The organism is Aestuariirhabdus haliotis (assembly GCF_023509475.1).
Lineage (GTDB): Bacteria > Pseudomonadota > Gammaproteobacteria > Pseudomonadales > Aestuariirhabdaceae > Aestuariirhabdus > Aestuariirhabdus haliotis.
In genome coordinates this window covers 230,686-288,356 of record NZ_JAKSDZ010000002.1, presented here as the reverse complement: position 1 = coordinate 288,356, position 57,671 = coordinate 230,686, and the positions used below count along the sequence as shown (strand labels likewise).

Below are 57,671 nucleotides of genomic sequence, written 5' to 3'. Positions count from 1 at the left end.
CGTTTGCGGCCTTGGAAGAGGGTGCCCCAATAGTCTTTGGACCAGCTGAAGACGGAGGCTATGTGTTGGTGGGAGCGAGTGAGAATGTTCCGGCTATTTTCGAAAATATTGACTGGGGAACAGAGGCAGTGCTGCAACAGAGTCGACAACAATTACAGCAGCAAGGCGTCGCTTGGAAAGAGTTGGAGACACTCTGGGATGTTGATCATCCGGAGGATGTTAAACGCTGGCAGTCCGATTAAGCGATGTTGGAGCGGGAAGTCGGTTATCGGTCGCGACGTGCGTCGCGCTGCAACTGATTTACAAAACGGTCTATGTGTCGCTCATTGATGCCAGAAAGGTCGGTAAATTCGAGTCCAATTTGTACTTCTTCAATCTCTTCGTGGATGAGCACATTACGTACTGTCGCAATGGTATCGATCTCTATACCGCCTGGAATTTGAAAGCGAAGGGAGTTAAAACTGATTCCGCTGGCGACTTGCATCTCCTGTAGCTCGGCCTGCCTTAAAACAACTCGGCAGCCGGTAGCGGACAGGTCAGATAAGAAACCGCTGATCTTATGAGGAAACTCCTCATGAATTAGCACGGTCTTGATTCGAATGGAATGTTGTATCTGTGCGCGAAAGGCATCTCTGCGTTGCATGTAACGCATTTCATTGGGAAAGGGGATGCAATAGCCTGGATTACCATCGGCATCTTCATTCAGCTTGTCCAGAGTGTTGTTGTTAAATCTCAGTTGTACACCGGACACGCTGCCTATAACGTCAAATGTTTCATTGGCTCGAATAAAGCGATCGCCGAGAGTCGGCACCATGGAATCGAGTTCGATTTCCAGATGTTCCGTATCTACACCAACAAAAAAAGAACGAAAGCCCTCTTTTCGTTCAGGAAAGTAAATCGTTACCGGCTCTTTTTGGTCCTTGGAGATTTTTAAATAATGGGCAATCTCGCGAGGTGTAGTAAGCCGGCGAAAGTTGTCTTTGGAATCCATATTGATGTGCAACCCTTATACGACTTCCCCGTCGTTACTTAACAATAGTATTCAGGCTTTAGTGATGCTTCGGTGTTCGTTATCACGGGTCTGGGTCCCGTCTTCTCCATACAGGCTAACAGATTTTGCTGCAGAACCTCTATAGATGGTCAGGAGTCGATCAACTACGCCTCGAGTATGTTGCAATACCCGGGCATTGATAAGGTTGTGCTCTTTGCACTCTTCCAGAGTAGTTTCCAGATTGTCCCATAGGGCAGATAGTTCGGTTCGTTCTTCCTGCGGGAGGGTGGCAATAAAGCTTTGCATTCCATCGCGGTCGTTTGGGAAGCCTAGAGCGGCGAGTAATTCGCTGCGACGACGGGCATTGTCATTGATCTGGTTCAGCTGGGAGGTTTTGTCGCTCAGCAGGGCTTCCAGTGATTCGGCATCACTGTTTTCCAAAGCCAGGCGCTCTTGCTGGAGAGTTTCTTTTAGGTTGGTGACGGTTTCTATATCTTGACGGGATAGCTTCAGGATGGCGTGCGCTGGCATGGCATCTCCGTTAGGGTTTATTTAGCTGTGTCTCCAGACTGTAGAGATTTTCAGCAAGTTTACGAGCATCCACTTGATAGGAGCCATCCGCGATGGCCTGCTTAACTCTGGCAACCTTGTCCTGATCGATATCGGGCTGGCTGGCCAGCTTTTCTTCGATTTGGCGCAAGCTTTTGCCTTCAGCGCTCAGGTTAACCGAATCTGTCCTGGTTGTTGAGGCTTGGGATGTCTGGGCTTGATCTGCTTTTGGGGGTGCTACAGCATCGCCTCGGCGCTCATTGGATTCGCTGCTGCGAGTGCCTGCGGGATTTAACAGATTGTTGTTAACGTTGATGGCCATGATGGCGCCCTCTGAACCTAGTATTTACCGTCAAACTTGTTAGCGGCGGCAGATAAAGGAACTTTAGCATTTTTTTTGCTTTTTTTGTCATTCGCTTACTGTCTCGGTGTGTTTGGCACTGTGGCTTGATAAGTTCATACCGAATTACTGTCCGTATATTAAAATATACCTTTAATAATCAATGGGTTAGTTGGTTGTTGTGTGGCGTTCACATTTGGACTTCAACCTGCTTGGGGCCGGTAACAGTGGCTTTGATGATTCTCTCTGACCGGTTGTTACGTACACGTATCTGCTGATTGATTTTTCCGTCTGAAAGGGCCGTGCCACTCATTTTAACGGATAGTTGCTGGCCCTTGGCAGTAATGGTTACAAAGTCGCCTTTTTGCACGACTTCCCTTGCTTTGACATGTGTCGGAGCCAGTGCTTGTCCGGGGCGAATCATGCGTTTTGCCACAGTGTGGGTTAAGGCATTGAAATTCGTGTAATATCCGCCTCGCAGTTCTGCGATGTTTCGCTCTTCGAGGCGAAGCACATCGTTTGTTATCGGTGCCTTCTTGTTGATCAGTTGATTGGCGATAACCACCGGTCGAAAGATTCGAATGTTGGCGGTTACATAGATCCCCCATGGATGTGAGCCGGCGCATTCAATACGCACTGTTTGTCGCCCAGGGCGATGATGGCGCTCATTTTCGATCAACTTTAGAGGAACTGAGCAGGTGGGTAAATTCAGTCGGGGATCGAGTGGGTTGGCTTCTACTTCTATACGCGTTGAAGGGGATACTTGCTGTTGTTGTGCCTTGCCCTGCAAATAGGTCTCCACCATTGCCTTGATGTCCGCTTGAGAGGACTGGGCCATGGCGACAGCGCTGAATAGCAACAGGCTGGCAGCTAATATGTTTAACAGACGAACAAATGTCATAGGATGACCAATCAATAGAACCATCGGTTGAGGCGTCGAATTTCTGGCGCTTCTTCAGTATTTGATTAAAGTCAGCAATATATATGCCGATGTTATTGTAAGTGTCTTTATCAACTCTTCGGAGTTCGCTGGTGACTTGGCTTGTTAACTGGCTTGGCGAGCAGCTATAGTCTATTAACACTGTATAAGAGTTTTTGGGTTCGGTACGGGGTTTGGTGTGCCGACGTTGCAGTCAATCCAATGGAGATGATCCATGGCGGGTGTGTTAGATAGTGTTAACCAGCGGACTCAGCTGGTTGGGGAAAATCGACTTGAGTTGCTGCTGTTTCGCCTCAAAGGCAAGCAGTTGTATGGCATCAACGTATTCAAAGTGAAGGAAGTATTGCAATGTCCGACGCTTACCATGATGCCGAAAAGCAGCCCTGTAGTAAGAGGGGTCGCCAATATTCGAGGGGGGACAATACCTATCCTTGATATGAATATGGCCACTGGCAGAGGTCCTCTGGATGATGTGACTAATGCCTTTGTCATTATCACTGAGTACAACATGAAGGTGCAGGGCTTTCTGGTGCAGATGGTAGACCGCATCGTCAATATGAATTGGGAAGAGATTCATCCACCGCCAAAGGGGACCGGTAAGGACCATTACCTGACCGCCGTGACCAAGGTTGATGATCAGTTGGTAGAGATCATCGACGTCGAAAAAATCCTGGCCGAAGTTGCACCTCAAAGTGAGGAGGTCAGCGATGGCCTTATTACGGATGAAGTGACAACGCATGCGGTGGCGCAGAAAGTATTGGTAGCCGATGATTCGGCTGTTGCTCGTAAGCAGGTTCAGCGTTGCCTTGAAAATATCGGTGTTGAGGTTGTTCTCAAAAATGATGGCCGTGAAGCACTCGACTATTTGAAGAGTCTGGTGGATTCTGGTGATAGTATTGACGAGCACCTGCTGATGATGATTTCAGATATTGAAATGCCCGAAATGGACGGTTATACACTAACCACGGAAGTTCGGGCTGATCCCCGTTTGTCGAGCCTGTACATAGTGCTTCACACGTCCCTTAGTGGTGTCTTTAACAAAGCGATGGTAGAAAAAGTAGGGGCCAATGACTTTATCGCCAAGTTCAATCCGGACGATCTAGCTGGCAGTGTTATAAAGCGTTTTCAAATCGAAACCCATTAATGCGCATTAATTCGATTTAGAGGAGTAATACGTTGGCCGAGTTTGGATCAACTCAGGGCAGAGCTGCCCCAGCGGGGGATTTTGAGGTTTTCAGTGAATTCCTTGAAAAAGCTTGCGGCATAGTACTGGGTAAAAATAAAGAGTACCTGGTGAAAAGCCGGCTTCGTAAGATACTGGCAAACAATGAAATCGATACACTGAGCGAGTTGGTCAAGCGCATTGGGGCGCAGCCCCGGGGCAAGCTTAAGGGTGAAGTTGTCGATGCGATGACGACCAATGAGACCCTCTGGTTTCGTGATAGCTATCCTTTTGAGGTCTTGAAGAAAACCATTTTGCCCGATCTGGCCAAGCGCTACCCTGGCCAGAGGCTGCGTATCTGGTCGGCGGCCTGCTCTTCCGGTCAGGAGCCCTATTCCCAGAGTATTGCTATCGATGAATTTGAAAAGAGTAATCTTGGCCTTTTGCGGGGGGGCGTGCAGATAATTGCTACGGATCTGTCCAGTAAGGTGTTAGGTGAAGCCAAACTGGGGGAGTATGACACCCTGGCGCTAGGCAGAGGATTGTCAGATGACCGCCTGCAGAAACACTTTATTCCCCTGGAGGGCAAGCGCTGGCAGGTCAAACCCAATATCAAGCAGCGAATCGATTTTCGTGCCATCAATCTTCAGGACAGTTACGTAACACTGGGTAAGTTCGATATTGTGTTTTGCCGTAATGTTTTGATCTACTTCTCCGCTGATTTTAAACGGGATATTTTGACCCGCATCCATGCCAGCCTGAAACCTGGAGGTTACCTGTTTCTTGGTGCTTCTGAGGCGCTCAATGGTTTATCTCACCTTTATGAAATGGTTCAGTGCCGCCCAGGCATAATGTATATCGCTAAATAATTAAAACCTCAAAGGCTATTCAGCCTTTGAGGTTTACAATCTTTCCATGCCCTTCATTTACCTGATTCTTGACGATCCTGGGCCTGTGCGCCTGCCTGTTTATTCCAGTTGATAGAGCTCCTTGGGCAGATAGTGCCGAGCACTGCATGGCAAGCGGCAACAAGCGAAGCCGAGTTGCCTCTTGTGAGGAAAGAGATTGCCGCTTTGGCATCCCTGATTAGTTGCTTTTATTCTAACTTGTTGAATATAAAGGAAAAAAATTTCTGGCATGTGCCTTGCTATTAACTTTCTGACGAAAATGATTTCAGAATAGAGGCATAGCATGGCGATCAGTTTTGACAGGGCATTAGGTATCCACCCTCAAGCGCTTGAGTTTCGGGCTCAAAGAGCCGAGGTGCTGGCCAATAATCTTGCCAATGCAGACACCCCGGGGTTTAAAGCTCGTGATGTTGATTTTGCCTCAGTGATGAAGCAGCAAGAGGGAGTGCAAGATACAGAAGGGCAGCAAAAGTTAAGCCGAACTCATCAACAGCATGTATCCGGCTTTATTGATGAAACGGCTGATACTGAGCTGTTATATCGGGTGCCAAGCCAACCTTCTGTTGATGGTAATACCGTCGATTCCCAGCGAGAAATCACCGAGTTCACTCAGAACAAGATCGCTTTTGAAAGCAGCTTCACTTTTCTAAATTCCAAGTTCAAAGGCTTAAGTACAGCCATAAAAGGACAATAGTCATGTCGCTTAATAATGTTTTTTCAATTGCCGGGTCGGGCATGAGTGCCCAGTCCATTCGTCTTAACGCCACATCCAGCAACATTGCTAATGCAGAGACAGTCAGTAGCAGCATTGATGAAACCTATCGAGCACGCTACCCGGTGTTTGCCCACGCCTTGAACGAAGCTCAGCAGGAAGGTTCGCTGTTCGATGATCAGCCAAAGGAAGTCGGTCAGGGTGTTCGGGTATTGGGCGTGGTCGAGAGCCAGCAAGAACTGGAAGCGCGCTATGACCCCAATCACCCTATGGCTGACGAAGATGGCTATGTATTTTACCCCAACGTGAATGTCGTGGAGCAGATGGCGGACATGATCTCGGCATCGCGATCATTTCAAACCAATGTCGATGTTTTGAATACGGCTAAAACCATGATGCAAAAGGTCCTCACCCTGGGACAGTAAGGAGAGCGCTATGACACTAAGCACGGCAGCCGCAGCCACAGGCACATCCGCTCTGGATAAGTACTCCATTGCCAATTCGCAGGAGAACCAGAAGAAGGATGATGAGCTGGGAAAAAATGAATTTCTGGAATTATTGGTTGCTCAGATGAATAACCAAAATCCGTTGGAACCCCAGGAAAATGGTGAGTTCATTGCCCAGTTGGCGCAATTCAGTACGGTCGAAGGTGTCGAACAACTGAACACCTCGATGCAGGACTTTGTCGCGGGTATGCAATCGAGCCAGGCATTACAAGCATCATCGTTGGTTGGCCGAACCGTTATGCTGGGCATGGAAAATACCCAGGTGGAAACGGGCCGGGGAACCGAAGGGCTAGTGGTGCTGCCTGCCTCCACGCCAGATTTGACCATCAATGTTTACAGCCCTCAGGGGGATCTGGTGAAGCAGATTCCGTTGGGCACAAAAGAGAAGGGTAACATCGAATTTAAATGGGATGGCAAGGATGCCGACGGCAATGTTATGCCGTCCGGTGAGTATCGATTCGAGGCTAAGGCTGCTATCGACGGAAAATCCCAACAAGTGCCTACCGTGTTACCGGCACATGTTAACAGCATTACGCTCGGTGCCGCTGGGACCGGGGACGTTATATTGAATCTGGATGGCATGGGCTCAGTGTTGCTATCTGATGTACAGATGATCAAAGAGTAATTCGCTCGCGAGCGATCAGGAGAATAAATCATGGCGTTTAATATCGGTTTGAGTGGTATCCGTGCCGCCGGCAATGAGCTGGAGGTGACTGGTAACAACATTGCCAATGCCAGCACCATCGGCTTTAAATCATCGCGGGCGGAATTTGCAGATGTGTACGCTGCATCAACCTTGGGGACAGCAGATAATGCGACCGGTAGTGGTGTGTTATTGGCTAATATTGGGCAGCAATTTACTCAGGGCAGCATTACTTTTACCAGCAACAGTCTGGATATGGCGATTAACGGAGATGGTTTTTTTGTGTTGGATAACAACGGCGAAACCACGTATACCCGTGCCGGCTATTTCGGCACTGATAAAGAAGGGTTTATCGTCAATAACTTTGGCAAAAACTTGCAGGGCTATGCGGCTGACAATACCGGCCAAATATTAACCGGTGTGTTAACCGATCTTCAGGTAGATACTACCAACCAATCCCCACAAGCCACAGGTACGGTCCTTCAGACACTGAATCTTAACTCCAGCGATGTGGTACCTGCGATCGCTCCATTTGACCCTACGGATCCTGCAACCTACAACTCGGCGACCTCGGTCAATGTTTACGATTCACTGGGTAATTCCCATATCCAGACTCAGTACTTCGTCAAAACAGGTGCTAATACCTGGGATATGCATATTCTGATTGATGGTCGGGACTTTGATGGTACTTTGCCCGATGGTACCCCACCACCGGATAACCCTGCGGCCAACGTATTTACTCCTTTCACGCAGGCTTTAACCTTTGATGCAGCCGGTCAGTTGACCGCACCTGCACCCGGCACGCCAGTGGTGCTCGCTGGCTGGGAGCCACGTGACAGTACCGGTACACAGAACGGAGCCGTTTCACCCACCGGTTATAATCTGGATTTGACTGGTAGTACCCAGTTTTCCAGTGCCTTTGCTGTGACGAGTGTTAGTCAGGATGGTTTCAGCACCGGGCAACTGGCAGGACTTGAAGTGTCTGACGAAGGCATCCTGTTTGCTCGATACACTAATGGACAAAGTCGTATTCAGGGGCAGGTGGTGTTTGCCAATTTTGCCAATACTGAGGGCTTGAGTCCGTTAGGCAAGACGGAATGGGCCGAATCGTTTGAATCTGGTAATCAGGTAATAGGCACACCACGTTCTGGTACCCTGGGTGCATTGCAGGCAGGGGCTTTGGAGGCCTCTAACGTGGAACTTTCTGACGAGTTGGTGAACCTGATTATTGCCCAGAGAAACTATCAGGCCAATGCCAAAACCATTGAAACCTCCGATGCGGTTACCCAGACCATTTTGAATATTTAAGCCTGCATCTTCGGTCAGTAGTCATTAAGCGCGACATCGTTTTGGCGGTGTCGCGTTTTTTTGTCCTATTGCTGCAGGTGGCCTGGATACTTATCACTATTGGGTGTGGCAATACCCTATAAATGTTGCGGTAAACCCTTGCCGTCCTAGGTATTAATTCAATCTTGAAACTCGATTGGTTTGGGTTTTCTGTTTATTTTAATTTAATAAAAACAATAGGTTACGTTTTATTTTGAGCTTTATGGGTAAATGGGCATAGCCTTTGCTTTTTCTATAGGTAAGACAATTTGAGCAGCAAATGATTGCCGCTCCCTACAGGGTTACAGAGCAATGGACAGAGCATTATTTATTTCCATGAGTGGCGCAAAGCAGAATATGTTGGGGCAGACTATTCATGCCAACAACCTGGCCAATGCCAACACGACGGGATTTAAGAATGATTTCGAGCAGGCGCGGTCGATGCCTGTCTGGGGGGAGACTCATCCGACCCGAGCCTATGCCATGACCGAAAACCCAGGTACCAACTTTAATCAGGGCACCATGATATCGACGGGTCGTGATTTGGATGTGGCCTTGAGGGGAGACGGCTGGATAACGGCGCAAACAGCAGAGGGTGAAACGGTCTATACCCGAACCGGTGATTTGAACATCGATCCCGATGGCATCCTGCGTAATTCGGAAAACCTGACCATTATCGGTGATGGTGGCCCGATTGTATTACCGGAATTCGATAAGATGGATATTGCTCCTGACGGCACCATTACCATTCGAGGTGCTGGAGAAAATCCAGAGGCTCTGGCGGAGGTTGATCGAATTTTATTGGTCAATCCCGATCTGAATCGCCTGGAGAAGGGTAGCGATGGCTTATTCAGAATCAAAGATGAAGACGCTGTGGTGCCCGATGTGAACGTGACTCTTGAGCCCGGATTTCTCGAGGCCAGTAACGTTAATCCGGTCTCCGAGATGATTTCGATGATGAGTTTGGCGAAGCAGTTTCAGGTGCAGGTGAAGATGATGAGCACCGCGGAAGAAAATCAGAAATCAGTGGAACGACTCTTGCAGAGCTAGGGAGTGTCTGCATAGCTGACGGATTTTTGACAATAACTGAGCAACCTAGTTTGCGGACTGAAGTGAGGCAGGGCGGAAGCCCTGTGGGGAGAAAAACATGCAACCGGCATTGTGGGTAAGTAAAACGGGACTGAGCGCACAGGATATGCAGCTCAATACCATTGCGAATAATCTGGCTAACGTCAGCACGGTAGGTTTCAAGAAGGATCGGGCGGAATTTGAAGATCTGCTCTATCAGATCCAACGACAGCCCGGTGGGCAATCGTCCCAGGACACCACCTTGCCATCCGGGTTGCAATTGGGTACGGGTGTTCGTGTAGCCGGTACTCAGAAAATATTTACTTCAGGCAGTTTGCAAACAACCGATCAGCCACTGGATATGGCAATCAACGGTCGAGGCTTTTTCCAGATTTTGACGCCCGACGGCACGATCGCCTACACCCGAAATGGCCAGTTTCACCTTAATGAGGACGGTGATGTGGTCAATGTTAACGGTCATCCGCTAGAACCCGGAATTACCGTTCCCGAAGATGCTCTCACGTACACAGTAGGTGAAGATGGCATTGTCACCGTGACCACACCGGGCGATCCGGCTCCCCAGGAACTGGGGCAAATTCAGGTCGTGGATTTTATTAATCCAGCGGGCTTGCAAGCCATTGGTAATAACCTGTTCCTCGAAACCGGGTCCAGCGGAGCGCCTCGAGAAGGTGTCCCCGGTGAAGATGGGTTAGGGCGAATTCAACAGAGTACGTTGGAAAATTCAAACGTAAACGTGGTGGAAGAGCTGGTGAATATGATCACCACCCAGCGTGCTTACGAAATGAATTCCAAAGTGATTTCGACTGCTGACAGTATGCTGCAGTTCGTGACTCAGAACCTTTAATCGAGGCTAAAGAGGCGATGTTGCTATGAAAATCAGATTGCTTTTATTGCTGAGCTTCTTTTCTTTGGGTGGTTGCATGACGCCTACGGCTTTGCCAAATGATCCGGCATTTGCGCCGACCTATCCTGCCCAGCCCATTGCCTCGGAATTTAATGGCGGTTCTCTCTACCAGGAGGGTTTTGGCTTCTCACTGTACGACGATCGCAAGGCTTACCGGGTCGGCGATATCATCACGGTACAGCTGGATGAATCGACACAGGCGAATAAGAAAGCCGATACCGACTTCAGTAAAGAAACAACGGCGTCTATTAGTGAACCAACTGCGTTTGGTAAAACCTTTAAAGATGTGTTTGGTTTTGATGTGGCTGCCACCCTGGACGCCACTCGAGAGCATGAAGGGGAATCTGAAAGTAGTCAGAGTAACAGTCTTCGCGGCAATATAACGGTCACGGTGTCGGAAGTGTTACCCAATGGCTTGCTGAAAATTCGCGGCGAAAAATGGCTCACCCTTAATCAGGGGGACGAGTACGTTCGAATATCGGGCTTGGTACGCCCCGATGATGTTGATACCGATAACATGGTGTCATCGCAAAAAATTGCAGATGCAAGAATTAGTTACGCTGGAACCGGAAGCCTGGCAGATTCGAATGAGGCGGGTTGGTTAACCAAACTCTTCAATAGTCCGGCATTTCCTTTTTAGGAAGAGTGGAGCAATGACAATGAAAGTAGTTCAGCGATATCTTCTGGTTCTGTTTCTTTTACTGATGGCGGGTTCAGTGCAGGCTGAACGAATTAAGGATCTGGCTTCGATTTCTGGTGTGCGAAGTAATCAGTTGGTGGGTTATGGTCTGGTGACAGGCTTGGATGGTAGTGGTGATAAAACCAGCCAGACACCATTTACCATTCAAACCTTTAAAAATATGTTGCAGCAATTTGGTATAAAAATGCCACCGGGCAGTAACCCAAAATTGAAAAACGTAGCCGCGGTATCTATTCATGGTGAGCTGCCACCTTTTGCCAAGCCTGGCCATAAAATTGATGTCACTGTTTCTGCACTGGGTAATGCCAAAAGCCTTAGGGGTGGGAGCTTATTGATGACCGAGCTCAAAGGAATTGATGGCAAAGTATACGCCATTGCTCAGGGCAGTCTGGTTGTTGGTGGTTTAGGCGTGGAGGGTGCGGATGGATCAAGTTTAACTATTAATGTGCCTACTGCCGGCCGAATTCCAAATGGTGCTTTGGTTGAACGTAGTGTTCATTCGTCGTTTGGGCGAGGAAACAAGCTGGTATTGAATTTAAAACAGTACGATTTTACTACTGCCAAGCGCATGAGTGATGCGATCAATCAGCTGGTCGGTCCGGGCGTGGCGAAAGCCATTGATGGTGCTTCTATCGAGGTGACCGCACCAACGGATCGGTCTCAGCGTGTCACCTATATGTCGGTATTGGAGAATCTTGAGGTAACGCCAGGTGAATCCTCAGCCAAAGTTATTATCAACTCACGTACCGGTACCATTGTGATTGGGAAAAACGTAAGGGTGTCTCCAGCGGCAGTAACCCACGGCAGCATGGTGGTTTCTATCACCGAAGAAGCCGAGGTGAGTCAGCCAAATGCTTTCGGTGCCGGAGAAACGGTAGTTACTCCGCAAAGCAATATCGATGTACAACAAGAAAACAATAAAATGTTCCTGTTTGAACCGGGTGTTACCCTGGCCGAAATTGTTCAGGCGGTGAATCAGGTAGGAGCGGCCCCCGGTGACCTGATGGCCATTTTGGAGGCCCTCAAACAGGCCGGGGCACTACGCGCAGAATTGGTGGTTATCTGATATGAGTGGAGTAGATCTGAACCTGAAACATTCGGCTGCCAGTGCCTCTGGGGTAGCCCAGGTTTATACCGATCTGAACAGCTTGCAGAATCTTAAGTACAGCTCCGATGGTGAATCGAAAGAAGCACTCGAACAAGCCGTAAAACAATTCGAGTCGTTGTTTATCAGCATGATGTTGAAAAGCATGCGCGATGCTAATGCGATCTTTGAAGAAGACAGTCTGTTCAATAGCAGTGAAAGCAATATGTATCGCGATATGCTCGATGGCCAGATGGCAATTGACCTGGCGGAAAATGGCGGGATGGGGCTGGCCGAAGTGTTAATGCGCCAGCTCAATAGCAGTATTCCCGAGGCTTCGTCGACTTATGGACGCGACCGTTTCATGGTTGATAAAGCCTCAGACGTTGCCAGCACAATGGTACAGCAGCTTATGCGTAAACCGATAGTCGGCAAGGTCGATCAATCGGCAAACGTGAATGCTAATGACTCCGATCGAAAGATCACGCTAGAGACAAATGAACCGGATGAAGTGTTGGATTCGCCGTTGGCCTTTATTCGCAAAATGATGCCCTATGCGCAGGAGATTGCCAGCAAGCTTGGCATAGAACCCAAAATACTGGTTGCCCAGTCAGCCCTGGAAACCGGCTGGGGGCAAAAGATGATTCAGCGTGAGGATGGCGGCAACAGCTTCAATCTGTTTGGTATCAAGGCCGACAGTCGCTGGTCTGGAGATACAGCAGAGGTGACCACTACCGAGTTTCGCCAAGGCGTTGCGTTAAAAGAAACGGCCGCCTTTAGGGCCTATGACTCATTTTTGACCAGTTTTGATGACTACGCGACGTTCTTGCAGCAGAACGATCGCTATCAAAATGCATTACAGCATGGTGGTGATTCCGTGAAGTTTTTACAGGGATTACAGCAAGCGGGCTACGCCACCGATCCAGAGTACGCCGAGAAAATATTGCGGATTGCCGATAGCAATATTTTTGACAACTGGCAGTAGTCGCTCAAGAGGTGAATGTGAAGCTTCGAATTACAAACGTATTAAACCATTTGGCTTTGATGCCGATAACGGGTAGATAACGGGAAGGTCGAGAAATGGCTGATCTGCTGGGAATAGGATTAAGTGGCTTACGAGTAAGCCAGACATCGTTGACGGTGACGGGTCATAACGTCGCCAATATCAACACGCCTGGATATTCTCGTCAGGAAGCCACCCAGGTAACCCAAAATCCACTCTATGTGGGGGTCGGTTTTTTGGGTTCCGGTGCAACCACCGACAGTATTCGGCGCATTACCAGTGAAATTCTGGTTAGCCAGTTACGTGAGAACACCTTTGTCAATTCGGAGCAGCAGGCATTTCGGGAGCAGATTGAACAGCTGGATTCCCTGCTGGCCAACACAACCACGGGGCTGACGCCGGCACTGACCAATTTCTTTAAGGCTATGCAGACTGGAGCCGAAGATCCGGCCAATATTCCATCCCGGCAATTGATCCTTACCGAAGCAGAGGGGATAGCGAACCGTTTTAATACCCTGAACGATCGCCTTAACCAACAAACTGATCTGGTTAATCAACAAAGCCGAACGCTTACCGAACAAATCAACCGTATTGCAGTAACGATTGGGGATTATAACGAAGCGATCGCCAAGGCCGAGGTCAACAATACCCCGGTGAATGATCTCCGGGATTCTCGGGAAGAGGCGTTGAAGAATCTTTCGGAGTTGGTGGGAGTGACCGTCATTCCTCAGGACGATAACACGATCAATGTGTTTGTCGGCACGGGCCAACCTTTGATCGTTGGCGCTCAGGTAAATACCCTGGAAGTCGTACCCAGTACTGACGACCCATTGCGCCAGGATATCGCTATTAGCGATGGTACCTCGACCCAGGTGATAACTAACCTGCTCTCTGGGGGAGAGTTGACCGGGATTATCAATTATCGAGATGAGGTGCTGGATCCTGCGTACAACGAGATTGGGCGTCTGGCCTTGGTCTTCTCCGATACGATTAACCAACAGCTGGGTGAAGGTCTTGATCTGTCGGATAATTTTGGCGTCGATCTGTTTCGTGATATTAACGATCCGATTTTAATGCAGCAGCGGGTTTTCCCCAGTACCAATCCCTCAACCAGTACTTTGGAAGTCGAAATCACCGATGCCGGGCAGCTTTCGTTAAGCGATTATCGGCTGGAATTCAGCTCACCCACGAACTATACATTGACACGAATTTCCGATGGCACCCAAACCGCCGGGGTGATACCCGGGGCTCCATCGACACCATCGATCCTGTCACCCGATGGTTTTCAGATCAATCTCAATAACAACGGTTTTGTCGCTGGCGAGCGCTTTTATATAACGCCTACCCGGGAAGGCGCCGAACATATTGAAAAAGTGCTCGAGCAACCGGAAGAGTTGGCTTTCGCAGCGCCGTTGCGTGGCACACAAAGTCTCGATAATCGTGGCACAGGCTCAATTACCCAGCCCGATGTGGTATCGCCTTTTACGCCAGCGGATGTGATTGCCAACCAACCGTTTGATATTGTTTTCACCGATACCCAGAACTATGCCTTCGTAGATAACAGTGGTAATGGTCTGACGATTACTGGTAACCCCAATCCGATTGTGCCGGGGCAAACCAATGCGGTCACCATTGATGTCACCGACGGCGGGGGTAATACCTATCAGGTCACACTGGACATTACCGGGCGGCCATTGGCGGGTGACAGTTTCACTATCGAGTTCAACCAAAATGGTAGCTCTGATAACCGTAACGCCTTGAAGCTGGTCCAGTTAGAAAATGAACCCACAACAACTTTCGGTGCCGGCGTTAACTATGCCGACGCTTACGGAGAACTGGTTGAAAAAGTGGGAACTCGTACGGCTCAATCCCGTATCGATAGCGAAGCCAGCAGTACTATCCTGACTCAATCGCAAAATGCGCGGGACAGTTTATCCGGGGTCAGTCTGGACGAAGAAGCGGCTAATTTGATTCGCTTTGAGAATGCCTACAATGCCTCCGCGCAGGTTATTTCGGTGGCTAGAAGTTTGTTTGATACATTGATTAATACCTTTCGATAAGGTATTTGAGGTCAGTTACGTGACCATTAAGAGAGCAGGTTAACTATGATGCGTATTTCATCCATCCAGGCATACAATAATGGTGTCAGTGGAATACAAAACAACTACAGCAATGTGACTCGTACCCAGGAGCAGATCTCTTCGGGTAAACGCTTGTTGACGCCCGCCGATGATCCTGTAGCTTCAACTCGCCTGTTGCAATTGTCACAAGAACGAGGCCGATTGGATGAATACCTGTCGAACCTTGATGCAGCCGAAGGCAGCTTGCAGAACGAGGAGTCCATTCTTAATAGTGTCGAGAATATCATTTTCCGGTTGCAGGAAATTGCGGTTCAGGCCGGCGATGGTGCTCAAGATGCTACCGACAAGGAAGCTCTGGCTATAGAAGTAGAAGAACGGCTGGATGAAATGCTGGATCTGCTTAATTCTCGTAACTCGCGAGGAGAATATATTTTCGGTGGTAACCAGGGTAAGCAAGAACCCTTTAGCTTTGATCCGGTAAGTAACAGCTTTGTTTATAACGGTGACGAGGGACAGCGTGAAGTGCAGATTGCCAGTTCGTCTTACTTGCCGATTACCGATAATGGCAAGGAGATTTTTGCTGATGTTCCCAATGAAACCCGAGTACTGGTCTCTCAAGGGACTCCTAACAGTGGTGTTTCGGGGGTGAACAAGGTGGAGTTGCTGGATAGCGCTCAATTTGATGCCTACTTCGATACGCTGGTTGGTCAACCGCAACAAGCGTCTTTGAGTTTTACCCCCAATCCGTTGATTCCCTCAGGTTACGATGTCTTTTTGATTGACGCTAATAACCCTGCGCCCGGTGTGGCACTGCCTGCAGGAGATGTGGTATTGAACACCGATGGTGACCTGGAGATTACCATCGCCGCTATGGGTGAAAAACTCACCGTAGCGGGTTCGCCGGCTGCTGGCGATCAGATCGACATCACCCGCCAGGAAAAAATTGGGTTGTTGGATACCACCAAAATGTTGGCCGACACACTCAGAGGTTACGGAACTTCGGTCGAGCGCCAAGCTGCAACCGACTATGGTGTTGGCCTAGCCTTGCAAAATCTGAGTAATGGTTTGGGATCGGTTTTGGAGGTGCGAACAGAAGTGGGTGCCCGTTTGAATGTGGTAGATTCCACCCGAACCTCTCATGAGGATGTAAAGCTGATCAATCAGTCGTTACAGTCCGACCTGGAAGATCTGGATTATGCCGAAGCTCTCTCCAGACTTTCGTTTCAAAGTGTGATTCTTGAAGCGGCCCAGCAGAGCTTCGTTAAGATCAGCGGACTAAACCTCTTTAGCCGATTGTAATGATCCGAGCATCGACGGTAAGGAGCCGAGCTGCATGCGGTGGGTTGCTCTTGTCGTCATTCAAAATGTTTTACCGCTTTCAAGCCCGAAAATCCGCCTGTTTGCTGTCGCTGGTAGCCCATGCTATCCAGCCTGTCAGGTGTTTGATTGTATGGGGTTGTTTTAAGGTATTGATAAATAAAGAAAAATAAAATTGATCAAAAAAGTTACACTTTTCCCTAAAGTGATCTCCCAAGGCGCCGATACAGAGATTGTATGTAGAAAAAACGCTTGCCAATTGGCAAATGGTTAACCGCGCCGTCCAGGCACGGGATTACAGGAGATAACATCATGGCTTTAACAGTACAAACCAATGTGGCGTCGCTGAACACTCAGCGTAACCTCACTAATTCTTCAGATGCCCTGGACGTGTCCTTGCAAAGACTGTCTACCGGCTTTCGTATCAACAGTGCAAAAGATGACGCAGCGGGCTTGCAGATATCTGACCGTTTGACCTCTCAGATCAATGGTCTTAATCAGGCGACTCGTAATGCGAATGACGGTATTTCCCTGTCGCAAACCGCTGAAGGTGCGTTGCAGCAGTCTACCGATATTCTGCAGCGTATGCGTGACCTCTCTATCCAGTCCGCTAACGGTTCTAACGACTCCACTGATCGTGCGGCACTGCAAAAAGAAGTGGCGGCATTGCAGGCTGAATTGACCCGTATCGCTGACACCACCACCTTCGGTGGTCGTAAGTTGCTCGATGGTAGCTTTGGTACTTCCGACTTCCAGGTGGGTGCCCAGGCTTATGAAACCATCGGTATTACCCTCAACAGTGCCTCGGCTACCGACATCGGTTCCTATCAGGTGCAGGGTGAGGGTACCGTCGCTGGTCTGGCAACCGCAGCTGGTACTTTTACTGCGGACAGCTTTGATATCAACGCTGGCGGTAAGGTATTTACCACCCAGGGTATTCTGGCTCAGGATACGGCCCGAGAAATTTCTAACAAGATCAACGCTACCGAATCTGGTGTTAAAGCAACGGCGCGTACCGATGCGAATCTGGCTTTGGCTGTTGGTGGTGCCGCTACCATCGACCTGAGTATTGGTGTTTACAAAGACGATACCACTACTTTGGCGACCGCCGGTACTCCTGGTACCGCTGATACGTTGATCGACTTGGTCGGTGTGGCCGATGCTGAGACGGTTGTTAACGCCGTAAACAACGCCGGTGGCTCTGGCTTGACGGCTACCTTACAAAACGATGGCAGCATTCGTTTAACCGCGGCTGACGGTTCCAGTGTGTCTGTTACCGGTGCTAACGCGGCCGGTGGTGCAACTGCAACGCTGGGTACTTATGACCCGACCGACGGTTCAACGGTGCTGGGTACTACTGTAGCAGTAACGGCTGCATCAGCTGTAGCTACGGGTGCCGTGCAGCTTGATTCACCTAATACCTACTCAATCGCAGCCGCAGGTGGTGGTGATCCTCTGGAATTCCTGTCTGCCGCTACAGGTGCGCTGAGCAATGCTGCTGATATCGATATCAGTACAGCGTACGGTGCTCAACAAGCCATCTTTGTTGTCGATAATGCGATCCAGCAGATCGATGGACAGCGAGCTGATCTTGGTGCGGTGCAAAACCGGTTTGAGAACACCATCTCCAACCTGCAAAGCATCTCCGAGAACGCTTCTGCGGCCCGTAGCCGGATCAAAGATACCGACTACGCCGCTGAAACCTCAGAGCTGGCAAAAAACCAGGTGCTTCAGCAGGCCGGTACCTCTGTGTTAGCTCAGGCTAACCAGTTGCCACAGGCCGTACTGTCACTGTTAGGCTAATAGAGCGCTTTGCGCTAGACTGAACGGGAAGAGGGCAACCTCTTCCCTGTTCGCATAAGACGGTGCAAAGAGGTGAGTTATGGACGTTAATAGCACAATAGGCGCGGCTTCGGTTGGCGTCGACGTAGCGGCAAGTAGCAAGATCAAAGTTGCCGATCAGGTCGTCCAGCAGCCGAAAGCTGCACCGGTTTCACAAGCGTCAGAGGCCGATGCTTTGCAGCAGGCTCGTGCAAAGAGAGAGACACAGGCTGAACGCGAACAGCAGCAAACGGACCGTGTTGACGTGGATAATGCCGTATCGGATCTCAACGATTTTGTGCAGGATATCCGTCGAGATTTGAATTTCAAAGTTGACGATGATGCTGGCAAGGTTGTGGTTCAGGTAACGGATCGAAAAACCGGGGAAATGATTCGACAGATCCCTTCTGAGGAAGCCTTAGCGCTGGCTGAACGATTAACCGAAGCCCGCAGTTTGTTATTTGAAGCCAAGGCTTGATAGAGCAGTTGTTTGAGGCCAAGGCCTTAAAATTCAGGCCATTGACTTTGCCGTGTTGCCCGAAGGTGTAGTCTTTTTCAAGACCCATCCTTGAGTAATTCTAACCAGGAGCAAAGACTTCGAACACAGGGCTGGCACAGGAATTGCCTTTTTATTGTTTGCGGTAATTATTTGACCCATTGGGGGGAAAGAGCCATTTGCTTGGCATCATTCGCATAGTAAGAGGTAGAAGATCGTGTCTATAGGTGGTGTTAACTCAGGTCTGGATATTCCAACCATCGTGAAAGCGCTCGTGGATGCCGAAAAGGCACCCAAGACGGCTCAACTTAATCGAATTGAACGTGATACCACCGAGCAGATCACTGGGTTGGGTCAATTAATGGGCGCTGTATCTGCCTTTAAAACGGCCGTCGATGGTTTGGACGATCTGAGTTCGTTTAATCAGCGTACGCCAGCATCCAGCGATACCGATATTCTGACGCTAACGGCCACGGAAGAAGCAACCGCAGGTAATTACAATATTTCCGTTGAATCGCTTGCCCAGGCGCAAAAAATTGCCACGGGTCCTTTTGCAGACGCAGAAGCCGCGATTGGTACAGGGACAATCACGATTGGGCAGGGCGCTGACAGCTTTGACATTGTGGTCGGTGCTGACAATAACACTCTGTCCGGTATAAAAGATGCCATTAACGAGGCGTCGGACAATACGGGCGTGACGGCGACCATCGTGACCGACGATAGTGGGGCCCGATTAGTACTCAGCAGTGACAAACAGGGTTTAAGCAATCAGCTCAGTTTAACCGTCAATGATGATGATGGTAATTCTGCCGCCGGTGATGCTGGGGGCGGTTTATCTGACCTGGTCTATGATCCACTGAGTGGAAACGGTTCTCTTGAGTTAACTGCAGCGACCGATGCCGTAATAAAAATCGACGGTCTTACCGTAACCCGTTCCTCCAACACCATTAGCGATGCCATCGAAGGGGTGACCCTGAACTTGAAAGCGGCGCAAAGTGCTGATGATATTGCCGCAGGGAAAACGGTCAGTGCCAAAATTGCCCTGGATAAAGCGGGGCCACAGGGCCGAATCAACGAATTTGTAGAGGCCTATAACGCCCTGATTGATGTCACCAAGGAGCTAACCGCAGTAGTGGCTGTGGGTGGTGATGAGACAGCCCCTGTGACGGGCGCTCTACTTGGCGATGCGTCGGTGCGTCAGCTGGTTAGCCAGATTCGTTCAGAGCTGATTGATCCTACAGGTGATTCAGCCATCGGGGCTTTGTCGCAGCTGGGCGTGACCTCGACCAAGGAAGGGCGCCTGGAAGTGGATTCTTCCGTTTTGACCGATCAACTGGATAATAATTATTCGGCCGTTGGTGAATTTTTGGCGGGTGAAAACGGCTTGATGGGGCGCTTAAGTGAGACCGTAGCTAGTTATGAAGGCAGCGGTGGCGTTTTGAGTAAGCGGGTTGATAGCCTGCAAAACCGCATCGAGTCGATCGATGATGATCGTCTGTCATTGAACTTGCGTGTGGCGAAGATGGAAGAGCGTTTGAACAGCCAGTTCTATGCCATGGATCAATTGGTCGGGCAGTACAACAATACTCTGGAGTATATTACCGGTGCGCTGAAAAACTTGCCGGGTGTGGTTAAGCAAAGTTCTGATTAAACTCTTTGATGATTGTAAACCCGTTCTGGTAATCGTCTAAGTGAGCGGGTTTTATCACAGTTCAAGATAGCGAGTGTCGATAATGAAATCACCGGCAGATATGTATAAGAGTGTGGAAGGTGCGCAAGAGATTCCTCCGTATCAAAGAGTGCAGAAGTTATTGCAGGGTGCCATTGTTAAGCTGGAACAGGCGCAATTAGCTCATAAAGAAGGGGATATGGCGCTGCGTGGAGAGTTGATGGGTGATGTAGTAACGATCATCGGCTTTCTTCAGGCGGCTCTGGATATGGAGAAGGGCGGCGAGATAGCCGATAACCTGGATGCTCTTTACGACTATATGACGCGACGGTTGGGGCAGTTTTATCTTGATCAAAGCCTGGATTCGTTGGTTGAGGTAAGCAAGCTGTTGGGTGATATGCGTGATGCCTGGGATGGTGTGGCGGAACAAATGAAATCGGCTTAACTCCTGTATATAGTAAAAGCGAACATTGCTGGAGTTTTTACTTCGAAAATGATTTTTTAAAAAGAGCCTCAAGGCTCTTTTTTACGTCTGGAATCATTAAAGTCGATCTGCTGGCAGCCGATACATTGAGTATTGAGCGATTCATTAAGGTAATTGAGCGAACTATGAACAGTGCAGCGGCCATTAAAAGTTATCAGAATGTACGTACCCAGACCGGTGTGACTGACGCTTCTCCTCACCGATTGATCCAGATGCTGATGGAAGGTGGCTTGGAGCGAATGGCTCAGGCCAAGGGAGCGATTTCTCTCAATGACGATGCCTTGCGCAGTCAGTTCTTGAGTAAAAGCATTGCCATTATTGGTGGCTTACAGATGGCTCTGGATTTTGACAAGGGGGGGGATGTTGCCATTACCCTGAACGACCTCTACGATTATATGGTGCGCCGCTTGTACGAGGCCAACCGCACCGCAGACGTTGAAATTATCAATGAAGTTGCTCAATTGTTAGGCAATGTGAAACAGGGATGGGATGGAATAGCCGATCAGGTTGATTGAGCGTTTTCAGTGAAATCTCATAAGGGTACTCGTAATAGTGAGCCGATCTCACTATACTGCGGTCCGCAACGGACTCTGTAACTGTGAATAATCGGTACCCTTTTGGAGCGTTATTATGTCAGTGACCACATCGCCCCAGTCTTTTCAAAGGCTTTGCAGCCAGATTGACCAGGCTTTAGCCCAGGAGAACTGGGAGGCTTTGACGTCACTTGATGCCCAGTGTCGTCAGGCTTTGAAGGCGGCTGGGGAAGGGCAAGCACTGTCCGAACGCTTGCAGAGCGATCCTGCGCTCGGCCAGGCTTTGATTGAGCTTCAACACAGCTATCAAGCCTTGGTTAATCGATGTCAGCAGCACCGAGATGATCTGCGGGAGGAGTTGGTTCGGACTCGTCAAGCCGGCAAGGCTGCCCGAGCCTATAGCCAAACTTGATGCTTGTGGGGATAGGATTTTTCTCACCTGATATCCTTGGTGGCTCTCCCTCACTCTACCAATAGCCGGAAAAGTACTTATATATCGAACCCTATGATCCTGATATAAAAGTCAGATTTCTGACGGGGCTACGTGATTGGCTTTGGTGTGTGTTGGCTTTTGACTGTCAAAAAATTGTTTTTTTTATTATGTTTCCTGACAATCTCACTCTAACTGACTAATCTTCATAGTAATTGCTGTTGAAACTTTTTCATTCGAGCGCTTGGTTTGCCCTGTTTTGTGCAATCAGAGCTCTATTAGGTAAGCCGTTGAGCAGCTCAATGGATACCTTGTTAACCTGCTTAAGGAGTGCGCCAGGGCTATGTGGCGAGATATAAAACTGCTCTTGATCGATGATAACGATGAGCGACGCCAGAATCTAAAAGTGATTTTCGACTTCCTTGGCGAGGAGGCTCTCGCTTGTAGTGGTCAGGAGTGGTTAGAGAGTTGGAACGAGTTGGAGGAAAAGCCGGATTTGACAGCGGTTGTTCTGGGTGAAGTCAAAGAGGGCTTGAAAGGGATCCTGCCCAAGCTCAAAGACTGGAACGAAGCGGTACCGGTATTGATGCTAGGTGAGCGTTCTCTGCTTGATGGTGTCGATGACGGTCTGAGGCAACAGGTGATTGCCGTCGTTGAAGTGCCTCCAAGCTATAACAAGTTGCAAGATAGTCTACATCGCGCCCAGGTCTACCGTGAGCAATACGATCTAAGCCGAGGGCGGGGTGTACAGCGTGAAGTCCAGTTATTTCGTTCACTGGTAGGTACCAGCCGTCATGTACAAACCGTTCGCGAGATGATGACGCAGGTTGCTGACAAGGACGTCACGGTATTGATTACTGGAGAATCGGGCACAGGTAAAGAGGTGGTTGCTCGAAACTTGCACTTCAGTTCCCATCGACGCAATGGCCCATTTGTACCGGTGAACTGTGGCGCTATTCCCGCCGAATTGCTGGAGTCTGAACTTTTTGGGCACGAAAAAGGCGCGTTTACCGGAGCCATTGCGGCGCGTGCGGGTCGCTTTGAGTTGGCCCAGGGAGGAACGCTGTTTCTGGATGAAATTGGTGATATGCCGCTGAATATGCAGGTAAAAATCCTGCGGGTTCTGCAAGAGAAAAATTTCGAGAGGGTCGGCGGTAGTAAGGCTATTTCCAGTGATGTCCGGATCATTACAGCGACGCATCGTAATCTGGAGCAGATGATCGAAGAGGGCACTTTTCGGGAAGATCTCTATTACCGTCTGAACGTTTTTCCCATCGAGATGCCTGCCTTGCGTGAGCGTGTAGAAGATATTCCCTTGTTACTTAACGAACTGATTTCCCGCATGGAGATCGAAAAGCGAGGTTCAATTCGCTTTAACTCGGCCGCTATTATGTCCCTGTGTCGGCACGATTGGCCGGGAAATGTACGGGAGCTGGCAAATCTTGTGGAGCGTTTGGCGATCACCCATCCCTATGGTGTTATCGGTGCCATGGAATTGCCGAAAAAGTTTCGGCACATTGACGAAGGGGATGAAACCAATTCAGACCTGATCGACATGTTTGCCGGCCAGCAGGGATCTCGGCCCCCCTTGGCGGATGGGCCGGCGCTGTTACCGGTGAATGGCCTGAACTTAAAGCAATATCTGACAGATCTCGAATGCAGCCTGATACGCCAGGCGCTGGATGACAGCAATCATGTGGTAGCCCGAGCGGCAGAACGATTGCATATACGACGCACCACGCTGGTTGAAAAAATGCGCAAATATGGACTCCAGCGCCGTGATGGCAAGGGCGAATAGCGCCCTTGTAAGCCTTTTCTGATATTTACCCTATTGCTTGACGAGAATAGGGTAAATTGTTCTGCGATCGGGTCCCGTCGGATCGCTTGCTTCTATCCTCGCCTAATCTGGCCCTTCTAAGGACATCATTCGCTCTGAATAATGCTCGTCAAACTATTGTCAGTCGATCGGTTCTTCTGCTTTTAGTTAGGTTTATCTGTTTGATATAAAAAAGAAAATTATTCTGGGTATATATATTGCTTTGTGATGTTCAGGCACAGCTGATAGTGGCTGTTACGAATGAACAACACGAGAGCCCCGTTATGTCGACATCGATTAATGCGCTTGGAAAACGCACCACCGGACCCGGCGTGGGGAGAGGCCCATCAATTGCGCAACAATCGGCTGTAGCAACCGGGCAGGCCCCGACATTTACGGAATCAATTGATCGTTTGATGCAGCCTATCCAGTCTAAGGGGGAGCTGGAATCCGCCTTTGAGCAATTCAATGAGATGTCGAAGCAGCTGGCCGGCTCCTATCGGATGTTAGAAAGCCGCGTTGAAACCTTGCAGCAAGAGTTGGCCTGCGAAAGCCAGCAGCGCCTCCAGGAGTTAACGCAAAAGGAACAGCTGGCCGGTCAGTTGCAAAGCCTCCTTGACCTGTTGCCTGCCGGGGTAGTGGTGTTGGATGGCAAGGGTCGAGTTCAGCGTTGTAATCCAGCCTCCATTGAGCTTCTGGGAGAGCCTTTGGAAGGAGAGTTGTGGCGACAGGTTATCGATCGTTGTTTTGCTCCCCAGCATCATGATGGTCATGAGGTTTCATTAAAAGATGGTCGCCTGGTCAGCGTCTCGATACGCTCGCTAGAGCATGAACCGGGTCAGTTGATACTGATCTCCGATCAGACGGAAACCCGACGCTTGCAGCAGCAGCTGAGTCGTCATGAACGGCTTTCTGCGATGGGAAAAATGGTGGCTTCCCTGGCCCATCAAATACGCACGCCGTTATCAGCCGCCATGTTATACGGTGGCCATTTGGCCGAGCAGCAGCTTGATTTCGAACGCCAACAAAAATTTGCCGGCAAACTCATGTCTCGCTTACAAAACCTGGAGCAGCAGGTTCGTGATATGTTGATTTTTGCCCGCGGTGAGTTGCCTTTGTCCGATCTGATAGACGTACGCCAGCTGGTGCAAGAGATTCGTCAGGGTTCGGAAGCGGTTATCATTTCTTCCGGGTCCAGCTTGAAGTGGACACTGGGTTGCAAGCCAGGCTTGCAGATTTATTGCAACCGGGATGCGCTGGTGGGGGCCTTCCAAAACCTCATCAATAATGCGGTTGAAGCGGTGGGTCAGAATGCGGACATTACATTTTCAGTGAAGCAAAACGGGGGGAATCTTGAGATAGAGGTGACCGATTCGGGACCCGGTTTTGACGCCAGCACTGGCCAGAAAATGGGTGAACCTTTCTTTTCGACCAAGTCCAAAGGTACTGGTCTCGGCATTGCTGTGGTTCGTTCTATCGTGCGCGCTCATCAGGGAGAATTTACTATTGATTCCGAACCGGGAGAGGGTGCCTGCGCCCGAGTTAGCTTGCCGGTAAAAGCCGAGAACGAATCGATAAACCTGGAAGCTGAATCAAATAGGGAGACAGCATTATGACTTCTACTCGCATTTTGGTGGTTGAAGATGACCGGGATTTACGTGAGGCCTTACTCGATACCCTTGAGTTGGCGGATTATGATGCCTGTGCTGCGGATTGTGCTGAAGAGGCCATCAAGCAATTGTTGTTATCGAACTTCGATCTGGTGATCAGTGATGTCAACATGCCGGGTATGGATGGGCATGAATTGCTTAGTCGTATCAAAAAGGATCATCCCCAGATTCCCGTTTTGTTGATGACCGCGTATGGCAGTGTCAATCGGGCGGTAGAGGCGATGAAGCAGGGCGCGGTAGATTATCTGCTAAAACCTTTTGAACCCAAAGCGCTACTGGCTTTAATCAAGCGGGTTACGCTGGCAGAACGAAATTCGGATGATGATCAACCGGTCGCGGTTGAAACCAGTAGCCAGCAGGTTTTAGCGTTGGCTCGCCGCGTTGCGGGCTCTGATGCCACGGTGTTGATCTCGGGTGAAAGTGGGACCGGTAAAGAGGTACTGGCTCGCTATATCCACCAAAACTCCCCTCGTGCCGGTAAGCCTTTCGTAGCTATTAACTGTGCGGCGATCCCGGAAAACATGTTGGAAGCAACGCTTTTTGGTCACGAAAAAGGTGCCTTCACGGGCGCCTATAACAGCGCACCGGGCAAATTTGAAATGGCCGATGGTGGCACTATCCTGCTGGATGAAATCTCGGAAATGGATCTGGGATTGCAGGCCAAATTACTGCGCGTGTTGCAAGAGCGTGAAGTCGAGCGTGTCGGTGGGCGGAAAACCCTGTCTCTGGATGTCCGGGTCATTGCAACCAGCAACCGCGATATGGCCAATGAGGTCGCAGGAGGTCGATTTCGGGAAGATCTTTATTATCGACTCTGTGTTTTCCCTGTGCAATGGCTGCCATTGAGAGAAAGAACCGCAGACATCATTCCGTTGGCTCGGCGTTTAATTCAGGTACATAGTACAAAAATGCACCAGCCAGCACCCCGTTTGAGTGATTCGGCCTGCACGGCTTTGTTGGTGCATCAATGGCCGGGAAATGTTCGTGAACTGGACAATGCCGTGCAGCGAGCATTGATACTCCATCAAAGTGGTGAGATCAGCGCTGAAGATCTCTGTTTGCCAGGTGTGCGCTCTCCGCTTGCGATGACTGCACCCACCAATTCTTTTCCCTGCCCGCAGCCCTCTCTGGTCTCTGGTGAAATTGCCTCAGCACCTTCGTTCATGGCTGACGATCACATTTCGACCGAGGCTGCCGGCATGACCGACCTTGGCGAAGATATGAAAAGTCATGAATATCAACTGATAGTTAATGTGCTCAAAGAGCAACGAGGCAGCCGGAAAGAGACGGCACAGATACTCGGAATTAGCGCTCGTACCTTGCGTTATAAGTTGGCCAAAATGCGCGACGAGGGTTTTGACCTCGATGCGGCCCTGGCCAGTTAAAACGGGTTGTTGGGTTGGTTAAATATGGCCCTAGCAAAGCATTTGTCTGTGAGGCTGGTTTCTGGCCTGTTTTATGCACAAGCACTGGGTAATGATCGATGCTGACAACATTTTGTCGTTTATAGGGATTGTTGGTTGAGAGGCTCAACGTTGATTGACAATTTTATGGCAATGTTTGGTTGGTTTTTTCTCGCAGGAGCGAATTAAAACAGCATCGGTGGATTTAATATGGGTCTAGTAATCCGATAAAAGAAGAGTAAGGGGAATCCTATGTCGCAACAGGTTGAAATGAGCCGCATGATGCTGGAAATGCGATCCATGCAAGCCGAAGCGCAAACGCGTATTCAGCCGGCAATGCCCTCTGTTAGCGAGCAGGTTGCTGGTAAAGAGAGTTCCCAGGCACCGGATTTTTCCGAGCTGTTTAAGAATGCGATCGACGCCGTCAATGGACAGCAACAGGTAGCCAATCAAATGCGAACCGCGTTCGAGCGAGGTGATGCCAATATCGATTTGCCCGACGTAATGATCGCTGCTCAAAAGGCCAGCATCTCGTTTCAGGCAATGAGCGAAGTGCGCAACAAGTTGGTCAATGCGTACGAAGACATAATGAAGATGCCGATCTAAGGCGCTAGCAACAGGACTTTGATATGGCGGCCGTAACAAGTGATGCAGGAACCGAAGTAGTGCCAACTGACACGCCAGCTGCGAGTAATGTGTTTTCATCCCTGGGCGACCTGAGTGTGATGCGCCAGGTTGGCTTAATGATTGGTCTGGCAGCCAGTGTGGCGGTCGGCTTTGCTGTCGTGCTCTGGACTCAAAAACCTGATTATCAACCGCTTTACGGTAACTTGCAGGATTTTGACTCTGCTCAGGTTGTGCAATCCTTGCAGGAAGGCAATATTCATTACCGCATCGAGCCCAATACCGGTGCAATACTCGTATCCTCGCAGGAGATTGCCAAGGCACGTATGACGTTGGCGGCGGCGGGTATTACGGGTGATCGTACCATTGGAATGGAATTGCTCGACAAAGAACAAGGGCTGGGCACCAGTCAGTTCATGGAAAATATCCGTTATCGACGTGGGCTTGAAGGGGAACTGGCGCGCACTATCGCTAGCCTGTACAACATACGTAATGCGCGAGTTCATCTGGCGATTCCGAAGCGATCCGTGTTTGTGCGTGACCCTAGAAAACCCTCAGCCTCGGTTTTTGTTGAACTCTATGGCGCTCGTGGGCTTGCTCCGCAACAGGTGACCGCCATCATGAACCTGGTCGCCTCAAGCGTGCCGGAAATGACCAGTGAAGAGGTTACCGTTGTTGATCAAAACGGTACTCTGCTATCGGTGGTTGACACCGAGAAAGAGTCAGAGCTCAAACAGGCCAATCAGCAACTCGAGTACACGAAAAAGTTAGAAGATACACTGGCTCGACGCGTGCACAATATTTTGACGCCGGTATTGGGTAACGATAATTATCAGGCGGAAGTTTCTGCCAGGGTCGATTTTACGGCGGTAGAGCAGACGTCCGAACAATACAATCCGGATGCGCCGGCTTTGCGTAGCGAACAAACTCTGGATGAGTTGCGCAGTGGTGCCCAGAACCAGGGTGGAATTCCTGGCGCACTCTCGAACCAGCCTCCCGGTGAGGTGTCCGTTCCCGAACAGGTGGAAGGTGCTGAAGGGGAAGCGGCCCAAGCTCCCCCTCAGGATTCCCGCTCTCGTGCGGCGCGTAATTTCGAGTTGGATAAGACCATTAGCCATACCCGTTTTCAACAGGGTCGTATCAGTCGCTTGTCCGTCGCGGTGGTCATCAATGATATGACGGAAGTTAATCCTGAGACGGGCGAGGTGACTCAGATTCCCTGGAGTCAAAACGATCTGGATCGTTTCACCCTCTTGGTGAAGGATGCTGTGGGCTTCGATGTCAGCAGAGGTGACAGCGTTAATGTTATTAACTCTGCGTTCCGTGCGGTGCCCGAGGAGGCCTTGCCAGAAATTCCTTTTTATACGGAACCCTGGTTCTGGGAAATTGCCAAACAGGTGGGTGGTGGTCTGTTCTTGTTAATCCTGCTGTTCGGCTTTGTGCGCCCGATGATTAAAAATATCATGAACAGCGGCGGCCCAAGTGATGCCAGCATCGGCGCGGAAGACCTTGATGCGCTGGATGCTGCTAGCGGTGGAGAAGCAGGGCTGGATGATGACCGTGTTACCCTTAGTGGCGCAGGAGGCGTATTATTACCGGGCCCCCACGAGGGCTATGAGCAACAATTAAACGCGGTCAAAGGCTTGGTTGCTGAAGACCCCGGGCGGGTTGCCCAGGTGATCAAGCAATGGGTATCAGACGATGAACGATAAACTTCCTTCGGCCACCGACCCGGTGACCAAAAACCCTGCTGAGTTGGCCAGTAAAATGGGCGGCATACAGCGCTCGGCTATTTTCCTGATGAGCTTGGGTGAGGCAGATGCTGCCGAAGTGCTTAAGCACATGGGGCCCAAGGAAGTGCAGCGTGTCGGTGCGGCCATGGCCCAGATGGAAAACATCAACCGCGAAGAAGTCGATTCGGTTTTGAAATATTTTATCGAAATTGCTCGGGAGGAAACCGGCCTTGGGGTAGGGGTCGATGGCTATATTCGTAATATGTTGACCACGGCGCTTGGTGAAGACAAAGCCAGTGGTTTGATTGATCGTATCTTACTCGGTGGCAACACTACCGGACTGGATACGCTCAAATGGATGGAAGCTCGAGCCGTTGCCGACGTGATTCGTTACGAGCACCCCCAAATACAGGCGATTGTTGTTGCTTATCTGGATTCGGATCAGGCGGCAGAAATTCTCAGCTACTTTGACCCTAAGGTTCGCCTCGATATTGTTTTGCGTGTTGCCGGATTGTCGACCGTTCAGCCAGCCGCCTTGCAGGAACTGAACGATATTCTTGAACGCCAGTTTTCTGGCCGCAGCGGTTCGCAAACCACGACTATGGGCGGCGTTAAAGTGGCCGCCGATATTATGAACTTCGTTGAGAGTTCTATTGAAGGCCAACTGATGGACTCTATTAAAGAGGTCGACGAAGACCTTTGTACCCAGATAGAAGACCTGATGTTTGTCTTCGATAATTTGGGGGATGTTGATGATCGTGGCATTCAGGCGCTGTTGCGCGAAGTCTCTTCCGATGTCTTGATCCTGGCGCTCAAAGGTGCGGATGAGAAGGTTAAGGATAAGATATTCAAGAATATGTCCAAGCGTGCTTCCGAGTTGTTAATGGATGACCTGGAAGCGAAAGGACCGGTGCGCCTGAGTGAAGTGGAAACGGCGCAAAAAGAGATTCTCACCATTGCCAGGCGTATGGCTGAGTCTGGTGAAATCGTACTGGGTGGCAAAGGCGGCGAGGAGATGCTGTAAAGATCCGCTACGGCGAGGAATAATTAATCATGACAGCGAAAACAAACCCTTTCGGTTCACTGATTCCCGCTGAAAAAATGGCAGGCGTGAAAACCGTTGTCTTGCCCGCATTTCAGGCCTCGTCCCATGTGGTGGAGCGCGAGGGAGTAGAAGAAGATCGCGCGGGGTTTCGTCGTAAGCCGAAAGCTCAAAAACATCCTGACATGGCCGTAACCCCGGAACAGCCTGCTCAGACCCAGGCGCAACAGTTGAAAGTTGCTCGTGAAGAGGCTTATGTGGAAGGCTTTGCCGAAGGCAAACAGGCGGGTTATGACGAAGGCTTTTCCCTGGGCAAGCGAGATGGTGAAAAGCAGGGTGAGAGTATTGGCATTGAAAGGGCTGAAAGGGAAGCCAGTCAACGATTTGACGCCCAGCTGAAACGCCAGGGCGATATGATTGCTGAACTGAGCCGGCAACTGGTTCATCCTATTATCGATCAGGATGAAGCCATTACCCGGGCGTTGGCAGAATTGTCATTATCCATTGCGAAAGAGGTCATCGGTCGTGAGTTGATGCTGGATTCTTCACAAATAGAGAATCTGTGCCGCGAGGCGATTAAGCAGTTGCCTCTGGATACCGATACGATTCGCGTACACATCAATCCTCATGATCAAGCGGTTGTGCAAAAACTGTGCGATGAGCTTCAGGGGGATTGGCAAATTCTCCCCGACGCCAGCCTCTCGCCAGGTGGCTGTCGCATCGAGACCAATGACAGTTTGATCGATATTTCGATCGAGAAGAAGGTTGAAATGATAGCCCAGCAGGTTGCCGAGCAGCATCTGCATACCCATGGGCAGATAGCCCAGCAGCAACAACAAAGCCTGGCCGAGGTTGAGCAGCACATTGAACTGTCTCAAGCTGAGCTGGATGAGGAACTTGCCTCCGAGCCTCAAACTCAACCGGTGGAATCTCAAGATAGCATGACAGCATCAACAGAGGATGCACTTTCTGATGAGGTGGTTGCCAGTAAATCCGGGGCATCGAATGTTGAGGTTGATAAAACGGGTTCAGAGGCGCTTGTACCGCCTTCCTCGTCACCGCCTGATGAGAATTCGCAGTGAAACGGGTTCAGTTTTCCGACCGCATGGCGGCTTATCAGAACAGCCTTACGCCCGTCTCTGATCCTGTCGTAGCTGGGCGTCTTACCCGCATGGTCGGGCTTACTCTTGAAGCGGTGGGTTGCAAGGTTTCCACCGGTAAACGCTGTCTGATTGAGACCCACGAGGGCGGCTATATTGAAGCCGTTGTGATGGGGTTCGATGACAAGCGTGTTTTTCTTATGCCACTTGAATCGGCGCCTGGAATTCAACCCGGAGCGCGCGTGATACCCCAGGAAAGTGAGAGTCTGGTGCCGGTAGGTATGGGTATGTTGGGGCGGGTCATTAATGGCTTGGGCAAGCCATTGGATGGCAAGGGTGCTCTGGATGCCGATGATTATGTGCCGCTTACGGGGGAGTCTATCAACCCGCTTAGCCGACAGCCTATCTCCGATACTCTGGATGTGGGAATACGCTCTATCAACTCATTGCTGTCGGTGGGGCGTGGGCAGCGGCTTGGTTTGTTTGCGGGCAGTGGGGTTGGTAAGAGTGTGCTGTTGGGTATGATGACCCGCTTCACCAGTGCCGATGTTACGGTTGTTGGCCTGATTGGAGAAAGGGGTCGAGAAGTTAAAGAGTTTATCGAAGAAACTCTCGGCTCTGAGGGCTTGGCCCGTTCAGTAGTGGTGGCATCACCGGCAGATGATTCACCAATGATGCGATTGCGTGGGGCCATGTTATGTACCCGGATCGCAGAATATTACCGTGACCAGGGCAAGAGCGTGTTGTTGCTTATGGATTCCCTGACCCGATACGCACAGGCTCAGCGTGAAATTGCCCTTGCGGTGGGAGAGCCCCCGGCTACCAAGGGATACCCCCCCTCTGTGTTTGCCAAATTACCGCAATTGGTTGAGCGCGCGGGTAACGGTGCCAGCGGCAGTGGCTCCATAACCGCGTTTTATACGGTATTGGCAGAGGGTGATGATCAACAGGACCCTATAGCTGATGCTTCCAGAGCCATACTGGACGGACATATTGTCTTGTCTCGACGGCTTGCGGAGGCAGGGCATTATCCAGCGATCGATATAGAAGCATCCATCAGCCGGGCTATGCCTCAAATCGTTTCTGATGAGCACCTCTCTCTGGCCCAAACCTTCAAGCATATCTACTCTTTGTATGAGAAGAATCGAGATTTGATTGCCATTGGGGCTTACAACGCCGGCAGTGATCCCATGATCGATGATGCCATAGCTCGTAACCCGGTTATGCGCAGTTTCCTGCAACAAGGCTTACGGGAAAACCTGGGTTTTGAGGATAGCCTGTCGGGATTACGTACGGTTATGGGTGACTAATGGATCTGGCCGCTCAAAGGATAGCCTTGTCTACGAGGAATGCTGAGCTGTGGAGGTGCTGTAGAGTATGAAACGATCGACTCGCATGGACACGGTGTTGCAGGTGACCGCTGCCGATGAAGAAAAAGCCGCCCAGCTTTTTAAGCAAATGAACGCTCGCTTGCACGAGGAACAGCAGAAGCTGGAACAGTTGCAGTCCTACCAGCAGGAATACCATCGACAGGTTCGGGAAAAGCAGGTCTCAAGCGTGCAGCAGCTGCAGCAGATGTCGCAATTTATCGGCAAGCTCAGTGAAGCAATTAATGAACAACAAGCTCAAATAGAAAGGGTGAATGCCCATATGCAGCAGCTTCGTCAGCACTGGATCTCTGCTCGGGGAAGAACCATGAGTATTACCCAGTTGCGCGAGAACTATCTGACTGAAGAGCGGCGCTGGGAGGAACAGCGCGAACAGAAAGAGATTGATGAGTTGGTCACGACCCGCAGTGCCCGAGGCCATAACATCAAGCGCTGAGGCTTTTATTCAGAGCGTCTTTGACGGATAGAAAGCTTGGCAGGAGCCTAACCCGACTTGATCAAAACACGTCCGGGCAGAGCGAACCCAATCGAAGTGCGATTCAAATTGCTTTACCGTCACTTTCATTTGGATCAAGTTATCCCTTTTCCTCCCTACACTATTCAGAAATGTACCGTATACAAGTTTTGGCCCACTTATTGCTATTTTGAACGTGTAACCCGACAGTGAGTACTATGTTATGCAAAACGGAACCGCACTTTTATCGTTCACGGCAACAAGACCAACCACCGATCAGACGACCGCCTCCGGGGTGATGCCCGGTTCTGGAGAAGCGCAGCCGGTTACTTTTACACCCTCGCAACTAGCTGATTTAAAAGAGAATCTTCAGGATATGTTGCCGCCAGAAGTTCTCGCGCAACTGTTCCCCGAAGGTCTTGATAACCTGAGTGATGAGCAATTTTCAGAGCTGTTGGCCCAGTTGCCGCCCTTTGTCCAGCAAGCACTACAGGCATTGCAAAGCGGCAAGGCCTTGCCGGAGGCTGAACAGCCTTTGCCGTCGGTTGGTTCGACGGATGAGAACACTGAAACGGCAGCCGCTCCGTTGGCAGCTCCGGTATCGGGGACCTACCAGGCTATCAATTCAGCCGCTGACGACGCTGAAGATAAATCGTTAGTTAGCTGGGTTCAAACATTGAGGCCCCTGTCTGGGCAGCAAGAGAAAGCGGATATAAAGTCTCGGACCGATCCACTGGCTCCCTTGGCGACGATCACCGAAACGGGTTTGCCTGATAGTCGTTCATCAGGAGAACTGGGCGCTTTACTACAGCGAAACTCATCTGAAGGCAAAGCTTTGCAGAATCCGGTATTAGCACCGATTGAAGGTCTGTCGTCGGGTGCGGATACACAGGTGCAAACCAACGTCGTTCCTATGGCTAACGGCTACGCTATTCAGACTCGTGAAGTTCAACCCGGCGGTCAGCAGCATTTGGTGACCGAAATAACCCAGCCTGTGGGGACCGCACGTTGGGGTGAAGCGGTGGTGGATAAAGTGATGTGGTTGAGCAGCCAAAACGTGCAGTCTGCCCAGATTCGTCTGGACCCTCCCGAATTGGGACCGCTGGAGGTTAAAATTAACATCAATAGTGAGCAGGCTAGCGTCGTATTTACCAGTCAGCATGGGCAAGTAAGGGATGCGCTCGAACAGCAGTTGTTGAGGCTTCGCGAAATGTTTGATCAGCAGGGGTTACAATTGGTTAATGTCGATGTATCCCAGCAAAATCTGGCTCAGCAGCAATCGACTGGGGATAGTGGGGATGCCGATTCGGGGCCTGGAGGTTCTATGACCGGGAGCTCGGAGGATGATAATGCCAATGAGGAGGCTGTTAATATGGCTGCAGGGGCCCAGAGTCTTGGCTTGGTTGATTATTACGCTTAACCCTGTGAGGGGGTAAAGCGATCAGGGCGGGTTTGGGAGCTCCGAACCCGCCCTATCTGTTTTCTGGCGTGCTTTGCTGGCAACTCCGCCACCTTCAAATTAGACTCCTATCAAGCATAAAGTGGTTCCAGGATAGCTCCGAGTTATCCAGAGGTGCCCGGCATGCAACACGAGTTGATTTTTTAATGAATCAGCAGATTTTAGTTTCGCTATGTTGGCTTGGCTTTTGCAGTAATGAGCGATATGGCGGTCTTATGACGGATAATTGACATGGCAGATGATGATCAGGCCGGTGAACAGGAAAATGGTGCAGAACAGGCATCGGGCAGTAAAAAGAAGCTCATTATATTTATTGTGCTGGCGTTATTGCTACTGGGTGGTGTTGGGGGAGGTACGACCTATTTCCTCTTGATGGGTGAGGATAAAGCTGCCGTGACTGAGACTGATGAGACTCAGGAAAGTGAAACAAGTAGTACGAAAGAAGCCTTTTATTTTGAATTAGAGGAACCCTTTATTGTCGATTTTAATGTGGGTGGTCGGCAGCGATACTTGCAGTTATATATCACTATCATGGCGCGCGAGCAGGAACCATTGAAAGTGCTGGAAACTCACTTGCCTCTAATCAGAAACAATTTGAATCTGGTTATTGGTCAGCAGGATTTTGACGCCCTGGCTTCCAATGAGGGTAAGCAAAAGCTTAAAGACGAGGCTTTGGCCTCTGTGAAGCAGATTATGGCAATGGAAACCGGCAGTGAATCTGTCGAAGCCATACTATTTACTAATTTTGTTATGCAGTAACTGATTTTTAATCAGAGATTGGTAGGGATAAATTGGACAAGTAGCTTTGATATATGAGTTTTTTCTGTTCAATTAAGAATAATGGCTCGTTGGGAAACATATCGTGCAAGATTTATTATCACAAGACGAGATAGATGCGCTACTTCACGGGGTAGATGGTGGCGATGTTGAGACTGAGACAGACGCATCACCCGATGGTATTTCATCTTATGACTTAACGAGTCAGGACCGTATTGTTCGTGGGCGAATGCCGACCCTTGAAATGATCAATGAGCGGTTTGCCCGATATACCCGTATTAGCATGTTTAATATGCTAAGAAGAAGTGCCGATGTGGCTGTTGGCGGTGTCCAGGTAATGAAGTTTGGTGAGTACGGTCATACCCTCTATGTCCCCACAAGCTTAAATTTGGTCAAGGTAAAACCTTTACGGGGTACTTCGCTTTTTATTCTGGATGCCAAGCTGGTTTTTAAGTTGGTTGACAACTTTTTTGGCGGTGAAGGTTTGCACGCCAAGATTGAGGGGCGTGAGTTTACACCGACCGAAAACAGGGTCGTGCAACTGGTGCTGGAGCAGGTCTTTATCGATTTGAAAGAGGCTTGGGCGCCAGTAATGAAGCTTGATTTCGAATACGTGAATTCTGAAGTCAATCCGGCTCTGGCAAATATCGTTAGCCCCAGTGAAGTGGTTGTGGTGAGCACCTTTCATATTGAGCTTGATGGTGGAGGCGGTGATATGCATGTCACCTTGCCCTATTCCATGATTGAGCCCATTCGGGAAGTGCTCGATGCCGGGGTGCAAAGCGATGTCGATGATCGTGATGAACGTTGGATTCGATCTTTGCGCGAAGAAATAATGTCCGCCCGGGTTGATCTGACCGCAACCGTGGTTGACCGAAAAATTGCATTGCGGGACGTGCTTGAAATGAAGGCCGGTGATGTGATTCCGGTAGAGCTGCCTGAGCATATTGTTTTACAAGCTAATGGGATACCGACCTTTAAAACCAAGCTCGGTATTTCTAGAGAAAATTTAGCATTGCAGGTTCTTGATACGATAGAGCGTCCCGGCTAGGGGAGGATTCTGTTATGGCGGATGATAATGATGAGCTTGAAACTAACGAAGAAACCGGTGGAAATGAGTCCATGAGCGAAGAAAATAATGTTGAAGAAGCCGGCGATGATCAGGCTTTGGCCGATGAATGGGCTGCAGCTCTGGAAGAGTCTGGTGATGGTGGTGATCAGGCAGATATTGATGCCTTACTCAATGAGGCCGAGAAACCTGCTCCCGCAGTTATGGATCAATTGGAAGAACCTGTTGGAGCCCAGCCTGTTTTTACCGGTAGCGAAGATGGTCCAAATCTGGATGTCATTCTTGATATTCCGGTAACCATTGCTATGGAAGTCGGTGGAACAGATATTACGATTCGAAACCTGTTGCAGCTTAATCAGGGCTCGGTCATCGAGCTGGACCGTCTGGCAGGAGAGCCTCTTGATGTTACGGTCAACGGAACCCTGATTGCACACGGAGAGGTGGTGGTTGTTAACGAGAAATTTGGCATTCGTTTAACCGATGTGGTTAGCCCTAGCGAACGCATTAAAAAGTTAAAATGATCAGTCGACTCCTTGTTATCCTGTTACTGTTTTGCTCCGGATTTTCGGTTGCCGCGGAGGAGATCAAGACCAAAACTTCACCTGAGGTTATGAGTGCAGGCTCAATGGTTCAGGTCTTGGGCGGTTTGTTGTTGGTCGTTGCGCTGATTTTTGTGATCTCCTGGTTAATGCGCAGGGTCAGCGGTATCACGGTCGGCCATGGCGGCAAGCTGAAGGTGTTAGCCGGCATACCTTTGGGTCCGAGAGATCGGCTTGTGCTGGTTAAGGTGGGGGATAAACAAATTTTGTTGGGAGCCTCTCCTGGCAGGATTAACACGCTACATGTGTTTGATGAGCCGGTGATCGAAGACAGTGATGAGCCTGCCAGTGATTTCGCTCAAAAACTGCAGGAGATCGTGAAGCGAGGCGGTGCTTCATGAGACTGTTTGGGTTCTGTTTTCTTCTAGTTGGATTATTGTTGCCCGTTCATGCACAGGCTGAAACGTTGTTGGGAGTTCCAGCGCTGACCGTGACGACCAATGCTGATGGTAACCAGGAATATACGGTCACTATTCAGATTTTAGCCATCATGACGATGCTGACTTTGCTGCCAGCCATTGTCATGATGATGACTTCATTTACCCGCATCATTATTGTTTTTTCGATTCTTCGTCAGGCCCTCGGATTGCAACAAACGCCATCCAATCAGGTCCTGCTTGGCTTGGCGCTGTTTCTTTCCTTCTTTATCATGACGCCTGTATTGGATAAGGCCAATGAGCAGGCGCTGCAGCCTTATCTGGCCGAAGAAATAGGTTCGTTGGAAGCCCTGCAGAGGGCGATGGGGCCATTCAGGTCCTTTATGCTGGCGCAAACCCGGGAGTCGGATCTGGATCTGTTTGTAAAAATATCCGGTAAAACAGATATCCCGTCTGCGATTGAAGTGCCCATGAATATTCTGGTGCCAGCCTTTGTCACCAGCGAATTAAAAACCGCCTTTCAAATCGGTTTTATGCTGTTTATTCCTTTTCTGATTATCGACCTTGTCGTGGCCAGTGTTCTGATGGCTATGGGTATGATGATGTTGTCTCCACTCATTGTTTCGTTGCCCTTTAAGATTATGTTGTTTGTGTTAGTCGATGGTTGGGCCATGGTCATTGGTACCATGGCGGCAAGTTTCGGGGTGTAGCCAATGACTCCGGAAATGGCAATTGATCTGTTCCGCGACGCGCTGTTTATTATTGTCCAGATGGTAGCCATTATCGTTGTGCCCAGTTTGTTCGTTGGTTTAATGGTGAGTGTCTTCCAGGCAGCCACTCAAATTAACGAGCAAACCCTGAGTTTTCTACCTCGATTGTTGGTTACCCTGATTACCATCATGCTTGCCGGCCCCTGGTTGTTACGCCGCTTGATGGATTTTTTTACCGACTTGTTTAATTCTATTCCTTTTATGATTGGTTAAAGCCCCATGATCGAACTGTCCACACAGGAGATCAGTGGTTGGGTTAGCCATTTGATGTGGCCACTGTTTCGTATCGCAAGTTTGTTTATGGTGATGCCCATTATTGGTACTCAGTTGGTTCCTACGCGTGTGAGGTTGCTGTTTGCTATTGCCGTCACGGCTCTGGTTGCCCCGATGCTACCGGATATGCCGGAATACGATGTACTTTCTTTAGCTTCCTGGGTGATTACGGCACAGCAAGTCTTAATCGGTAGTCTGATGGGCTTTGTTCTGCAGTTGTTTTTCCATACGTTTGCCTTGGCCGGGCAGATGATTGCCATGCAGATGGGATTGGGTTTTGCCTCGTTAAATGACCCGGCCAATGGCGTCAATGTGGCGGCGGTGGGTCAGATGTATCTGATGCTGGTGACCCTGCTGTTTCTTGCCATGAACGGTCACCTGGTTGTTATTCAAGTAGTGGTAGACAGTTTTTTGACTCTACCTGTCGGGCAGTTTTTGTCGTTTCAAAGCCTGTACGAAATAGTCGTCTGGTTTGGCTGGATCTTTGGTAGTGCCTTGTTGATCGCGATTCCTGCCATGAGTGCACTATTGATTGTAAACCTCACCTTCGGAGTGATGACAAAATCCGCACCTCAGCTTAACGTCTTTGCCCTCGGCTTTCCCATGACTCTTATTTTTGGTCTTTTTATCATCTGGGTCGCAGTATCCGGTTTTCTATCTCAGTATTCGCAAATGGCGGAGTCGGCACTCTTTGTGCTTAAGAACCTTGTCGGTGTCCAATAGTTGACGGGGTTAGTGCCACATGGCAGAGCAGCAAGACAGTAGTCAGGATCGTTCGGAGGAGCCCACCGAAAAGCGAATGCGTGACGCTCGTGAGGAGGGGCAAGTACCCCGATCCAAAGAGCTGACTACCATGCTATTGCTGTTGGTTGGTAGCGGTACACTGTTTGCCTCTGCTGCTTTGATTGGTGGAAATATTGGTTCCGTCATGCGGTTCAACTTTTCTCTCGAGCGTGAAGCGGCTTTTGACACCTCGCTTATGATGCACCACCTGGGTGTTTCATTGGTCGAATCCACAACGTCACTCATTCCTTTTTTTATTGCCATGATGTTGGTCTCTTTACTGAGTCCTTTGGCGCTTGGCGGCTGGTTGCTGAGTGGTAAGGCGGTGATGCCAAAATTCAGTCGCATGGACCCTTTGAAAGGGCTTAAGCGAATGTTTTCGGCCAAGTCTTTGATCGAGCTGATAAAGTCGATCGCCAAAGTGGCGGTCGTTGCAACAGTGTCGATACTGGTGTTGTTATCGAAACGTGAGGACTTGCTGGGTATTGGTAAAGAATCGATCCCTCAAGCGATTGCCCACAGTTTGTCGGTGTTGGGTTGGTCGGTGATGGGAATGAGTGCGAGCCTGATATTGATCGCCCTGATCGATATTCCATTTCAAATCTGGGATCACCGCAAGCAATTGATGATGACCAAGCAAGAGGTTAAAGACGAGTTTAAGAATACGGAAGGTAAACCCGAAGTAAAAAGCCGGATTCGACAACTGCAACGGGAGATGGCCGAGAGTCGCATGATGGCGGATGTTCCCCAGGCCGATGTGGTCATTACCAACCCCACCCATTTTGCTATTGCGATCAAGTACGACGCTACCAAAGCAGATGCTCCCTATGTTTTGGCGAAAGGCGTTGAAGAGGTCGCGTTCAAGATTCGTGAGGTCGCCGAAGGGAATGACGTCAGCATTATCGAATCTCCGACCCTGGCGCGTGCGATCTATTTTACGACTCGTATTGGTCAGCAAATCCCGGCGGGGCTTTATGTCGCGGTGGCTCAGGTGCTGGCTTACGTCTTCCAGCTGCGGCGACATCGTGAGGGTGTAGGGGAGACTGCTCCAGTTCAGCCTGATTTTCCGGTGCCGGATGATTTACAGCGTGACGTTGACGGGCAGCCTGTGGATACCGAGGAATAACGGCATTCTGCGGCCAGAAATCCATGATTTTTTGCGCTCCAGCGTAACCTTCTCTTTAACAGAATTTTCTGAAGGGTCTCGACTTTATTGCACAGTTCTGTGGGATCCTGGATGCTCTTGAAAGCCACAAGCCATGCGGCTCAATCAGGCCTGTTTTTGCAGGCGGCTGAATTTCTGCCTGCGTTGACACTGATGGGTTATAAGTTGGCCCCCATCGATTATTGATCAAACATAAACGCCTTTTTTCGTCTGACATTGATTGCCTCTTAAGCGAAAGCTATCAGTCAGCTAGATATTTTACGAGATTCAGTAAAACAGGAAGACTTTTTGCATAACCCTGCCTATAGCTAAAAAACGTCATGGCTTTGACGGATTCTATTGGGGATTTTTGTGGATAGAGCAGTGCTTTTGGGTAATATGAAAACGCTGGGGCAGGGCAGCCTGGGGGTGCCTCTGCTGCTGTTAGTCGTGTTAGGTATGATGACCCTGCCGGTCCCCCCCTTTTTGTTGGACGTTTTATTTACCTTTAACATTGCACTGGCACTGGTTGTTTTGCTGGTTAGTGTATATGCCTTACGACCGCTCGATTTTGCCGTTTTTCCGACTATTTTGCTGGTGGCGACCCTGCTTCGCCTGGCGCTCAATGTTGCTTCGACACGGGTGGTATTACTTCACGGTCATTCGGGGGGTGATGCCGCAGGAAAGGTGATTGAGGCCTTTGGTGAAGTGGTGATTGGCGGTAACTATGTGGTTGGTCTGGTGGTCTTTGCGATTTTGATGATCATCAACTTTGTCGTAGTCACCAAGGGTGCCGGGCGTATTTCTGAAGTCAGCGCACGTTTCACCCTGGACGCTATGCCGGGTAAGCAGATGGCCATCGATGCGGACCTGAATTCCGGCCTGATACAGCAAGAAGAAGCTCGTACGCGCCGTGAAGAGGTGGGGCAGGAAGCCGATTTCTACGGTTCCATGGATGGTGCCAGTAAGTTTGTTCGGGGCGATGCGGTTGCCGGCTTACTGATCCTGTTTATCAATATCATCGGTGGTCTCAGTATCGGTATGCTGCAGCATGGCCTGACCTTTGATACCGCCTTGCAAAACTATTCCCTGTTAACCATTGGTGACGGCTTGGTTGCTCAAATTCCGTCGCTGTTACTTTCAACTGCATCGGCCATCATGGTGACTCGGGTCTCCGATTCCCAGGAGATGGGCAGCCAGATTACTCAGCAGATGTTTAATTCGCCAAGGGCTCTGGCGGTAGCCGCTGCAATTTTGCTGATCATGGGCTCTATTCCCGGTATGCCTCATGTGGCTTTTATTGGTTTGGGTTTGCTGGCCGCAGGTGGTGCCTGGTTTATCTACCGTAAAAATATGCAGGGTGAAGCGGATGCTGCTACTGAAGAGCAGGAGAAGCTGCAGTTGGAACAGCAACAACAAGAACAACAATCAACCGAGGGGCGTGAGCTAGGCTGGGATGATGTCAGCCCGGTGGATATGGTCGGGCTGGAGGTCGGCTACCGCCTGATCCCCCTGGTCGATAAAACTCAGGGCGGGGAACTGCTGGGGCGGATCAAGGGGGTACGTAAAAAGCTATCGCAGGAGTTGGGCTTTTTGGTGCCGTCGGTACATATTCGAGACAATCTCGACCTGTTACCGAATGTCTATCGCATTACCCTGATGGGGGTAACGATCAGCGAAGCTGAGGTTCACCCGGACCGGGATCTGGCGATCAATCCCGGGCAGGTCTTTGGTGCCTTACAGGGGATAGAGGGTAAGGATCCCGCATTTGGGCTGGATGCGGTATGGATTGAACGAGGCCAGCGAGAACAGGCGCAAACCCTCGGCTACACCGTGGTAGATGCGTCCACTGTGGTCGCGACCCACCTTAACCAGGTGATGAATAAGCATGCTCACGAGCTACTAGGGCATGAAGAAGTGCAGCATCTGCTTGATTTGCTGGCTCGCCAATCGCCCAAGCTCGCCGAAGATTTGGTGCCGAACAAGATGACCGTGAGTACGCTGCTTAAGGTGCTTCAAAACCTGTTGGTTGAACAGGTCGCGATCCGGGATATTAGAACCATCGCCGAAGCTTTGGCGGATCAAGCGGCGCAGAGTCAAGATCCCGCCACTTTAACGGCAATAGCCCGAGTGGCACTGGCACGCTCTATCGTACAGAGTATCGTAGGTTTGGAGCCCCAGGTGCCTGTTATTACCCTGGATCCATCATTGGAACAGATTTTGCTGCAATCAGTACAGCAAGCCAGGCAAAGCGGTGCGGCTCCTGATGAAGGGGTTGTGCTGGAGCCGGGAATGGCGGAGAAGTTGCAGCAATCCCTCGTAGAGGCAGCGCAACGGCAAGAGTTGGCAGGTAAACCCGTTGTCTTGTTGGTTGCCGCTCCGATCAGACCTTTATTGGCTCGCTTTGCTCGTTACGGTGTGGCTGCAATGCATGTGCTTTCTTATCAGGAAATTCCGGATAACAAGCAGATCACCATAGAAGGCACCGTAGGACAATAATCAACCATGCCTGGCACAAGCCAGGTGGTATCGGCAGGTGAACATATGAAGATTAAACGCTACTTTGCATCTGACATGAGACAGGCCATGAAGCTGGTCAAAGATGATCTGGGTGACGATGCTGCTATCCTGTCCCAGCGCTCGGTTACGGGTGGGGTAGAGGTTTCGGCGTCGCTGGATGCCAACCTGCCTCGTAGCGATGCCTTTGGTCCCAGCGGTCACCGCGCTACTCTTGATAATGCCTTGGCAGAGGCCCGTAAAAAAGTCTCTGTTGCTGAGCGAGGAGGGGCTGCTACCCAATCTTCGGATCAATTTGGTGCCTCGGATGTGGCTTCTGAAGCAGCGGTTAAACGAACCCTGGAGTCCATTCAGTCGGCGCGAAGTACGGCAGCGCCTTCCCGTCCATCGGGTAATGCGCGGGGGCAGCAACAGACTCTTGAATCCATGCGCGATGAATTGAATGATATGAAAGCGCTGTTGCAGCAACAACTTGGTGGTGTTGCCTGGGGGCAATTTGTTGACCGTACACCGCAGCAGGCTATGTTTTGGCGTCGATTAAGCGGCATGGGGTTGTCATCAACACTGTGCAATCAATTGATAAAGATCATTGAGCCGCAGGCTTCAGCGGCTCATAATTGGCGGCGAATTCTTGCCGCTTTGGCTCGTCAGCTTTCAACCACCCAGAAAAATCTGGTGATGGAAGGAGGCATTTTCGCGTTTATCGGCCCTACTGGTTCTGGCAAAACGACCACCATAGGTAAGTTGGCCACCCAATACGTTCTGGAGCATGGGCCCGAGCAAGTAGCTCTGGTGACCACGGATTGCTATCGGGTGGGGGCTTCCGAGCAGGTGAAGGCGCTGGGCCGCATCCTTAATGTGACAGTTCGGGTGGTTGATGATCCGAGACGATTGCAAGAGACAGTAGACAGTTTGAGTGGTAAGTCCCTGGTGCTGATCGATACGGCAGGGCTAAACCATCAAGATCCTAATCTGCAACTACAATTAAGCGTGCTCCATGAAGTAAGGCCAATGGTGCGCAGTCTGCTGGTTTTAGCGTGCACCAGTCAGCAGCAGGTTATTCGAGCTGCGTATCATACATACGGCAAAGCCAGGTTGGTTGGGACAGTACTGACGAAGCTTGATGAAGCATCCAGCCTGGGAGAAGCCATTAGTCTGGTGGCCGAGCATGGTTTGCCAGTATCCTATCTGGCTGATGGGCAGCGAATTCCGGAAGATGTTTGTCTGGCGAAAGCTCATAATTTGATCAGTCGGGCGGTGGCTATATCGGAGCAATTACCGGAAGATGATGAAAAAATGATCAATGAGTTTGCGGTTAGCCAAAGGCGGGATTTCCAGCCCGCGGCTCGCTATGTAAGTTAAGGTATTGAAGCTAGACTGGGTACAAGCGTACAGAGGTTAGCAGTGATAAAAGCCGACAGAGGCTTCAGCGGGAATACTGATAATGGTGGAAGCAATCTATGGGTAATCAACAGCCTGTGCAAGTGATAGCTGTGACAGGTGGTAAAGGCGGTGTTGGTAAAACCAATGTCTCGGTGAATATCAGTATCGCACTGGCGGAGATGGGTCGCCGGGTTATGTTATTTGATGCTGACCTGGGGTTGGCTAACGTTGATGTGCTGCTAGGCTTGTCTGCCAGCAAAAACCTTGAAGATGTGATGGCAGGCCGTTGTGACCTGCGCGAGATTCTGCTCAACGGTCCCGGTGGGATCAAGATCATTCCTGCCTCTTCGGGTGCCCAGTCGATGACCGAGCTGAGCCCTCAGCAGCATGCCGGGATGATCAGTGCATTTAGCGACCTGAGCGGCCAGCTGGATGTCCTGATCGTTGATACTGCGGCAGGTATTTCGGACAACGTGATCAGTTTTGTACGCGCTGCCCAGGAGGTCGTTATCGTTGTAACGGACGAACCGACGTCAATTACCGATGCCTACGCGCTTATCAAACTGTTGAATCGTGACTATAACCTGATGCGTTTCAGGGTTGTGGCGAATATGGTTCGTTCTCCCCAGGAGGGGAGAAACCTCTACAATAAGCTGGTGAATGTCACGGATCGTTTTCTTGATGTGGCTTTGCAATATATCGGGGCTGTGCCTTTCGACGAAGCGGTCCGTAAAGCCGTACAAAGGCAAAAAGCGGTTATGGAGGCGTACCCCAGAAGTAAGGCGTCGCTGGCTTTGAAGGCATTGGCGCAAAAAATTGACGCCTTGCCTTTGCCCACTTCATCCAGGGGGCACCTGGAATTCTTTGTTGAAAGCCTGGTGGCTGGTGAGCACGGGGCTTAATCATGGTAGCAGTAGCGGAAGGACTGGGGATGTATACCGATAATCAGGCCGAATCGCTGAATATTCTTGTAGAGCGGCATTCGCCGTTGGTGAAGCGTATTGCCCATCATTTGGCGGCCCGACTGCCTGCCAGTGTGCAGGTCGATGATCTTATTCAGTCAGGAATGATTGGCTTGCTTGAGGCCGCACGTAAATACGATGGTTCAAAAGGGGCGGCATTCGAAACCTATGCTGGCATTCGAATTCGTGGTGCGATGCTCGATGAGGTGAGAAAAGGCGACTGGGTGCCACGTTCGGTACACCGCAATGGTCGCCGTGTGGCGGAGGCCGTGAAGTCTGTTGAATCTCGATTGGGGCGTGACGCTAAAGATAATGAAATAGCGGCCGAACTACAGATTAGTATCGACGAATATCACTCGATGCTAAATGACTGCATGGGGAGTCGCCTGTTCAGTTTTGACGATTTGCTTGATAGTGAAGACAGCCATCACGAAGGAGCGTTGTTATCGCCAGACATTGATCTTCCCCATGAGGGTGTTCAGACCGACCGGTTTTTGAAGGCCCTGGAAGAGGCGATCACCACGCTGCCAGAACGTGAACAGCTGCTGCTTTCTCTATACTACGACGAAGAGATGAATTTGAAAGAAGTGGGGGCTGTACTTGGTGTGAGCGAGTCCAGAGTAAGTCAATTACATAGCCAGGCGGCTCTGAGATTGCGATCCCGGCTTGAAGGGTGGGTGTCAGATTTGGGGTAATCCTTTCATTCACCAACTAGACTTGTAGAATATAGTGTTTTGAACACACTAAACATAGAGGTTTGACGGAGGCCGGTTTGGACAAAAATATGAAGATCCTTATTGTGGATGATTTTTCTACAATGAGACGCATCATCAAGAATCTTCTTCGAGACCTGGGGTTTACCAATACTTCAGAGGCTGACGATGGTCAGACGGCGTTGCCGATGCTGCAAAGTGGGGATTTCGATTTTCTGGTCACCGACTGGAATATGCCCGGCATGACGGGTATCGATCTGCTTCGCGCGGTACGGGCCGATGCCAAGTTGAACACGCTTCCGGTATTGATGGTTACGGCGGAGGCCAAGCGCGATCAGATAATTGAAGCCGCACAAGCGGGTGTTAACGGATATGTAGTCAAACCGTTTACTGCCCAGGCGTTGAAAGAGAAGATCGAAAAGATCTTTGAACGGGTTGATGCCGGGGGTTGATAAGGGCTGTATATGACGCTTTTCACACACGATAGGGACACTACCGAATTGGAATCAGATCTTAAAGTTCAAGCGCAAAAACTGGTCGAGCTGCTCGAATCCGGTGATGTTTCTTCAGCTGTTAATGTTATCCAAGAGCTGAATGAGATGCGTGATCAGAGCCTTTATCAGGAAGTGGGCAGGTTGACTCGTGCATTGCATGAATCGCTTATGAACTTCCATATTGATTCTGGTATTACCGGGAAGGATCAAGAAGAGATCTCCCACATGGCCGATGCGTCCGATCGCCTAAGCTATGTCACGCAAATGACTGAAAGTGCAGCCAACAAAACGATGGATATTGTTGAAAATTGTACGCCAACGGCGGCTGAACTCGGAGTTGAAGCTAAGGCCTTGGGGCTTGAGTGGAAGCGATTTATTAATCGCGAGATCTCCCCCGATGAATTTAGAGTGTTGAGCAAGAAAATTGGTCCTTTTCTTGAGGCAACTGAACAACGTTCGACTGACCTGGGTAACAGCCTTAATGACATTATTATGGCGCAGGATTACCAGGACTTGACTGGGCAGGTCATTAAGCGGGTGGTCAGCCTTGTATCTGAAATTGAAGACAGCCTTGTCCATCTTGTTCGTATGGCGGGTAAAGTTGATCAAATGACGGGAATTGAACATGAAGATATGCAGAAGAAACCTGCTGTATCCAGTGTTGAGGCCGAAGGTCCACAGATCAACAAAGAGCATCGAGAAGACGTTGTTTCAGGGCAGGATGAAGTTGATGATCTTCTGTCCAGTCTAGGGTTCTAAGGAGCACTGTATGAGTTTTGAGGCCGACGAAGAGATCCTGCAAGACTTCCTTGTCGAAGCGGGTGAAATCCTTGAGTTGTTATCGGAGCAGTTGGTTGATCTTGAAAACCAGCCGGATGATATGGATCTCTTGAACGCAATTTTTCGCGGCTTCCATACGGTAAAGGGGGGGGCAGGTTTTCTCTCCCTGAATCCTCTGGTTGAATGTTGCCATATTGCTGAAAATGTTTTCGACATTCTCAGAAATGGACAGCGTCAAGTGACGCCTGAATTGATGGATGTTGTTCTTCAGGCGCTGGACTCAGTCAATGTCATGTTCACAGAGGTTCGTGAGCGTGAAGAACCAACGCCCGCCGACCCGGAATTACTGCGCCAACTCTCTCTTATGGCCCAGCCAGAATCAGAAACAGCGGAAGAAGCCGCTGTTGAAGAACCTGCGGTTGAAGTTGCTCCTGCCGTCACAGAAGCGGTTGCCCCCGCGGCAGATAACCAGTCTGCGAATGATAATAGTGATATCAGTGATGATGAGTTTGAGCAACTGCTTGATGCTATTCAGGATGATCAACCTGCCAAGCCTGAAGCTTCAGCGGAGGGCTTATTTCAGCCTGGCACTGAAGTATCATCGACAGGCTCTAATGACGAAATAACCGATGATGAATTTGAGGCTTTGCTCGATAAGCTGCATGGTGATAATCCCATAGCTGGCGCTGAAAATACCGCGCCTCCTGCTGCTTCTCCTGCCAACAGTAATAGCGACGAAATTACGGATGATGAATTCGAGGCTTTGCTGGATCAATTACACGGCGATTCTGCTCCAGGCGAGAGTGCAGTGAGTCCTGCGACTCCGGAGCCGACACCCATTGCCAAGTCTGGCGACGGTGATGAAATATCCGATTCTGAGTTTGAAGATTTGCTCGATCAGCTGCACGGTCAAGGTAAAGGGCCTGCGGCTAAAGCTCCTGAGACAGCAAAAGAAATACCAGAAAAATCGGTTAAAAAGCCACCGGAGCCCGTAGCTAAATCTGCGCCCAAGGCCGCCGTAAAAACGCCTGCAAAGGCAGCCGCCAAGACACCAGCAAAAGCCAAAGAAGCAGCCCCGCCAGCTGAAACAACCGTACGGGTTGATACGGCTCGGCTGGACGATATTATGAATATGGTCGGCGAGCTGGTTTTAGTGCGTAACCGCCTGGTAAGGCTTGGACTCAATAACAATGATGAGTCATTATCGAAAGCCGTCGCTAACCTGGATGTGGTAACTGCAGACCTGCAGCTTTCTGTGATGAAAACGCGGATGCAACCGATCAAAAAAGTGTTTGGTCGTTTTCCTCGTGTGGTTAGAGACTTGGCACGCAACCTGAAGAAAGAGATTAATCTGCAGCTTGAGGGCGAAGAGACTGATCTCGATAAGAATTTGGTAGAAGCCTTGGCCGACCCCTTGGTTCACCTCGTTCGGAATTCGGTTGATCATGGTATCGAAAGCCCGGAAATAAGAGAGTCAGCGGGTAAGGATCGTAAGGGTAATGTGATCCTTGCTGCCGAACAGGAAGGTGATCATATACTTCTTTCCATCGCCGACGATGGCGCTGGTATGAACCCCGATAAATTGAGAGCGTTAGCGGTCGAGCGTGGTCTCTATGACCAGGATGCTGCTGACCGTTTATCCGATACTGAATGCTTCAACCTGATATTTGCGCCTGGATTTTCAACCAAGAAAGAGATCTCCGACGTGTCAGGTCGGGGAGTGGGAATGGATGTGGTGAAGACCAAAATTTCCCAGCTCAATGGTATTATTGATATTCAATCTGAAGCGGGAAAGGGCACAACCATCCAGATAAAAGTGCCTTTGACTCTTGCGATTATGCCGACGTTGATGGTGATGTTGGATCAACAAGCGTTTGCGCTCCCTCTTGTCAGTGTTAATGAAATTTTCCACCTTGATCTATCTAAAACAAACGTCGTCGATGGTCAGGAAGTCGTGATTGTTCGTGATAAGGCACTGCCATTATTTTACCTCAAGCGTTGGTTGGTCGAAGCCGGTGTGGTTAGTGGTGGCGATTCAGATGAAGGTGCAGAAGCCCATGTCGTGATTGTGTCTGTCGGCACTCAACGGGTAGGCTTTGTCGTCGATCAGCTGGTGGGGCAGGAAGAAGTGGTTATTAAACCTTTAGGATCGATGTTGCATGGCACCCCTGGTATGGCGGGTGCAACAATAACCGGTGACGGTCGCATTGCACTGATTTTAGATGTCCCAAGTATGCTGAAGCATTACGCACGCAAACTATAAACCTTTTATGTACTGCGGGTTCTTGTACTAAACCCGTTAGCCATGACAGATGATTGGAGAAGCCGGGTGGCAGTTAAGGTATTGGTTGTTGATGATTCTGGTTTTTTTCGTCGCCGCGTAACCGAAATTCTTAAATCTGATTCCAGCATAGCGGTAGTTGGAACGGCGAGTAACGGTCGCGAAGCGGTAGATAAAGTGGCGGAGTTAAAGCCAGACGTTGTTACGATGGATTATGAAATGCCGGTCATGGACGGCATTACTGCTGTTCGGCAGATTATGTCGAGTAATCCGACACCTGTTTTGATGTTTTCCTCTCTGACACATGAAGGGGCCAGAGTTACGCTTGATGCGCTGGAAGCCGGCGCTATTGATTTTTTGCCCAAGAATTTTGAGGATATCTCTCGCAACAGTGACAAAATCAAGCGGGTGCTGTGTGAGCGAGTAAAAACTGTTTCTCGCAGTATGAGACGGGCTTCCGCGCCAGCCCCTGCGGCACGCAAGGTACCCTCTGCACGGCCCGCTAGTACGCTGACCCAACCCCGTGGAGCGGCCAAACCTTCAGGCGCCACAAATAAACCGCTAAGCTTTAATCGAGGCAGTGCCAAACATAAATTGTTAGCGATTGGCACATCGACCGGTGGGCCAGTCGCCCTTCAGAAGGTATTAACCGAGCTGCCGGCAAATTTTCCAACGCCAATTGTCTTGATACAACATATGCCGGCTACCTTCACCAATGCTTTTGCCGAACGTTTGAACCGTATGTGTAAGATTACGGTGAAAGAAGCCAAAGATGGAGATCGCTTACAACCTGGTGTGGCTCTGCTGGCACCGGGAGGTAAACAGATGATGGTTGATTCCAGAGGTGGAACGGTGAAAATTCTGCCAGGCGATGAGCGTTTGAATTACAAGCCTTGTGTGGATGTTACCTTTGGCTCGGCCGCCAATGCTTTTGGTGGCAAGGTACTGGCCCTGGTATTAACCGGGATGGGGGCTGATGGACGTGATGGTTCGCGTCTTTTGAAGTCTAAGGGCGCAACTATCTGGGCCCAGGATCAGGCGAGTTGCGTGATATACGGCATGCCAATGGCGGTGGTCAATGACAACCTTGCAGATGCTGTGGTTTCTTTGGATGATATTTCTGCGCGCCTGGTAGAGGCCATTTAGGATGGATCTGCTAAGTGTTTTCGGACTGTTGCTGGCGCTTTTTGCGGTAATCGGTGGCAACTATCTGGAGGGTGGGCACGTTGAGGCCCTTATCAATGGGCCTGCAGCCATTATTGTTTTTGGCGGTACCATTGGCGCGGCTTTTATTCAAACATCCGGAAGAACCTTTCGCAGAGCATTGGCCATTCTCAGTTGGGTTTTTTTTCCACCCAGAATCGATATCGGTCAAGGTATTTCCAAGGTAGTAAACTGGAGTATGACGGCTCGAAAAGAGGGCCTTCTGGGCCTGGAAAGCATTGCTGATGCAGAGCCTGATGCATTTGCTCGCAAGGGGTTACAGTTATTGGTTGATGGCAGTGAGCCGGAAGCTCTGCGTAATGTACTTGAAGTCGATCTCTACTCAGCTGAAAGTGTTGACCTTCATGCTGCCAAGTTTTATGAGTGCATGGGCGGGTATTCCCCGACAATCGGCATTATTGGTGCCGTTATGGGGCTTATTCATGTGATGGGGAATCTAGCCGACCCGTCACAACTAGGAGCCGGTATTGCGGTGGCGTTTGTCGCTACTATCTATGGTGTTGCGTTTGCCAACTTGCTGTTATTGCCCGTAGCCAACAAACTCAAATATAACGTTCATCAAAGCTCGCAATATCGTGAAATGATGATTGAAGGTATTCTGGCCATTGCTGAAGGCGAGAATCCCCGTGCTATTGAATTGAAACTTCAAGGCTTCCAAGGCTGAGGATCCGTATTATGGCCCGCCGAAGACAACAGGAAGAGCACGAAAATCTGGAGCGATGGCTGGTTTCCTATGCTGATTTCATAACCTTATTGTTTGCCTTTTTTGTGGTGATGTACTCGATCTCTTCGGTGAATGAAGGGAAGTACAAGATCTTGTCTGAAACCCTGGTCGGAGTTTTTAATCAGCCGCCACGCAGTGTTAATCCGATACAGGTGGGTGAGTCGCCGGTTCGAGATCGTAGCAGCAGTGATGACCCTATTGCGATTCCTCATGGCCAGCAAGTGGCAATTAATCCGAGAGAGGGAGGTGATAGAACTTTCACGGAAGAGGAAGCCACAGAGAATCTGGAAGTAATAGGAGATAATCTAAAGACCGCTTTTAGCGAGTTAATTGCCGAAGAAAAAATCAGTGTCACCGGTAACGAGATGTGGGTTGAAATTGAGATGCCTGCCAGTTTGCTATTTGACAGCGGCGATTCCATACCGAAAAACGCGGCTTTTGATATTTTGCGTAAAGTAGCCGATATCATTAAACCCTATAGTAATCCGGTTCATATAGAAGGCTTTACAGACAATATACCAATCAACACCGATCGTTTCCCTACCAATTGGGAGCTTTCAGCCGCGCGGTCCGCTGCGGTGGTTAGAATGTTGGCCAATTACGGGGTTGCCCCAGAACATCTTGCCGCGGTGGGTTATGGTCAGTTTCAACCGGTATCTTCCAATGCGACTGCGCAAGGCCGTGAAAGTAACCGTCGTGTCGTTATGGTGATTTCAAAGAATCTGGATATACGCCGTGCGATTAATCCAATCGGTGTGGATCGGGCTGGCGAATATGAAAGTGTCTTACGGCAAAGGTTTTCGCCATCAGCCCCAGCGCAATAGAGTCGGGTGAGGTCGTTGGTGAATGTGACGTTTATTGGAATGTTTTCGGGCATGGATATTGCTGTTTCTTGTAAGGGAGCGCTAAAAGCGACAATAAATCGACGAATTGCAGCCGCCAGGGAGGCTTATCAGTCTGCAAGCGTTGCGGGAATCAGGTGACATTGTGAGAATTTGGGCGGTATCCAATCAAAAAGGTGGCGTGGGTAAAACGACTACGGCAGTCGCTCTGGGTGGCTTGCTAGCTGATCGTGGTCAACGAGTGCTCATTATTGACCTTGATCCGCATGGGTCGATGACGAGCTACTTCGGCTATGATCCAGACTCGATAGAGCACAGCAGCTATGACCTTTTTATGCACAAAGGTGATATTCCTGCTGATCTTCCGATGAGCGTTCTTAAGGAGACTTCCTCGGAGCTTTTGCATTTAATGCCCGCCAGTACAGCCTTGGCGACACTTGAGCGACAAATGATGGGGCAGGGTGGCTATGGTTTGGTTTTGGCGAAAACCCTGGCCCAACTCTGGGATCATTATGATTATGCCCTGATCGATACACCTCCACTATTGGGTGTCTTGATGGTTAATGCCCTGGCAGCCTGTGAGAAGCTATTGATACCGGTGCAAACAGAGTTTCTTGCACTGAAGGGGCTGGAGCGGATGGTGCATACGTTGGCCATGGTTAATCGATCCCGTAAACGTGAGTTGCCTTATTTGATCGTGCCGACAATGTTTGATCGTCGAACCCAGGCGTCTTTACAAGCCATGAGAGCCATTCGCAGCGAATACAAAGATCGCGTCTGGCAAGCCCATATACCCGTTGATACGCGCTTGCGTGATGCCAGTCGACAAGGTGTTACGCCATCTTCCTTTGATCCGGAATCGCGAGCGGTACGTGCTTATCAGCATTTGCTCAAAGATCTGGTCATGGCGGCGGTTAACGAACCAAAGGCTGCAGTGGGGTAATGAGCATCGATGGTTTTAAATGCTGGCACATAGTTTAAATGCTTACTTATCTAAACTTTTTGATTAAGAAGCCGATGAGTTAGCATGGTGATCATTTCATAGGGTTTGATTTCATCTAGGCAGGGTATGAATCAACAACAGTTAAAAACGGCTTTATCCAAACCACAGGAAGCCATTCAGGATTATCTGGATGGCTTACTGCATGACGCTACGTCTCGGGCCAAGGCATTGGATGAAACGTCCGGGCAGCCGACAGTGCTGGTCAAAACGGTTGAGCCTGATATTGTTCCCGCGGCAGAGGTGGCCCCTATTATTGTGCCTGCCCTGGTGGAAGAGCCTTTGGAGGTTGTCGATCAGCTTGATTCGATGGCTTTGGATGATCTTCCAGAGATTGTCAGTAAATCACAATGGGGTGAAAACGGTAGACCTCTGTGGGCGGATGAGTCATTTGAATGCTTGCTGTTTAAGGTTGGCGGCCTAAAGTTGGCCGTTCCCCTGGTCGAATTAGGGACTATTTATCCTTTGGAAGAGGAGTTGACGCCTCTATTTGGGCAGCCCGATTGGTTTCTTGGACTCTATAAGCACTCGACAAGAAGTATTCGCGTAGTTGATACCGCCCAATGGGTGATGCCCGAACGTTATGATGCTGATTTGAACCAGGGGTTAAAGTACATCATCTCTTTACAGGGGTGTGACTGGGCTCTGGCCGTACATGAAGTTGCAGAGGCTATCAAATTGGATCCTGAGGCGGTTCGTTGGCGAACAGAACGCAGCAAACGGCCTTGGCTTGCAGGAACCGTGATTAAGGAGATGTGTGCTCTGCTTGATGTCGGTAGCCTAAGCAAGTTGATTGCTGAGGCGGAAGGGCAAGGCAAGACAATACGAGCAAACTAAGCATTTCAAAGGGCTTTGGTTTATAGTTAGGGGTATGAACGAAGTAAGGGCATTCCCGTTAATTAGTAACTTGAATAGAGACTGAACTATGTCAACACATACTGCTACACAAGGAACTGATGATCCAATTCTGCAATGGGTAACGTTTCGGCTCGATGATGAGACGTACGGTATCAACGTTATGCAGGTACAGGAGGTGCTTAGATATACTGAGATTGCCCCAGTGCCTGGTGCTCCGCAGTATGTTCTAGGGATCATTAACCTGCGTGGTAATGTGGTGACGGTTATTGATACCCGCCAGCGATTTGGATTACCTCAGGCTGATATTACTGAAAACACTCGTATCGTCATTATCGAAGCCGAGAAACAAGTGGTTGGAATATTGGTCGATGCAGTGGCCGAAGTCGTTTATCTCAGACAATCAGAAATTGAGACGGCGCCAAATGTTGGCAACGATGAAAGTGCCAAGTTTATCCAGGGTGTATGCAACAAGAATGGCGAGCTACTCATTCTGGTTGAACTCGATAAGATGATGAGTGATGAGGAGTGGGCTGAGCTCACTGATATCTAAGCAGAGTCGAGCGCAGGGAGGTGCGCGATGGATGAGGTTTTTGACCCTGTAATCGTCAATCCTACCCGCCGTATTGATCCGGTAGAAAAAGGCCGGCCTGCTGATCGACACCCGTTAAAAAAAGAAAAACAACAACAGCATGATGAAGAGCCAGAGGAAGGAACCTCTGAGCGCAATCGTGATCCCTTAGGTCGTTTACATATTGATGAGTATGTCTGAATACAACCTGTTATTGATGGTTTTTTTTCCGACCGTGCTGGTGTTAATAGCATTTACCATTCTGTTGTTTCGCAAACAGAAGGATGCCTATCGGGAAGAGATCGAATCAGCTAACAAACGTATAACGTTGCTTGAGTCAGATCTAAGAGCGGTGGGTGCTGGAGCAATAGGGGTAGGGCAACGCCTGCTTCAGGTTGAACAGCGTCTGGGAGCAACGATTGATAAACAAGAGGCGCTCGAACAGCGCGATCCTTCCGCTGTTTCCTATACTGAAGCTGGTAAGCTATTTGAAATGGGGGCATCCACAAGAGAAGTTATGGAAAATTGCCACATTTCTTCTGCGGAAGCTCACTTGATAGAACTGATGCATCGTAAAGGGAAAACTAATGCCTGATCAGGCAAATGCGAAATGGTTTTTTCCGGCCTTTTTAACTTTATACATTTGATCATCTGCTAACGTCATTAACTCTTCAGGGTTGTCTGCGTTATCAGGAAAGATGGCAATGCCTATGCTGGCTCCTATTTTCGAATCTTTGGCAAAAGGGTAGGGCTTTTTAATGCAGCTCAACAGGTTTTCGGCGACTTGAGCAACACCCTTTGAGTTATTCAGCGCTGGCAGTAGTACTACAAATTCATCACCACCTATTCTGGCTATGGTATCAGAATCCCGTAAAGTACTATTGATGCGGGCCGCCACCTCGATTAATAGTTGGTCGCCTGCTTCGTGACCGAGTGTATCGTTTACCGATTTAAACCCGTCCAAATCGATAAAAAAAAGAGCTGCTTTGTGTTGGTTTCTTCGCGCAGACTCCAGTGCCTGTTCGATCCGATCCCATAGTAATCTACGGTTGGGTAAGCCGGTTAAGTTGTCATGAGTAGCCAGGTGGCGTACTTCCTCTTCGGCTGCAATTCGACGTCGTATCTCCTGTCTAAGCCGGTGGTTCCAGAGCAGGATCAGTATGACAACCAGGGCAGCTATAGAGATTATCTTAAGGCGTGCAATCCACAGGTCGCTTTCGTTAATGCCAAATTCGAGGCGGATGCTTAACCATTTGTCCTTCAGTGCTTTGAGTTCATCCTCTCCCAGGTTGGATATCAATTGATTAAGAAGGTGGCGGAGTTCTAGCCAATCGTTTCGAATTGCAAAACGCATTTCTTCGTCTTTCAGTTCCGGGATTCGATGTAATAGAATGTTGTCTCGCTCTATGGCTTTCAGGTGCTGGGCAAGGGCCGTCAGGTTTCCTGCATATCCATGAATTCGACCAGAACTAATCCCGTCTATGCCTTCTTGCATACTGTCGACTTCGATGACTCTCAGGCCCGCTTGGCTGGTTAGCTGCCGAATGACGCTACTACCCGATATAGCGGCAATAGTTTTACCTTCCAGGCTTCGAAGGTCTTTGATGGCTATTTGACTATCCCGAGTTGCGATTACCCAGGGAGTGCTTTTATACACCGAGGAAAAAAGAATGCCGTTAACATCCTCAATATTATCTAGGTCGTGGTTGATGAGGTCCACATCGTTATTGGTCAGCGCTTCTATGAGGTTTTTTTGACTCGTATAAAATCGAGCTTCAAACCGAACGGGTAAATATTTTTCCAGTAGCTGCAAAAGCTCTCGATTATATTCTGTGTCATACGGCAGAGAGCCCTGTTTTTCGAGTATTCCTATTCGAACAACCGGGTTGTTCTGAAGCCATTTTTGATCGTTTGGACTTAATGGGATTTGGCTCTCTTCGGAACTGTAAAAATGGTCCTGTGGGTTGGGTATCCAGCGGTCTTCGAGTTCAGCAAACTCGGTATCTGTGATTTTTTCCATCCCCTGCTGTATTAGCAAGGCACGTTTTTCTTCGCGGCTGGGTAGCGCAACAAGAATCATCTCATCAAGTAAAGAGCCGCTTAACAACCGGTATTCAGCATTATTCGCCGTTCGTGGGTTGGTCGGATGTGTCATGATGACAGTGCTTTCAAGGATCGCTGCGTTATTATCTGAATCAGTTAAGTCTGCATGTTCATTAGAAATAAAATTGAGGTCAGGATTGATGCTGAGAAGCGCTCTCCTTAAGTGTGGAATATTGTGGTCGATTATGGTGGCGGCGCCCAGGTCAGAGATTGTAGATGCCTGTGATGATTGGGGCACATAAACGCCGAATTTAACCGGTAAAAGGGCTGCAGGATAGCTAAGTCTGTTGGTGTATTCAGGCAGGGGAGTGAGTGTGGCGCCAATGATGTCTGCCAGCCCTCGGCTCACTATTTGCAGATTCTGCTGGGGATCCATCATTAAGAAACGCACCGATGTATTGGTCTTTGTTGACCATAATCGCCATATGTCCGGAAGCAGACCTATTGCTGAACCATCTGCGGCTACCGTGGAATAGGGCGGCATGCCCGAAGGTAAGGTGACAATTAGGGAGTTATCCATTTTGAGGATGCCCCCCCAAGCTCGGATGATTGAGCGAATGCGGCTGGGGTGCAGACGTTGAAAACCCTGATTGATCTCATCGAGCAGAGCTGGATTGCCTGCGCTGATCATGGCCATCCGTTTACCATTGTTGAGTGTCAGGGTCGAATTAAGTTGAAACAGAGAAGCCTGCAAGTGCCCCTTTAAAACATAGTTACCTGCGATTAGGGGCCCGGCTATAACTTTTACCGAACCGGTTTCTGCCGCCTGGAGCATAGCGTTGAGGGATTCGTATTCGGTAATGGCGAGCCCGCTGTTTCTGAGTTCCGTCGCTATACTCGACGATTGTTTATCAATTCCAATGCGGTATGGGCGAACAGCGTCCCAGTTGTTAATTTCCCCAAGGGATAAATGGGTGAACAGGTGGTCAGGATCCTCCAGGGCAAACTCTGTTTCTACTAGCTGGGCGTGAGCTGGATTAGTGCTATTTAGTCCGGCAATGACATTGGCTTTGCCCGTCAGTACTTTCCCTACCGCTTGGGAATAGGAGGAGC

Annotated in this window: 58 protein-coding genes (2 of these 58 only partly in view); 53 read left to right on the top strand and 5 right to left on the bottom strand. The window is 49.8% G+C overall.

The genetic code is table 11. The features are described from left to right. Positions 1-242 carry the 3' end of a TIGR04282 family arsenosugar biosynthesis glycosyltransferase gene (locus tag MIB40_RS03225; protein WP_249690736.1) on the top strand. 358 nt of this gene lie to the left of the window's left edge, so 242 of the gene's 600 nt are visible here — the last part of the coding sequence; the start codon falls outside the window, past its left edge; the stop codon is at positions 240-242. A gap of 23 nt (positions 243-265) precedes the next feature. Here MIB40_RS03225 and MIB40_RS03220 read toward each other — a convergent pair whose 3' ends face one another. The 4 genes from MIB40_RS03220 to flgA all read right to left on the bottom strand — a co-directional run bounded on the left by MIB40_RS03220 (position 266) and on the right by flgA (position 2,781). Next, positions 266-991: a flagellar brake protein gene (locus MIB40_RS03220; RefSeq protein WP_249690735.1), complete on the bottom strand. Its 726-nt coding sequence runs from the start codon at positions 989-991 to the stop codon at positions 266-268. Between the two features lie 51 nt (positions 992-1,042). Further along, complete coding sequence (locus tag MIB40_RS03215) at positions 1,043-1,522, bottom strand: flagella synthesis protein FlgN (RefSeq protein WP_249690733.1); 480 nt, start codon at positions 1,520-1,522, stop codon at positions 1,043-1,045. A gap of 10 nt (positions 1,523-1,532) precedes the next feature. Continuing rightward, positions 1,533-1,862: a flagellar biosynthesis anti-sigma factor FlgM gene (gene flgM / locus MIB40_RS03210; protein ID WP_249690731.1), complete on the bottom strand. Its 330-nt coding sequence runs from the start codon at positions 1,860-1,862 to the stop codon at positions 1,533-1,535. Positions 1,863-2,070: 208 nt separating this feature from the next. Then, a complete protein-coding gene (gene flgA, locus MIB40_RS03205) occupies positions 2,071-2,781 on the bottom strand; it encodes a flagellar basal body P-ring formation chaperone FlgA (protein ID WP_249690729.1) in 711 nt (236 codons plus the stop codon). A 253-nt stretch (positions 2,782-3,034) separates the two neighbouring features. Here flgA and MIB40_RS03200 point away from each other — a divergent pair, with 253 nt between their 5' ends. The 52 genes from MIB40_RS03200 (at position 3,035) to MIB40_RS02945 (ending at position 55,110) form a co-directional block, all read left to right on the top strand. After that, positions 3,035-3,964, top strand: a complete 930-nt coding sequence (locus tag MIB40_RS03200) for a chemotaxis protein CheV (protein ID WP_249690727.1) — start codon at positions 3,035-3,037, stop codon at positions 3,962-3,964. Positions 3,965-3,996: 32 nt separating this feature from the next. Continuing rightward, complete coding sequence (locus tag MIB40_RS03195) at positions 3,997-4,851, top strand: CheR family methyltransferase (RefSeq protein WP_249690724.1); 855 nt, start codon at positions 3,997-3,999, stop codon at positions 4,849-4,851. Between the two features lie 322 nt (positions 4,852-5,173). Next, positions 5,174-5,584, top strand: a complete 411-nt coding sequence (gene flgB, locus MIB40_RS03190) for a flagellar basal body rod protein FlgB (protein WP_249690722.1) — start codon at positions 5,174-5,176, stop codon at positions 5,582-5,584. Between the two features lie 2 nt (positions 5,585-5,586). After that, a complete protein-coding gene (flgC, locus tag MIB40_RS03185; RefSeq protein ID WP_249690721.1) occupies positions 5,587-6,027 on the top strand; it encodes a flagellar basal body rod protein FlgC in 441 nt (146 codons plus the stop codon). A 10-nt stretch (positions 6,028-6,037) separates the two neighbouring features. After that, positions 6,038-6,733, top strand: coding sequence for a flagellar hook assembly protein FlgD (locus MIB40_RS03180; RefSeq protein WP_249690719.1), 696 nt, complete (start codon positions 6,038-6,040; stop codon positions 6,731-6,733). Positions 6,734-6,763: 30 nt separating this feature from the next. Next, complete coding sequence (gene flgE / locus MIB40_RS03175) at positions 6,764-8,059, top strand: flagellar hook protein FlgE (RefSeq protein ID WP_249690717.1); 1,296 nt, start codon at positions 6,764-6,766, stop codon at positions 8,057-8,059. Positions 8,060-8,389: 330 nt separating this feature from the next. Continuing rightward, positions 8,390-9,127, top strand: a complete 738-nt coding sequence (locus tag MIB40_RS03170; protein ID WP_249690715.1) for a flagellar basal body rod protein FlgF — start codon at positions 8,390-8,392, stop codon at positions 9,125-9,127. Between the two features lie 97 nt (positions 9,128-9,224). Continuing rightward, a complete protein-coding gene (flgG, locus tag MIB40_RS03165; RefSeq protein WP_249690713.1) occupies positions 9,225-10,010 on the top strand; it encodes a flagellar basal-body rod protein FlgG in 786 nt (261 codons plus the stop codon). 25 nt (positions 10,011-10,035) lie between these two features. Continuing rightward, complete coding sequence (flgH, locus tag MIB40_RS03160; protein WP_249690711.1) at positions 10,036-10,710, top strand: flagellar basal body L-ring protein FlgH; 675 nt, start codon at positions 10,036-10,038, stop codon at positions 10,708-10,710. Between the two features lie 13 nt (positions 10,711-10,723). Then, a complete protein-coding gene (locus MIB40_RS03155) occupies positions 10,724-11,836 on the top strand; it encodes a flagellar basal body P-ring protein FlgI (protein ID WP_406566430.1) in 1,113 nt (370 codons plus the stop codon). A 1-nt stretch (position 11,837) separates the two neighbouring features. Further along, entirely contained in the window at positions 11,838-12,839 is a 1,002-nt protein-coding gene (gene flgJ / locus MIB40_RS03150) for a flagellar assembly peptidoglycan hydrolase FlgJ (protein WP_249690707.1), read from the top strand. A 95-nt stretch (positions 12,840-12,934) separates the two neighbouring features. Then, positions 12,935-14,917: a flagellar hook-associated protein FlgK gene (gene flgK, locus MIB40_RS03145; protein WP_249690705.1), complete on the top strand. Its 1,983-nt coding sequence runs from the start codon at positions 12,935-12,937 to the stop codon at positions 14,915-14,917. Positions 14,918-14,962: 45 nt separating this feature from the next. Beyond that, positions 14,963-16,237 (top strand): flagellar hook-associated protein FlgL, encoded by a 1,275-nt coding sequence (gene flgL / locus MIB40_RS03140; protein WP_249690703.1) that lies wholly within the window; start codon positions 14,963-14,965, stop codon positions 16,235-16,237. A gap of 330 nt (positions 16,238-16,567) precedes the next feature. Further along, positions 16,568-18,058 carry a flagellin gene (locus MIB40_RS03135; RefSeq protein ID WP_249690701.1) on the top strand — a complete coding sequence of 497 codons (1,491 nt, stop codon included), beginning with the start codon at positions 16,568-16,570 and terminating at the stop codon, positions 18,056-18,058. Between the two features lie 79 nt (positions 18,059-18,137). Then, on the top strand, positions 18,138-18,554 hold the full coding sequence (locus tag MIB40_RS03130; RefSeq protein WP_249690699.1) for a flagellar protein FlaG: 417 nt from the start codon (positions 18,138-18,140) through the stop codon (positions 18,552-18,554). A 235-nt stretch (positions 18,555-18,789) separates the two neighbouring features. After that, positions 18,790-20,223 (top strand): flagellar filament capping protein FliD, encoded by a 1,434-nt coding sequence (fliD, locus tag MIB40_RS03125; protein ID WP_249690697.1) that lies wholly within the window; start codon positions 18,790-18,792, stop codon positions 20,221-20,223. 82 nt (positions 20,224-20,305) lie between these two features. Beyond that, positions 20,306-20,686, top strand: a complete 381-nt coding sequence (gene fliS, locus MIB40_RS03120; protein ID WP_249690695.1) for a flagellar export chaperone FliS — start codon at positions 20,306-20,308, stop codon at positions 20,684-20,686. 164 nt (positions 20,687-20,850) lie between these two features. Continuing rightward, positions 20,851-21,240, top strand: a complete 390-nt coding sequence (gene fliS / locus MIB40_RS03115; protein WP_249690693.1) for a flagellar export chaperone FliS — start codon at positions 20,851-20,853, stop codon at positions 21,238-21,240. Positions 21,241-21,355: 115 nt separating this feature from the next. Beyond that, positions 21,356-21,670, top strand: coding sequence for a flagellar protein FliT (locus tag MIB40_RS03110; RefSeq protein WP_249690691.1), 315 nt, complete (start codon positions 21,356-21,358; stop codon positions 21,668-21,670). Positions 21,671-22,031: 361 nt separating this feature from the next. Beyond that, a complete protein-coding gene (locus tag MIB40_RS03105; protein WP_249690689.1) occupies positions 22,032-23,486 on the top strand; it encodes a sigma-54-dependent transcriptional regulator in 1,455 nt (484 codons plus the stop codon). Positions 23,487-23,788: 302 nt separating this feature from the next. Beyond that, positions 23,789-25,120, top strand: coding sequence for a sensor histidine kinase (locus MIB40_RS03100; protein ID WP_249690688.1), 1,332 nt, complete (start codon positions 23,789-23,791; stop codon positions 25,118-25,120). Continuing rightward, positions 25,117-26,559, top strand: a complete 1,443-nt coding sequence (locus tag MIB40_RS03095; protein WP_249690686.1) for a sigma-54-dependent transcriptional regulator — start codon at positions 25,117-25,119, stop codon at positions 26,557-26,559. Before MIB40_RS03100 ends, MIB40_RS03095 begins: the two co-directional genes overlap by 4 nt. 270 nt (positions 26,560-26,829) lie before the next feature. Further along, on the top strand, positions 26,830-27,183 hold the full coding sequence (fliE, locus tag MIB40_RS03090; protein WP_249690684.1) for a flagellar hook-basal body complex protein FliE: 354 nt from the start codon (positions 26,830-26,832) through the stop codon (positions 27,181-27,183). 23 nt (positions 27,184-27,206) lie between these two features. Continuing rightward, positions 27,207-28,913: a flagellar basal-body MS-ring/collar protein FliF gene (fliF, locus tag MIB40_RS03085; RefSeq protein ID WP_249690682.1), complete on the top strand. Its 1,707-nt coding sequence runs from the start codon at positions 27,207-27,209 to the stop codon at positions 28,911-28,913. A 55-nt stretch (positions 28,914-28,968) separates the two neighbouring features. Beyond that, on the top strand, positions 28,969-29,958 hold the full coding sequence (fliG, locus tag MIB40_RS03080) for a flagellar motor switch protein FliG (RefSeq protein WP_249690796.1): 990 nt from the start codon (positions 28,969-28,971) through the stop codon (positions 29,956-29,958). Between the two features lie 29 nt (positions 29,959-29,987). Then, the gene (locus tag MIB40_RS03075; RefSeq protein WP_249690672.1) at positions 29,988-31,058 is read left to right on the top strand and encodes a flagellar assembly protein FliH; all 1,071 of its coding nucleotides are present in this window, start codon (positions 29,988-29,990) and stop codon (positions 31,056-31,058) included. A 23-nt stretch (positions 31,059-31,081) separates the two neighbouring features. Further along, positions 31,082-32,386, top strand: coding sequence for a flagellar protein export ATPase FliI (fliI, locus tag MIB40_RS03070; RefSeq protein WP_249690794.1), 1,305 nt, complete (start codon positions 31,082-31,084; stop codon positions 32,384-32,386). A gap of 67 nt (positions 32,387-32,453) precedes the next feature. Then, the gene (gene fliJ, locus MIB40_RS03065; RefSeq protein ID WP_249690670.1) at positions 32,454-32,900 is read left to right on the top strand and encodes a flagellar export protein FliJ; all 447 of its coding nucleotides are present in this window, start codon (positions 32,454-32,456) and stop codon (positions 32,898-32,900) included. A 241-nt stretch (positions 32,901-33,141) separates the two neighbouring features. After that, on the top strand, positions 33,142-34,338 hold the full coding sequence (locus MIB40_RS03060) for a flagellar hook-length control protein FliK (protein WP_249690668.1): 1,197 nt from the start codon (positions 33,142-33,144) through the stop codon (positions 34,336-34,338). A 270-nt stretch (positions 34,339-34,608) separates the two neighbouring features. Further along, positions 34,609-35,136 (top strand): flagellar basal body-associated FliL family protein, encoded by a 528-nt coding sequence (locus tag MIB40_RS03055; protein ID WP_249690666.1) that lies wholly within the window; start codon positions 34,609-34,611, stop codon positions 35,134-35,136. 103 nt (positions 35,137-35,239) lie between these two features. After that, positions 35,240-36,205, top strand: coding sequence for a flagellar motor switch protein FliM (gene fliM, locus MIB40_RS03050; protein ID WP_249690664.1), 966 nt, complete (start codon positions 35,240-35,242; stop codon positions 36,203-36,205). A gap of 14 nt (positions 36,206-36,219) precedes the next feature. Continuing rightward, positions 36,220-36,744, top strand: a complete 525-nt coding sequence (gene fliN / locus MIB40_RS03045) for a flagellar motor switch protein FliN (RefSeq protein ID WP_406566429.1) — start codon at positions 36,220-36,222, stop codon at positions 36,742-36,744. After that, positions 36,741-37,163 carry a flagellar biosynthetic protein FliO gene (gene fliO / locus MIB40_RS03040; RefSeq protein WP_249690663.1) on the top strand — a complete coding sequence of 141 codons (423 nt, stop codon included), beginning with the start codon at positions 36,741-36,743 and terminating at the stop codon, positions 37,161-37,163. Before fliN ends, fliO begins: the two co-directional genes overlap by 4 nt. Next, positions 37,160-37,909 carry a flagellar type III secretion system pore protein FliP gene (fliP, locus tag MIB40_RS03035; protein ID WP_249690660.1) on the top strand — a complete coding sequence of 250 codons (750 nt, stop codon included), beginning with the start codon at positions 37,160-37,162 and terminating at the stop codon, positions 37,907-37,909. Before fliO ends, fliP begins: the two co-directional genes overlap by 4 nt. A 3-nt stretch (positions 37,910-37,912) precedes the next feature. Then, positions 37,913-38,182 carry a flagellar biosynthesis protein FliQ gene (gene fliQ, locus MIB40_RS03030; protein ID WP_249690659.1) on the top strand — a complete coding sequence of 90 codons (270 nt, stop codon included), beginning with the start codon at positions 37,913-37,915 and terminating at the stop codon, positions 38,180-38,182. Between the two features lie 6 nt (positions 38,183-38,188). Beyond that, positions 38,189-38,965, top strand: a complete 777-nt coding sequence (gene fliR, locus MIB40_RS03025) for a flagellar biosynthetic protein FliR (RefSeq protein WP_249690657.1) — start codon at positions 38,189-38,191, stop codon at positions 38,963-38,965. A 19-nt stretch (positions 38,966-38,984) separates the two neighbouring features. Beyond that, complete coding sequence (gene flhB, locus MIB40_RS03020) at positions 38,985-40,151, top strand: flagellar biosynthesis protein FlhB (protein ID WP_249690655.1); 1,167 nt, start codon at positions 38,985-38,987, stop codon at positions 40,149-40,151. Positions 40,152-40,568: 417 nt separating this feature from the next. Next, on the top strand, positions 40,569-42,668 hold the full coding sequence (gene flhA, locus MIB40_RS03015) for a flagellar biosynthesis protein FlhA (RefSeq protein ID WP_249690790.1): 2,100 nt from the start codon (positions 40,569-40,571) through the stop codon (positions 42,666-42,668). A 45-nt stretch (positions 42,669-42,713) separates the two neighbouring features. Then, positions 42,714-44,048, top strand: a complete 1,335-nt coding sequence (gene flhF, locus MIB40_RS03010; RefSeq protein ID WP_249690653.1) for a flagellar biosynthesis protein FlhF — start codon at positions 42,714-42,716, stop codon at positions 44,046-44,048. A 98-nt stretch (positions 44,049-44,146) separates the two neighbouring features. Beyond that, positions 44,147-44,971: a MinD/ParA family protein gene (locus tag MIB40_RS03005; RefSeq protein ID WP_249690651.1), complete on the top strand. Its 825-nt coding sequence runs from the start codon at positions 44,147-44,149 to the stop codon at positions 44,969-44,971. Positions 44,972-45,000: 29 nt separating this feature from the next. Beyond that, positions 45,001-45,726 carry an RNA polymerase sigma factor FliA gene (locus MIB40_RS03000; RefSeq protein WP_319941614.1) on the top strand — a complete coding sequence of 242 codons (726 nt, stop codon included), beginning with the start codon at positions 45,001-45,003 and terminating at the stop codon, positions 45,724-45,726. A gap of 89 nt (positions 45,727-45,815) precedes the next feature. Continuing rightward, positions 45,816-46,196, top strand: coding sequence for a chemotaxis response regulator CheY (locus tag MIB40_RS02995; RefSeq protein ID WP_454892280.1), 381 nt, complete (start codon positions 45,816-45,818; stop codon positions 46,194-46,196). A 48-nt stretch (positions 46,197-46,244) separates the two neighbouring features. After that, positions 46,245-46,997, top strand: a complete 753-nt coding sequence (locus MIB40_RS02990; RefSeq protein WP_249690645.1) for a protein phosphatase CheZ — start codon at positions 46,245-46,247, stop codon at positions 46,995-46,997. 10 nt (positions 46,998-47,007) lie between these two features. After that, positions 47,008-49,281: a chemotaxis protein CheA gene (locus MIB40_RS02985; RefSeq protein WP_249690643.1), complete on the top strand. Its 2,274-nt coding sequence runs from the start codon at positions 47,008-47,010 to the stop codon at positions 49,279-49,281. Between the two features lie 66 nt (positions 49,282-49,347). After that, positions 49,348-50,445, top strand: coding sequence for a protein-glutamate methylesterase/protein-glutamine glutaminase (locus MIB40_RS02980; protein WP_249690641.1), 1,098 nt, complete (start codon positions 49,348-49,350; stop codon positions 50,443-50,445). 1 nt (position 50,446) lies between these two features. Then, positions 50,447-51,187, top strand: coding sequence for a flagellar motor protein (locus MIB40_RS02975; protein WP_249690639.1), 741 nt, complete (start codon positions 50,447-50,449; stop codon positions 51,185-51,187). 11 nt (positions 51,188-51,198) lie between these two features. Next, positions 51,199-52,071, top strand: coding sequence for a flagellar motor protein MotD (motD, locus tag MIB40_RS02970; RefSeq protein ID WP_249690637.1), 873 nt, complete (start codon positions 51,199-51,201; stop codon positions 52,069-52,071). Positions 52,072-52,234: 163 nt separating this feature from the next. Then, positions 52,235-53,032 carry a ParA family protein gene (locus MIB40_RS02965; protein ID WP_249690635.1) on the top strand — a complete coding sequence of 266 codons (798 nt, stop codon included), beginning with the start codon at positions 52,235-52,237 and terminating at the stop codon, positions 53,030-53,032. 126 nt (positions 53,033-53,158) lie between these two features. After that, positions 53,159-53,926, top strand: a complete 768-nt coding sequence (locus MIB40_RS02960; protein WP_249690633.1) for a chemotaxis protein CheW — start codon at positions 53,159-53,161, stop codon at positions 53,924-53,926. 88 nt (positions 53,927-54,014) lie between these two features. Next, entirely contained in the window at positions 54,015-54,497 is a 483-nt protein-coding gene (locus MIB40_RS02955; RefSeq protein WP_249690631.1) for a chemotaxis protein CheW, read from the top strand. Positions 54,498-54,524: 27 nt separating this feature from the next. Continuing rightward, on the top strand, positions 54,525-54,716 hold the full coding sequence (locus MIB40_RS02950; protein WP_249690629.1) for a hypothetical protein: 192 nt from the start codon (positions 54,525-54,527) through the stop codon (positions 54,714-54,716). Next, the gene (locus MIB40_RS02945) at positions 54,709-55,110 is read left to right on the top strand and encodes a DUF2802 domain-containing protein (RefSeq protein ID WP_249690627.1); all 402 of its coding nucleotides are present in this window, start codon (positions 54,709-54,711) and stop codon (positions 55,108-55,110) included. Before MIB40_RS02950 ends, MIB40_RS02945 begins: the two co-directional genes overlap by 8 nt. Here the strand turns inward: MIB40_RS02945 and MIB40_RS02940 are convergent, their stop codons facing one another. Further along, positions 55,111-57,671 carry the 3' portion of a diguanylate cyclase domain-containing protein gene (locus tag MIB40_RS02940; RefSeq protein WP_249690617.1) on the bottom strand. It continues 235 nt past the right edge of the window, so the window shows 2,561 of its 2,796 coding nt (coding positions 236-2,796); the start codon falls outside the window, past its right edge; it ends in the stop codon at positions 55,111-55,113.

Bases quoted from the DNA above. Each gene is read 5' to 3' on its own strand.
- flgM (WP_249690731.1), bottom strand. From the start codon at position 1,862: ATGGCCATCAACGTTAACAACAATCTGTTAAATCCCGCAGGCACTCGC.
- flgG (WP_249690713.1), top strand. From the start codon at position 9,225: ATGCAACCGGCATTGTGGGTAAGTAAAACGGGACTGAGCGCACAGGAT.
- fliQ (WP_249690659.1), top strand. From the start codon at position 37,913: ATGACTCCGGAAATGGCAATTGATCTGTTCCGCGACGCGCTGTTTATT.
- MIB40_RS03135 (WP_249690701.1), top strand. From the start codon at position 16,568: ATGGCTTTAACAGTACAAACCAATGTGGCGTCGCTGAACACTCAGCGT.
- MIB40_RS03095 (WP_249690686.1), top strand. From the start codon at position 25,117: ATGACTTCTACTCGCATTTTGGTGGTTGAAGATGACCGGGATTTACGT.
- flhF (WP_249690653.1), top strand. From the start codon at position 42,714: ATGAAGATTAAACGCTACTTTGCATCTGACATGAGACAGGCCATGAAG.
- MIB40_RS03100 (WP_249690688.1), top strand. From the start codon at position 23,789: ATGTCGACATCGATTAATGCGCTTGGAAAACGCACCACCGGACCCGGC.
- fliP (WP_249690660.1), top strand. From the start codon at position 37,160: ATGAGACTGTTTGGGTTCTGTTTTCTTCTAGTTGGATTATTGTTGCCC.
- fliG (WP_249690796.1), top strand. From the start codon at position 28,969: ATGGGCGGCATACAGCGCTCGGCTATTTTCCTGATGAGCTTGGGTGAG.
- MIB40_RS03220 (WP_249690735.1), bottom strand. From the start codon at position 991: ATGGATTCCAAAGACAACTTTCGCCGGCTTACTACACCTCGCGAGATT.
- fliF (WP_249690682.1), top strand. From the start codon at position 27,207: ATGGCGGCCGTAACAAGTGATGCAGGAACCGAAGTAGTGCCAACTGAC.
- fliE (WP_249690684.1), top strand. From the start codon at position 26,830: ATGTCGCAACAGGTTGAAATGAGCCGCATGATGCTGGAAATGCGATCC.
- flgE (WP_249690717.1), top strand. From the start codon at position 6,764: ATGGCGTTTAATATCGGTTTGAGTGGTATCCGTGCCGCCGGCAATGAG.
- flgC (WP_249690721.1), top strand. From the start codon at position 5,587: ATGTCGCTTAATAATGTTTTTTCAATTGCCGGGTCGGGCATGAGTGCC.
- MIB40_RS03105 (WP_249690689.1), top strand. From the start codon at position 22,032: ATGTGGCGAGATATAAAACTGCTCTTGATCGATGATAACGATGAGCGA.
- MIB40_RS03215 (WP_249690733.1), bottom strand. From the start codon at position 1,522: ATGCCAGCGCACGCCATCCTGAAGCTATCCCGTCAAGATATAGAAACC.
- MIB40_RS02975 (WP_249690639.1), top strand. From the start codon at position 50,447: ATGGATCTGCTAAGTGTTTTCGGACTGTTGCTGGCGCTTTTTGCGGTA.
- flhB (WP_249690655.1), top strand. From the start codon at position 38,985: ATGGCAGAGCAGCAAGACAGTAGTCAGGATCGTTCGGAGGAGCCCACC.
- motD (WP_249690637.1), top strand. From the start codon at position 51,199: ATGGCCCGCCGAAGACAACAGGAAGAGCACGAAAATCTGGAGCGATGG.
- fliO (WP_249690663.1), top strand. From the start codon at position 36,741: ATGATCAGTCGACTCCTTGTTATCCTGTTACTGTTTTGCTCCGGATTT.
- MIB40_RS03170 (WP_249690715.1), top strand. From the start codon at position 8,390: ATGGACAGAGCATTATTTATTTCCATGAGTGGCGCAAAGCAGAATATG.
- MIB40_RS03110 (WP_249690691.1), top strand. From the start codon at position 21,356: ATGTCAGTGACCACATCGCCCCAGTCTTTTCAAAGGCTTTGCAGCCAG.
- MIB40_RS03060 (WP_249690668.1), top strand. From the start codon at position 33,142: ATGCAAAACGGAACCGCACTTTTATCGTTCACGGCAACAAGACCAACC.
- MIB40_RS02960 (WP_249690633.1), top strand. From the start codon at position 53,159: ATGAATCAACAACAGTTAAAAACGGCTTTATCCAAACCACAGGAAGCC.
- fliS (WP_249690693.1), top strand. From the start codon at position 20,851: ATGAACAGTGCAGCGGCCATTAAAAGTTATCAGAATGTACGTACCCAG.
- fliJ (WP_249690670.1), top strand. From the start codon at position 32,454: ATGAAACGATCGACTCGCATGGACACGGTGTTGCAGGTGACCGCTGCC.
- fliI (WP_249690794.1), top strand. From the start codon at position 31,082: ATGGCGGCTTATCAGAACAGCCTTACGCCCGTCTCTGATCCTGTCGTA.
- flgK (WP_249690705.1), top strand. From the start codon at position 12,935: ATGGCTGATCTGCTGGGAATAGGATTAAGTGGCTTACGAGTAAGCCAG.
- MIB40_RS02950 (WP_249690629.1), top strand. From the start codon at position 54,525: ATGGATGAGGTTTTTGACCCTGTAATCGTCAATCCTACCCGCCGTATT.
- flhA (WP_249690790.1), top strand. From the start codon at position 40,569: ATGAAAACGCTGGGGCAGGGCAGCCTGGGGGTGCCTCTGCTGCTGTTA.
- flgJ (WP_249690707.1), top strand. From the start codon at position 11,838: ATGAGTGGAGTAGATCTGAACCTGAAACATTCGGCTGCCAGTGCCTCT.
- flgL (WP_249690703.1), top strand. From the start codon at position 14,963: ATGATGCGTATTTCATCCATCCAGGCATACAATAATGGTGTCAGTGGA.
- fliR (WP_249690657.1), top strand. From the start codon at position 38,189: ATGATCGAACTGTCCACACAGGAGATCAGTGGTTGGGTTAGCCATTTG.
- MIB40_RS03130 (WP_249690699.1), top strand. From the start codon at position 18,138: ATGGACGTTAATAGCACAATAGGCGCGGCTTCGGTTGGCGTCGACGTA.
- flgA (WP_249690729.1), bottom strand. From the start codon at position 2,781: ATGACATTTGTTCGTCTGTTAAACATATTAGCTGCCAGCCTGTTGCTA.
- flgB (WP_249690722.1), top strand. From the start codon at position 5,174: ATGGCGATCAGTTTTGACAGGGCATTAGGTATCCACCCTCAAGCGCTT.
- MIB40_RS03055 (WP_249690666.1), top strand. From the start codon at position 34,609: ATGGCAGATGATGATCAGGCCGGTGAACAGGAAAATGGTGCAGAACAG.
- MIB40_RS03200 (WP_249690727.1), top strand. From the start codon at position 3,035: ATGGCGGGTGTGTTAGATAGTGTTAACCAGCGGACTCAGCTGGTTGGG.
- MIB40_RS02955 (WP_249690631.1), top strand. From the start codon at position 54,015: ATGTCAACACATACTGCTACACAAGGAACTGATGATCCAATTCTGCAA.
- MIB40_RS03075 (WP_249690672.1), top strand. From the start codon at position 29,988: ATGACAGCGAAAACAAACCCTTTCGGTTCACTGATTCCCGCTGAAAAA.
- MIB40_RS02985 (WP_249690643.1), top strand. From the start codon at position 47,008: ATGAGTTTTGAGGCCGACGAAGAGATCCTGCAAGACTTCCTTGTCGAA.
- MIB40_RS03180 (WP_249690719.1), top strand. From the start codon at position 6,038: ATGACACTAAGCACGGCAGCCGCAGCCACAGGCACATCCGCTCTGGAT.
- fliS (WP_249690695.1), top strand. From the start codon at position 20,306: ATGAAATCACCGGCAGATATGTATAAGAGTGTGGAAGGTGCGCAAGAG.
- MIB40_RS03005 (WP_249690651.1), top strand. From the start codon at position 44,147: ATGGGTAATCAACAGCCTGTGCAAGTGATAGCTGTGACAGGTGGTAAA.
- fliN (WP_406566429.1), top strand. From the start codon at position 36,220: ATGGCGGATGATAATGATGAGCTTGAAACTAACGAAGAAACCGGTGGA.
- MIB40_RS03000 (WP_319941614.1), top strand. From the start codon at position 45,001: ATGTATACCGATAATCAGGCCGAATCGCTGAATATTCTTGTAGAGCGG.
- flgH (WP_249690711.1), top strand. From the start codon at position 10,036: ATGAAAATCAGATTGCTTTTATTGCTGAGCTTCTTTTCTTTGGGTGGT.
- MIB40_RS02995 (WP_454892280.1), top strand. From the start codon at position 45,816: ATGAAGATCCTTATTGTGGATGATTTTTCTACAATGAGACGCATCATC.
- MIB40_RS03155 (WP_406566430.1), top strand. From the start codon at position 10,724: ATGACAATGAAAGTAGTTCAGCGATATCTTCTGGTTCTGTTTCTTTTA.
- MIB40_RS02945 (WP_249690627.1), top strand. From the start codon at position 54,709: ATGTCTGAATACAACCTGTTATTGATGGTTTTTTTTCCGACCGTGCTG.